Annotated in this window: 45 protein-coding genes and 1 riboswitch; of the genes, 28 read left to right on the forward strand and 17 right to left on the reverse strand. The window is 71.1% G+C overall.

The window, feature by feature from the left end; translation table 11 throughout:
* Positions 1–108 precede the first annotated feature (108 nt).
* Both AB0I88_RS30390 and AB0I88_RS30395 read left to right on the forward strand, forming a co-directional pair.
* The gene (locus tag AB0I88_RS30390) at positions 109–609 is read left to right on the forward strand and encodes a hypothetical protein (RefSeq protein WP_361032212.1); all 501 of its coding nucleotides are present in this window, start codon (positions 109–111) and stop codon (positions 607–609) included.
* A complete protein-coding gene (locus AB0I88_RS30395; protein ID WP_361032215.1) occupies positions 606–1,055 on the forward strand; it encodes a hypothetical protein in 450 nt (149 codons plus the stop codon). The genes AB0I88_RS30390 and AB0I88_RS30395 overlap by 4 nt, the downstream gene beginning before the upstream one ends.
* 175 nt (positions 1,056–1,230) lie before the next feature.
* On the opposite strand, the gene AB0I88_RS30400 is transcribed toward AB0I88_RS30395, so the two are convergent.
* The 5 genes from AB0I88_RS30400 to AB0I88_RS30420 form a co-directional block, all read right to left on the reverse strand.
* The gene (locus AB0I88_RS30400; protein WP_361032218.1) at positions 1,231–1,815 is read right to left on the reverse strand and encodes an exonuclease; all 585 of its coding nucleotides are present in this window, start codon (positions 1,813–1,815) and stop codon (positions 1,231–1,233) included.
* A 247-nt stretch (positions 1,816–2,062) separates the two neighbouring features.
* Positions 2,063–2,632, reverse strand: coding sequence for a TetR/AcrR family transcriptional regulator (locus tag AB0I88_RS30405; RefSeq protein ID WP_361032221.1), 570 nt, complete (start codon positions 2,630–2,632; stop codon positions 2,063–2,065).
* Positions 2,633–2,642: 10 nt separating this feature from the next.
* Positions 2,643–7,445 (reverse strand): ATP-binding cassette domain-containing protein, encoded by a 4,803-nt coding sequence (locus AB0I88_RS30410; RefSeq protein ID WP_361032224.1) that lies wholly within the window; start codon positions 7,443–7,445, stop codon positions 2,643–2,645.
* An 80-nt stretch (positions 7,446–7,525) separates the two neighbouring features.
* Complete coding sequence (cydB, locus tag AB0I88_RS30415) at positions 7,526–8,506, reverse strand: cytochrome d ubiquinol oxidase subunit II (RefSeq protein ID WP_361032227.1); 981 nt, start codon at positions 8,504–8,506, stop codon at positions 7,526–7,528.
* Between the two features lie 12 nt (positions 8,507–8,518).
* On the reverse strand, positions 8,519–9,931 hold the full coding sequence (locus AB0I88_RS30420) for a cytochrome ubiquinol oxidase subunit I (RefSeq protein ID WP_361032230.1): 1,413 nt from the start codon (positions 9,929–9,931) through the stop codon (positions 8,519–8,521).
* A 73-nt stretch (positions 9,932–10,004) separates the two neighbouring features.
* Here AB0I88_RS30420 and AB0I88_RS30425 point away from each other — a divergent pair, with 73 nt between their 5' ends.
* The 3 genes from AB0I88_RS30425 to AB0I88_RS30435 all read left to right on the forward strand — a co-directional run bounded on the left by AB0I88_RS30425 (position 10,005) and on the right by AB0I88_RS30435 (position 12,528).
* Positions 10,005–10,361: a BlaI/MecI/CopY family transcriptional regulator gene (locus AB0I88_RS30425; protein WP_361032233.1), complete on the forward strand. Its 357-nt coding sequence runs from the start codon at positions 10,005–10,007 to the stop codon at positions 10,359–10,361.
* Positions 10,358–11,266 carry a M56 family metallopeptidase gene (locus tag AB0I88_RS30430; RefSeq protein WP_361032236.1) on the forward strand — a complete coding sequence of 303 codons (909 nt, stop codon included), beginning with the start codon at positions 10,358–10,360 and terminating at the stop codon, positions 11,264–11,266. The genes AB0I88_RS30425 and AB0I88_RS30430 overlap by 4 nt, the downstream gene beginning before the upstream one ends.
* 122 nt (positions 11,267–11,388) lie before the next feature.
* A riboswitch (cyclic di-AMP (ydaO/yuaA leader) is annotated at positions 11,389–11,524 on the forward strand.
* A gap of 17 nt (positions 11,525–11,541) precedes the next feature.
* Positions 11,542–12,528: an NlpC/P60 family protein gene (locus AB0I88_RS30435; RefSeq protein ID WP_361032239.1), complete on the forward strand. Its 987-nt coding sequence runs from the start codon at positions 11,542–11,544 to the stop codon at positions 12,526–12,528.
* Between the two features lie 143 nt (positions 12,529–12,671).
* Here AB0I88_RS30435 and AB0I88_RS30440 read toward each other — a convergent pair whose 3' ends face one another.
* Positions 12,672–13,094: a MarR family transcriptional regulator gene (locus AB0I88_RS30440; RefSeq protein WP_361032242.1), complete on the reverse strand. Its 423-nt coding sequence runs from the start codon at positions 13,092–13,094 to the stop codon at positions 12,672–12,674.
* Between the two features lie 53 nt (positions 13,095–13,147).
* Between AB0I88_RS30440 and AB0I88_RS30445 the strand changes: the two genes are divergently transcribed.
* From AB0I88_RS30445 to AB0I88_RS30460, 4 genes are all read left to right on the forward strand, one after another.
* Positions 13,148–14,212, forward strand: a complete 1,065-nt coding sequence (locus AB0I88_RS30445) for an epoxide hydrolase family protein (RefSeq protein WP_361032245.1) — start codon at positions 13,148–13,150, stop codon at positions 14,210–14,212.
* Between the two features lie 182 nt (positions 14,213–14,394).
* Entirely contained in the window at positions 14,395–15,747 is a 1,353-nt protein-coding gene (locus tag AB0I88_RS30450; RefSeq protein WP_361032248.1) for an ATP-binding protein, read from the forward strand.
* A 343-nt stretch (positions 15,748–16,090) separates the two neighbouring features.
* Positions 16,091–17,113, forward strand: coding sequence for a tetratricopeptide repeat protein (locus AB0I88_RS30455; RefSeq protein WP_361032251.1), 1,023 nt, complete (start codon positions 16,091–16,093; stop codon positions 17,111–17,113).
* A 59-nt stretch (positions 17,114–17,172) separates the two neighbouring features.
* The gene (locus AB0I88_RS30460; protein ID WP_361032254.1) at positions 17,173–18,456 is read left to right on the forward strand and encodes a phosphatase PAP2 family protein; all 1,284 of its coding nucleotides are present in this window, start codon (positions 17,173–17,175) and stop codon (positions 18,454–18,456) included.
* A gap of 588 nt (positions 18,457–19,044) precedes the next feature.
* On the opposite strand, the gene AB0I88_RS30465 is transcribed toward AB0I88_RS30460, so the two are convergent.
* From AB0I88_RS30465 to AB0I88_RS30480, 4 genes are all read right to left on the reverse strand, one after another.
* Positions 19,045–19,749, reverse strand: a complete 705-nt coding sequence (locus AB0I88_RS30465; RefSeq protein ID WP_361032257.1) for a GntR family transcriptional regulator — start codon at positions 19,747–19,749, stop codon at positions 19,045–19,047.
* Positions 19,736–20,527: a tryptophan synthase subunit alpha gene (gene trpA, locus AB0I88_RS30470; protein ID WP_361032260.1), complete on the reverse strand. Its 792-nt coding sequence runs from the start codon at positions 20,525–20,527 to the stop codon at positions 19,736–19,738. The genes AB0I88_RS30465 and trpA overlap by 14 nt, the downstream gene beginning before the upstream one ends.
* Positions 20,528–20,810: 283 nt before the next feature.
* Entirely contained in the window at positions 20,811–21,971 is a 1,161-nt protein-coding gene (gene trpB, locus AB0I88_RS30475; protein ID WP_361032263.1) for a tryptophan synthase subunit beta, read from the reverse strand.
* Between the two features lie 129 nt (positions 21,972–22,100).
* Entirely contained in the window at positions 22,101–23,273 is a 1,173-nt protein-coding gene (locus tag AB0I88_RS30480; protein ID WP_361032266.1) for a DUF2092 domain-containing protein, read from the reverse strand.
* Positions 23,274–23,392: 119 nt separating this feature from the next.
* On the opposite strand from AB0I88_RS30480, the gene AB0I88_RS30485 reads away from it, so the two are divergent.
* The 3 genes from AB0I88_RS30485 to AB0I88_RS30495 are packed head-to-tail and all read left to right on the forward strand — an operon-like array spanning position 23,393 to position 26,371.
* Complete coding sequence (locus tag AB0I88_RS30485; RefSeq protein WP_361032269.1) at positions 23,393–24,292, forward strand: 3,4-dioxygenase subunit beta; 900 nt, start codon at positions 23,393–23,395, stop codon at positions 24,290–24,292.
* 54 nt (positions 24,293–24,346) lie between these two features.
* Positions 24,347–25,009, forward strand: a complete 663-nt coding sequence (locus AB0I88_RS30490; protein WP_361032272.1) for a response regulator transcription factor — start codon at positions 24,347–24,349, stop codon at positions 25,007–25,009.
* Positions 25,010–25,012: 3 nt separating this feature from the next.
* Positions 25,013–26,371, forward strand: coding sequence for a HAMP domain-containing sensor histidine kinase (locus tag AB0I88_RS30495; protein WP_361032275.1), 1,359 nt, complete (start codon positions 25,013–25,015; stop codon positions 26,369–26,371).
* 138 nt (positions 26,372–26,509) lie between these two features.
* Here AB0I88_RS30495 and AB0I88_RS30500 read toward each other — a convergent pair whose 3' ends face one another.
* Together AB0I88_RS30500 and AB0I88_RS30505 are read right to left on the reverse strand one after the other, a co-directional pair.
* Positions 26,510–26,830: a metal-sulfur cluster assembly factor gene (locus AB0I88_RS30500; RefSeq protein WP_361032278.1), complete on the reverse strand. Its 321-nt coding sequence runs from the start codon at positions 26,828–26,830 to the stop codon at positions 26,510–26,512.
* On the reverse strand, positions 26,823–27,722 hold the full coding sequence (locus tag AB0I88_RS30505; RefSeq protein ID WP_361032281.1) for an ARMT1-like domain-containing protein: 900 nt from the start codon (positions 27,720–27,722) through the stop codon (positions 26,823–26,825). Before AB0I88_RS30505 ends, AB0I88_RS30500 begins: the two co-directional genes overlap by 8 nt.
* A gap of 270 nt (positions 27,723–27,992) precedes the next feature.
* On the opposite strand from AB0I88_RS30505, the gene AB0I88_RS30510 reads away from it, so the two are divergent.
* The 7 genes from AB0I88_RS30510 (at position 27,993) to AB0I88_RS30540 (ending at position 35,068) form a co-directional block, all read left to right on the forward strand.
* Complete coding sequence (locus tag AB0I88_RS30510) at positions 27,993–28,154, forward strand: hypothetical protein (RefSeq protein ID WP_361032284.1); 162 nt, start codon at positions 27,993–27,995, stop codon at positions 28,152–28,154.
* A gap of 49 nt (positions 28,155–28,203) precedes the next feature.
* Positions 28,204–29,007, forward strand: coding sequence for a hypothetical protein (locus AB0I88_RS30515; protein ID WP_361032287.1), 804 nt, complete (start codon positions 28,204–28,206; stop codon positions 29,005–29,007).
* A gap of 398 nt (positions 29,008–29,405) precedes the next feature.
* On the forward strand, positions 29,406–30,875 hold the full coding sequence (locus tag AB0I88_RS30520; RefSeq protein ID WP_361032290.1) for a polysaccharide deacetylase family protein: 1,470 nt from the start codon (positions 29,406–29,408) through the stop codon (positions 30,873–30,875).
* A gap of 227 nt (positions 30,876–31,102) precedes the next feature.
* Positions 31,103–32,602 (forward strand): sodium:solute symporter family protein, encoded by a 1,500-nt coding sequence (locus AB0I88_RS30525; RefSeq protein ID WP_361032293.1) that lies wholly within the window; start codon positions 31,103–31,105, stop codon positions 32,600–32,602.
* Positions 32,603–32,706: 104 nt separating this feature from the next.
* Positions 32,707–33,507: a 5-dehydro-4-deoxy-D-glucuronate isomerase gene (gene kduI, locus AB0I88_RS30530; RefSeq protein ID WP_361032296.1), complete on the forward strand. Its 801-nt coding sequence runs from the start codon at positions 32,707–32,709 to the stop codon at positions 33,505–33,507.
* Positions 33,504–34,262, forward strand: coding sequence for an SDR family oxidoreductase (locus AB0I88_RS30535; RefSeq protein ID WP_361032299.1), 759 nt, complete (start codon positions 33,504–33,506; stop codon positions 34,260–34,262). Before kduI ends, AB0I88_RS30535 begins: the two co-directional genes overlap by 4 nt.
* 44 nt (positions 34,263–34,306) lie before the next feature.
* Entirely contained in the window at positions 34,307–35,068 is a 762-nt protein-coding gene (locus AB0I88_RS30540; protein ID WP_361032302.1) for an IclR family transcriptional regulator, read from the forward strand.
* Between the two features lie 322 nt (positions 35,069–35,390).
* Here AB0I88_RS30540 and AB0I88_RS30545 read toward each other — a convergent pair whose 3' ends face one another.
* The 5 genes from AB0I88_RS30545 to AB0I88_RS30565 form a co-directional block, all read right to left on the reverse strand.
* Positions 35,391–36,167, reverse strand: a complete 777-nt coding sequence (locus AB0I88_RS30545; RefSeq protein WP_361032305.1) for a response regulator transcription factor — start codon at positions 36,165–36,167, stop codon at positions 35,391–35,393.
* 145 nt (positions 36,168–36,312) lie between these two features.
* Positions 36,313–36,990 (reverse strand): hypothetical protein, encoded by a 678-nt coding sequence (locus tag AB0I88_RS30550; protein WP_361032308.1) that lies wholly within the window; start codon positions 36,988–36,990, stop codon positions 36,313–36,315.
* An 8-nt stretch (positions 36,991–36,998) separates the two neighbouring features.
* Complete coding sequence (locus AB0I88_RS30555; RefSeq protein WP_361032311.1) at positions 36,999–38,663, reverse strand: serine/threonine-protein kinase; 1,665 nt, start codon at positions 38,661–38,663, stop codon at positions 36,999–37,001.
* A 326-nt stretch (positions 38,664–38,989) separates the two neighbouring features.
* Complete coding sequence (locus tag AB0I88_RS30560) at positions 38,990–40,522, reverse strand: alpha-L-arabinofuranosidase C-terminal domain-containing protein (protein ID WP_361032313.1); 1,533 nt, start codon at positions 40,520–40,522, stop codon at positions 38,990–38,992.
* The gene (locus AB0I88_RS30565) at positions 40,519–41,733 is read right to left on the reverse strand and encodes an endo-1,4-beta-xylanase (RefSeq protein ID WP_361032316.1); all 1,215 of its coding nucleotides are present in this window, start codon (positions 41,731–41,733) and stop codon (positions 40,519–40,521) included. Before AB0I88_RS30565 ends, AB0I88_RS30560 begins: the two co-directional genes overlap by 4 nt.
* A 270-nt stretch (positions 41,734–42,003) precedes the next feature.
* On the opposite strand from AB0I88_RS30565, the gene AB0I88_RS30570 reads away from it, so the two are divergent.
* From AB0I88_RS30570 to AB0I88_RS30610, 9 genes are all read left to right on the forward strand, one after another.
* Positions 42,004–43,296, forward strand: coding sequence for an extracellular solute-binding protein (locus tag AB0I88_RS30570; RefSeq protein WP_361032319.1), 1,293 nt, complete (start codon positions 42,004–42,006; stop codon positions 43,294–43,296).
* Between the two features lie 116 nt (positions 43,297–43,412).
* On the forward strand, positions 43,413–44,300 hold the full coding sequence (locus AB0I88_RS30575) for a sugar ABC transporter permease (RefSeq protein WP_361032322.1): 888 nt from the start codon (positions 43,413–43,415) through the stop codon (positions 44,298–44,300).
* 3 nt (positions 44,301–44,303) lie between these two features.
* The gene (locus AB0I88_RS30580; protein ID WP_361032325.1) at positions 44,304–45,140 is read left to right on the forward strand and encodes a carbohydrate ABC transporter permease; all 837 of its coding nucleotides are present in this window, start codon (positions 44,304–44,306) and stop codon (positions 45,138–45,140) included.
* A 38-nt stretch (positions 45,141–45,178) separates the two neighbouring features.
* A complete protein-coding gene (locus AB0I88_RS30585; RefSeq protein WP_361032328.1) occupies positions 45,179–47,146 on the forward strand; it encodes a right-handed parallel beta-helix repeat-containing protein in 1,968 nt (655 codons plus the stop codon).
* Positions 47,147–47,330: 184 nt separating this feature from the next.
* Entirely contained in the window at positions 47,331–48,359 is a 1,029-nt protein-coding gene (locus AB0I88_RS30590; RefSeq protein WP_361032330.1) for a cellulase family glycosylhydrolase, read from the forward strand.
* 49 nt (positions 48,360–48,408) lie between these two features.
* A complete protein-coding gene (locus tag AB0I88_RS30595) occupies positions 48,409–48,876 on the forward strand; it encodes a peroxiredoxin (protein ID WP_361032333.1) in 468 nt (155 codons plus the stop codon).
* A gap of 158 nt (positions 48,877–49,034) precedes the next feature.
* Positions 49,035–52,946: a Pls/PosA family non-ribosomal peptide synthetase gene (locus AB0I88_RS30600; RefSeq protein WP_361032336.1), complete on the forward strand. Its 3,912-nt coding sequence runs from the start codon at positions 49,035–49,037 to the stop codon at positions 52,944–52,946.
* Positions 52,943–54,286 carry a M1 family metallopeptidase gene (locus AB0I88_RS30605; protein WP_361032339.1) on the forward strand — a complete coding sequence of 448 codons (1,344 nt, stop codon included), beginning with the start codon at positions 52,943–52,945 and terminating at the stop codon, positions 54,284–54,286. The genes AB0I88_RS30600 and AB0I88_RS30605 overlap by 4 nt, the downstream gene beginning before the upstream one ends.
* A gap of 277 nt (positions 54,287–54,563) precedes the next feature.
* A complete protein-coding gene (locus AB0I88_RS30610; RefSeq protein WP_361032342.1) occupies positions 54,564–56,402 on the forward strand; it encodes a rhamnogalacturonan lyase in 1,839 nt (612 codons plus the stop codon).
* The last annotated feature ends 105 nt before the right edge of the window (positions 56,403–56,507 follow it).

The following is a 56,507-nucleotide window of genomic DNA, read 5'->3' on the forward strand; positions in this document are numbered from 1 at the left end:
GAGACGCCGGATCCGCCTTGGCGGCGAACCGGCTTTCCCTGCCCTGCTCCGCAGGGAATCCGATTCCTCCCCACGGCTAAAGCCGGGGGTTTCCATGGAGGCTTTTCGATGACGCATTACGCGGACCTAAGCCCCTACGCGTATTGCGAGGAGGAGATCGTCGACGTTCCCGGCGGAACGATCAGCTACCGGCCCCGTTGTGCGCTGCTCAACGTGGGCTGGCTGGACGCGCCGCACGAGTTCGGCAGCGGGCCGGTTCCGGACGGGTTCGCGGACGCGCTGCTGGACATCATCGCCGGGAGCCGGGTCAACACGATGCGCGGCTTCCACGTCTGCACGCACTGTCCGCTCCCGGCCTCGCACCGGGATTACCGGATGCTCGCCGTCGAACACGGCAAGCGCACCCTGAACCTGGGATTCTCCGAGATCAGGGTGCCGTCCGATCCGGGAACGATGTCCGCCGCGCCCACGCTGATCTGGCATTACGTCACCGCACACGGCTACCGGCCGCCGGACGGCTTCATCACGGCCGTGCGGGGTTACGACCCGTCGTGGATCTCCGGACCGTGGATTCCCGCCGGCGCCCGGCACCGGGATCACCGGCGATGACCGGGCCGGATCTGCGGCCGCTGTTCGACCGGAACGCCGCCGCGAAGGCCAAGCCCGCGCTGGACCTTCGGCCAGTCGCCGTGCAACCGGGAATCGTTCTCGACGCCGACTCGGTGGCGCTGCTGCGTGACGGTCTCGGCGGGTACGACATGGAGATCCGGTGGATGGCCCATCTCGACGGGTCCGGGGTGCTGCGGATGTACCGGTCCTGGCTCGGCCAGCAGGTGTACGAGGCGAGACTCGTTCCCGGGACGGCGGGCGCGACACTGACCGGGCTGATGGTCGAACAGGATCAGGAACGGTATCAGGGGTCGCTGGAGCGGGAACCGGAACTCTTCGAACGGGTGCTGAGGTCCTGCCTCAACCACCTGCGGCGGTTCCGGGCCGGCCACACCCCCTACGGCCCGTCGCCGGGCGCTGGGCCCGAGCCGGAGCCACGCCTGTGATCGCGGCGCCGCCCGCCCGGTCGGGACACAGGGCCGGCGATGCGGCGGGTGGCGCCCATCCGGGACGGGGTCCAGGGCCGAACCTCCAGATCGAGACCCGGACCGAGGTGACGTGGTGGAGACGTTCCATGCCGGCGGCCGTCCTGGCGAGGCCCGGTGCCGTCGACGTCCGGAATCATCGGGGTTCTCGGGCCGTTTCTGGGGCCGTTATCCGGGCCGTTTCTCGGGCCGCGGTGAAGACCTGGGCGAGTTCGGCGGCGTCCTCGCCCGCGTGATGCGTGTGCGGGAGGCCGGTCAGGCCGACCGCGTGTTTTATCCGGCCCTTGTGGGAGGCGGACCACTCGCAGCCGGTACGGCCCATCCAGAAGCTGCGCAGGTCCACGCCCGAGCCGGTCGCGCCGAACGGGCTGTGTCCCAGAAAGCGGAGGAAGTACCAGTGGACGAACATGCCGTCCCACACCGCGGGAGCGGCCAGGAAGACCGGGCGGCCGATGGTGCGCAGCCCGTCGACCCAGTCGGCGGCCGCGCGCATCGCCTGCTCAGGCGCCGGAGCCTCCCGTGACAGGCGATCCCGGTCGAGTCCGGAGACGGCGAGCGCCTGCGGCACGAAATCGTCGGAGATCGGTTTCAACTCGGTGTAGAAGCGGTCGTCGCGGCCGGCGACGGCCATTCCCAGCGACAGCATGCTGTAGGGGCCGGGAATCGGGCCGTCCGCCTCGACGTCCACGGCGACGTACAGTTCCGGCAATTGCTTTCTCATCGACGTGATTGTGGAGCCGTCGGCGGCGATTGTCGCGCCGATTTCCGGCGTTGCCGCGCTTCCGGCGTTGCCGCGCTTCCGGCGTTGCCGCGCTTCCGGCGTTTCCGCGCTTCCGGCGCCGCCGCGTTTTCGGGGCGGCCGTGTTTTCGGGGCCGTGGCGCTTCCGTGCCGCCAGCGCTTTCGTGGTCTGCTGGCGCTTTTCGTGGTCTGCCGGCGCTTTCGTGGTCTGCCGGCCTGGTGTGCCGGCTCAGCGGCCCGCGCGGACGGTGCCGGTCGGCGCACGCACCAGTTCGGTGATCCAGTCGACGGCGACGCGTGCCTGCCCCGGCGAGCCGGAGTAGAGACCGTTGACGATCAGCCAGATCCGGTCGGCGAGCAACTCGTCGCCGCCGGCGCCGGTCACCAGACGATCCCATTGGGCGCGGCTGTCGGCCAGATAGGCCTGTGCGACGCGGGCCGGTTCGTCGCTCTCGCCCGGGAACTCGGTCAGATAGTTACGGAAGGCGCACCCCCGGTAGCCGGGCCGGCGAACCCGGTCGGCGACCTCGCCGGCCAGCGCCAGCAGCCGATCGGCCGGATCGGTGGACCAGCGCAGCACCTCGGTCACCGAACGTTCCCGCTCACGGCGGACCAGCGAGAGGTACGCCGCCGCAAGCCCCGCCTTGCTCGGAAAATGCTTGTAGAGCAGATTCTTGCCACAGCCGGCCGCCTCGACCACCTGGGCCATGCCGACAGCGCGGACGCCGTACTCGTAGAAGAGCCCGGCGGCCGCCGTCAGGATGGTGTCCCGGGTGCCCGGAGCAGGCGTTCGTGCCATGATATCCAGCTTAAAGGGTTATATCGGTCATTTTGCCCCGGCTGAGGCTGAGCACCCGGTCCGCAAGCCGAAAACCTTCGAATCGATGCGCGAAAACCAGCACGGTACGCCCGTCCGCCGCACCCAGCAGGTCCGCCATCAGCCGGTTCGCACCGTCCTCGTCGATCCCTTCGGTGGGTTCGTCGAGAATGAGCAGCGCCGGGTCGGCGAGCAACGCCCGCGCGGTGGCGAGCCGGCGCCGCTGCCCACCGGAGACCGTGCTGCCGCCGGTACCGAGCCACGTGTCCAGTCCTTCGGGCAGACCGGCCGACCAAGCCCCGAGCCCGACCCGCTCCAGCGCGGCGACGAGCCGCTCATCGCCGGCGCCGGGCGCCCCGAGCCGCAGATTCTCCCGGAGGCTGGACGCGAACACGTGCCCCGTCTCCTCCCCGACCAGCACCGTCGGCCCGTGGTCCGCGCTGACGCTTCCGGCCCGCGGTTCCAGAAGCCCGGCGAGCACAGCCGCAAGTGTCGACTTCCCGGACCCGGAGCGCCCGGTGACGACCGTCTTCGATCCCGCCGGCAGCCACAGGTCCAAGCCGTCGAGCACCGGCTCCCGCCGGGGATCCCAGCCCGCGACAAGCCCGCTGACCCGTACCCCGCCCCGCCCGGCGGCCGCGGTGACCCCGGCGATCTCCTCGTGTCCGGACGGCGACCCGCCCGGACCGGGCCGATCATCAGCCCCTCCGGTCTGTTGCCCCGCTGCCGGCCGGGGACCCCCGGTTCGGGCCACGCGGGTGTGTCGGTTCTCAGGTGGCGATGCGCTGTAGTCGATCTGTTCGGCTGGTCGTGGGCGCCCTCTCGCAGCGCTTGAGTCAGCGCTGACGGTCCGCCGGGCCGGTTCGGCTGATGCTGGGTGTTGTTTCAACGGTGGTGTGACAGTGCTGACGGTTCGCCGGGCCGGTTCGGCTGGTGCTGGGTGTTGTTTCAACGGTGCTGTGACAGTGCTGACGGCTAGCCGAACAAGACCGGCCAATGTCGGGACAGTCTCGGCCATGCCGATCGGCTCCGCCGCGTTTCTCCCGACAGTCAGGCGCTGTCCCGCATCGTGTGGGTGTTCGGCTGTCCCGGTCTGCTTGCCGGCGCTGGTGTCGTTCGGCCGGTCTTGTTGTGGGGTGGTCGTGTTGATCGCGTCTTGGGCGTTGGTGTCGGTGGGTGGTTGGTGGGGTGCGTTGCGGGCCAGGCGGTGTCTTGCGCCGTGTGGGCGCTGATCCGGCTTGATCCGCTCATCCATGTCCACGTCCACGGGGATCGGTGAGTGGGCGTCGGTGGCGGTCAGCGTGGCGACGCGATGCTCGGCGCCGGCGGCACGACGCCGGGCGATCGCGGCCTCGGGCAAGCCGATCACCGATTCGCCGAGCACGATCACGCCCAGCAGGACCACGGCGCTCCACTCGGCGGACAGGCCGGTGCGCGCGAGAAGGACGGCCACGCCGGCGGCTGCCGCGCCCCAGCCCAGATGGGCCGTCGCCGCGGCCAGACCGGCCTCGCGGGCCGCCCGCGCCTCCAACTCGGCGAGGACGCGGCTTCGTTGCCACGGCACACCCTGACGGCCGCTTCCCGCGCTCAACTCCTCGACGCCGTCGACCGTCTCCACCAGCGCGTCGCGCAGCGCCGAGCGGGCCGCGCCGGTGGCCGCCTCCCGCCGGTCCACCTGGTGGGCCGCGATCGCGGGGGCGAGCACTCCCGCGACCAGGAGACCCGCCGCCACCGGAACGGCCAGCGCGGGTGCGGTCCACGCCACCGCCAAGACACCGGCGACCGCGGTCGCGGCGGCCGCGAGCATCGGCAGGCGGCCCCGGAGAAGCCCGTCGACCCGGGTGTCCACGTCATCGACGAGGCGGGTGAGCAGGTCGCCTCGACGGTGCAGGCGCGGCCCCGGAACGTGCGGGATGAGATCTGCGTAGACCCGCGCCCGCCGTGCGCCCAACCGGGCGAACGCGACATCGTGCGCGAGGAGCCGTTCCAGGTAACGCAGCAGCGGCCGGGCCACCGCACTGCCCCGGACCAGCACCACCGCCGTCGACAGGCTCAACACCGGCGGCAGCGAGGACGCCCGGACGAGCAGCCAGGCCGCCGCCCCGGTGAGCAGGATCCCGGCCAGCGACGAGCCGGCTCCCAGCGCGGCCGCGATCCACGGCCGTCGCAGCCGGTCCCACCGGCCAACACCGGCTTGGCCAATCCGGCCGAATGGGGTTTCCAGTCGTAAGGGTGGGCTGGGCTGGTTGTGGTCGGTTCGGCCGGTTGGGGTCTCTGGTTGTGGAGGCGAGCCGCACCGATCATCACCGGTATCGGCGGCTCCGTTTTCAGGGCCTTCGGTGGCCCGGCCTGTTCGTGCGGTTCGGCATGCACGGATGGCTGTCGAGCCGACCGCGGTGATGGCCGTCTGCGTCCCGTCCGGGTCGGATCCGATCGAGGTGGGTGATGACGAGACGGTCTCCATCAGGCCGAGCGTGTTCGTGGACGGATCGGCCGACCATGGCGGCTGCACGGCCTCGTTGGGTGTGCGCGCCGTGACGGTGCTGGTCAGCGAGGCTGGACCGGCGGGCGTGGCTACGTCGACGATGCGGTCGGCGGCGGCCAGCAAGGCTGGGCGGTGGGCCACCACCAGGACCGCGCAGCCTCGTACGGCCAGGTCCCGCAAGCGGGCGATGACGAGACGCTCGGCCGTCACGTCCAGGTGAGCGGTCGGCTCGTCCAGCAGCAGGGTCACCACTGGCCGGGGGAATCGGGGCGCCGGTCGGCCGTCCGATGATCCGGCCCGGCACCGCGACGGCCGGCCGTCCGACAGTGCGCGGACGGCCCGGTGCCGGAGCACGGCGAATGCCAGGCGCTGGCGCTGGCCGGCGGAGACTCCGGAGACCTGCTCACCGAGCGGCGTGTCCGGGGTGATCTCCCCGATCAGGCCGACCGCATCCAGCGCGGCGCGGATGTCGGCCGGTGTGGTGTCGACGGGAAAGGCTTCGGCGACGGTTCGGGCATGCGGTAGCGTCGAGCGTTGCGGCAGGTAGAACGTGCTGCCGACGGCCAGAGCGCCGGACTCGGCCGGGTGCAGCCCGGCCAGCACGCGCAAGGCGGTGGTCTTCCCGGCGCCGGATGGGCCGCGCAGTGCGACGAGTTCCCCGGCGTGCACGACCAGCTCGGGCAGCCGCAGCGCGTCGAGAAAGGAACCCGGGTACCGTGCCCGGACTCCGGCGGCCCGGACACCCCAGCGGCCGGCGTCCTTCAACCCGAAGCCCCGTGGCGGGCTGAGGGATTCCTCGATCTGGTCGCTCTCGGCTGCGCTCACCCGGGCGCCGGCGGCCGTCCCCGGAACCGGGCCGGGGCGGTCGAGGGCACTGGAGTGGGCCCCGATGCGGGTGCCGGTAGCTGGGCCGGGGGTGTTGGCCCGCGTGCCGGCGTGAGCCCCGATGTTGGTGCCGACAGCCGGGCCGTGGGTTATGACCGGCGCATCGGAATGGGTCCCGATGTGCGCGCCGACCGGACCGGGCGTCATGGCCGGCGCGTTGGCGCGGGTCCCGATGTGGGTGCCGACAGCCGGGCCAGAGGTCTTGGACGGCGTGTCGGCGGGGGTCTCGATGTGGGCGGCGGGGTGCGGGTGCCTGTCCGGCGTGCCGGCGCGGCTGGGATCGCCGGTCAGTGGCGGCCCGGGTGCGGCCGGTGGGCTCGTCCGAACCTGCCCGGTAGGCGAGCTGAGGATTTCGTCGACGTCGGCGATGACCGCGCCCGCGTCGGTGGAGGCGTGGTAGCGGGCGGCCACCTCGCGTAGCGGGCGGTAGGCCTCCGGCGCCAGGAGGATCACCAGGAGCGCCGGGCCGAGGTCCATGCCGCCGCCGGCCACGCGAAGCCCGGCCTGGACCGCGATCAGGCCGACCGCGAGGGTGCCGACCAGGTCCAGCGCGGTCGAGGAGAGGAACGCGACCCGCAGCACCCGCATGGTCGCCGCCCGGTGGCGGTCGGTCAGATCGGCGATGACGTCGATCTGACGTTCGGCGCGCCCGTACATCTTGAGGGTCGTGAGGCCGCGCACGACGTCGAGGAAGTGGCCCGCCAGGCGTGCGTCGGCGGCCCACCGCCGCTCGGCGCGGGTCTTGGTGGCCCAGCCGATCAGCGCACCCAGGATCGGCAGCAGCGGGAGCGTGAGCAGGGCGATCACCGCTGAGGTGGGATCCACCGCCACCATGATCACGACGACGAGCGGGGGCAGGACGACACCGAGGACGAGCGCCGGCAGATAGCCGGAGAACCATGGCCGCAGGGCGTCGAGGCCGGCGCCCAGGACGGTGGTGAGGCGTCCGGAGCCGTAGGCGGCGACCCACGCGGGACCGCGGCCGATCACCCGGTCCAGCAGGGAGCGGCGGAGCTCGTCGGTGACCTTGGCGGCGGTGCGCTGGGCGACCACCTGCTCCGCCCAGGCCAGCCCGGCGCGTGCCGTGAAGGCGGCGGCCAGCAGCAGGATCGCGGCCGTCCCGGTGAGCGCTCCGGGGAAGGCCGGCACGGAACGGTCGGCGAGGCCGGTCACGATCCCGCAGAGGGCGACCGCGATGGCGATCGTGGCCGCGGCCTGACCGGTGCCGATGACGGCGAGCAATGCGATCCCGGTGCGGCTGGTCCGTGCGTGGCGCAGCAGGCGTGGGTCGATCGGCCCACGGGAGACCCGGTGCACGGCCGGGGCACTCACCGGGCCGGGCCCGGCCGCCGGTTCCGGGTCTGAATGCGACTGCGGGCCGGATTTCGCGTCCTGCCGTCCGGCCTCACCGTCTCCGGTTCTCATGACGGATCGGGTGGGTTCGGCACGCGGCCCCGTTGCCGATCGGCGGCGCCCGGCAGCAGGGGTGAGAGGGCGGGCCGCCTTCACGAGGCGATCCGCTCGCTGGCGACGCGGCGGCGGAAGACCCAGTAGGACCAGGCCTGGTAGACCAGCACACCGGGCAGGATGATCACGCCGACGACGGTGAGCAGCCGAAGTGCCTCGGGTCCGGCGGCAGCCGACGTGCGGGTCAGGGACCAGGCCGGGTCGAGGGTGCTGCGCAGGACCACCGGGCCGTGGACGGTGAAGACGGCGACGACCGCGCCCGCGACGGCCAGGGCGACGGTGGTGAAGGCGGTGCCCTCGCGGAGGCGCCTCGCCTGCAGGCCGGCGACGAACACCATCGCCGCGGCCGCCAGGGTGAGCCTGCTGCCCGTACCGATGCCGGTGAGGAGAAGGATGACCGCGCCGACGGTGCCGGTGTGGCGCGCGACGTCGCGTGCCCGGCGGCGCACCGGGCCGGTGGTGCGCAGCGCGAGGAACGTCGCGCCCAGCAGGATCGCCGCGAGGAGCGCGGCGAGCGCGCCGAGGCCGGCGGCGGGACTGAGCAGGGGGCCGAGGCTGCGGCCGAGGCCGGCGCCGGCGACCTCGCCGTCGGCGCCGAGAGCGAGACCGTCGACGAGGACGCCGAGGACCGCGCCCCAGAGCAGGACGATGCCTGCCGAGCTCGCGGCCAGGAGCAGGTCGCAGCGGCGGCGCCACGACGGGGAGGCGTGTTTGCCGCGGAATTCCAGGGTGACGCCGCGAACCGCCAGGAGCAGCAGGACGGCGACCATCGGCAGGTAGAGGGCGGACATCAGGGCGGCGTACCAGCCGGGGAAGGCGGCGAAGGTGACGCCGACCGCGGCGACCAGCCAGACCTCGTTGCCGTCCCAGAACGGGCCGATCGTACGGACGGCGGCGCCGCGCTCGTGTTCGTCGCGGCCGAGGACCGGGGAGAGGATGCCGACACCGAAGTCGAAGCCTTCGAGGACGAAGTAGAGCACCCAGGCGAGGACGAGAACCGCGAACCAGAACGTGATCATGGAAGGTGGCTCCTAGTAGGCGGGAACCGGCTCGGGTTCTTCCTTCTCGGAAGCGACCGGGGTGAGTGGCTGGCGGGAGAGGTGGACGACGAGGCGGCACCAGGCGACGGCGAGCAGTCCGTAGACCACGGTGAAACCGGCCAGGGAGGCGATCACCTCGGCGCTGGTCAGGCCGGGGGAGACGCCCTCGGCCACGGTGGAGATGCCGAACGCGAGCCATGGTTGCCGGGCGGTCTCGGTGAAGATCCACCCCAAGGTGTTGGCGGCGGCCGGCAGCACCGGGGCGAGCAACACGAACCGGCGCAGCACGGATGGTGTGCCCTGACCGGGTCGCAGGAACGCGGGGAGCGGCGGGAACCGCCGGGTGGTCTCCCAGGTGGACCACAGGTGGTAGGCGGCGAGCGCCATGGCCAGGACGCCGACGCCGATCATGAGGCGGAAGGTCCAGAATGCGACCGGGATCATCGGCACGTAGCTGCCCGGACCGTACTGGGCGGCATACGCCGCCTGGAGGTCGTCGATGCCCTGCACGGTCCCGTCGAAGGAGCCGGTGCCGAGGAACGACAGCAGGCCGGGGATCTCGATGCTGAAGAACGGCCGGTCGTGGCCCAGTTCGCCGATCGCGAAGACGGAGAACGGTGCGGCGCCGGTGGTCTCGTAGAGGGCTTCGGCGGCGGCCATCTTCATCGGCTGCACGGCGGTCATCACCTTGCCGAGGTGGTCGCCGCTGATCGCGGTGACCGCCCCGCCGATCAGCATGGTCCAGGCACCGACCCGGGAGAGTGACCGGAAGGCGGGGTCGGCGGCGGCGCGCCGGATCCCGATGGCCATCAGAAGCCCGCCGCCGGCCATGGCGGCGCCGCCCATCGTGTGCGGGAACGCGGCCAGCACCACCTCGTTGGTCATCAGCTCGGTGAAACTGGTGAGCACGGCCCGCCCGGTCTCCGGGTCGAGCCGGTACGCCACCGGGTTCTGCATGAACGAGTTGGCGGCCAGAATGATGTACGCCGACAGCAGGGTGCCGACGGCGACGACCACGATGGTGGCGGCGTGCAGCCGGCGGGGCAGACGGTCCCACCCGAAATACCACAACGCGAGGAATGTGGCCTCGAGGAAGAACGCCAGCATCCCCTCGATGGCCAGGGTCGGCCCGAAGACGTCGCCGTAGAAGCGGGCGAACGAACTCCAGCCGAGCCCGAACTGGAACTCCTGCACGAGCCCGGTGACGACGCCGACCGCGAAGGTGACGATCAGCAGCTTGCCGACGAATTTCGTGAGGTCGAGGTGTTTGCGGTCACCCGTGCGCAGCCAGGCCAGGTGGAAGCCGGCCGCGGTGGCGGACAGGCAGATCGACACCGGCACGAACAGGTAGTGGTAGATCGTCACGACCGCGAACTGCAATCGAGTCAGGTCGAGAACGTCCATGGCAACCCCTCTACGACGATTCGTAGTAGATACTACGACCTGTAGTACGACGCTGTGCAGTAGACTGGGTCACATGGCAAGAAACGACCTCGAACGCGAGGTCATGGCGAAACTGTGGGACGCGCGTGAGCCGCTCACCGTCAGGCAGGTGCACGAGTTGCTCAGCCGTGACCGCGACCTGGCGTATACGACGGTGATGACCGTCCTCGACCGGCTCGCCAAGAAGGGACTGGTCGTCCAGCAGCGAGCGGACCGCGCCTACCGTTACGCCCCGGCGCAGACCCGCGAGGAGATGACCGCCGGAGTGATGCTGGACGCGCTGAGCGCCACCCCGGACCGGGACGCCGCTCTCGCCTACTTCGTCGGGCAGTTGCCACCGGAAGCGCTGAAAGCGGCCATCGAGAAGGCCGCCCGTAACATCGAGCGGTGACCGCCCTCCTGCTCGGCGCCCTCGGACTGACACTGTCGCTGGCCGTGCCGAAGCTGCTGGCCGGCGCCCGGTGGGCGGACCGCGCCCCGGTCGCCGGGGTGCTGCTGTGGCAGTCGCTCACCCTGACCGCCGTGCTCTGCGCCCTCGGCGTCGTGCTCGCCGCCCCGGAGGAACTGGTCCGCGCGGCCGGTGCCCGGCATCCGGAGACCGTCGCCGCGTTGCTTCTCTCGTTGGCGGTGGCCGCGATCATCGTGATCCGGCTGGTCGTCTCGCTCGTCAGGGTGACCTCCCGGGCCCGCGCCCGGCGCGATCGGCATCGCATGGTCGTCGACCTCCTCGATCGGGTGGAGCGTCATGAGGGCCTGGGCGGGGGCGAGGTGCGGGTGCTCGAGGCGCCGCTGCCGCTCGCCTACTGCGTCCCCGGCCGGAACCCCCGGGTGGTACTCAGCGACGGCGTGCTCGACGTGCTCGACAGGGATCAGATCGATGCCGTCCTCGCTCACGAGCGCGCACACCTGCGGCACAAGCACGAGTTGGTGATGGAGTCGTTCACGGCCTTCTACCGGGCTGTGCCGGGGCCGCTGCGGTCGAAGGTGCCGCTCGACGCCGTACACCTGCTGTTGGAGATGGTGGCCGACGATGCCGCGAGGCGCCGCACCGGGCCTGCGCCGCTGCGGGCCGCGCTGGCTCGTCTCGCCGACGCCGTCCCCCTGGCGGAGGAGGTGACCGCCGACCCGGAGGGTGAATCGCGGCGGCGGCGACTGGCCCGGCTGGACGGCCCGGACCGTGGCTCGACCACTCTCGCGGTGGCCGGGACGGCCGTGGCGACTGCCCTGCTGGTGCTACCCACGGTGATCCTCGTCGTGCCGTGGCTGGGCCGTGCGCTGAATACCTGGCCATTCTAGTAACCGTCCGTATTGCTAACTGTGCGTACAGTTTGGCGGCCTGTGCGACCTTCATTTGCCGGCATGATCCGAGTACGGTGGTCCCCGGTTCGGCAGCCCCCCATCGTCCATCCGGCCGATCTGGCGAACCACCGCCCAATCGCGACAGGCGAACCGGGGACCCAGGTCAGTGGGGTGAAGCCGTGGCACCACGCGCGGCCGGGCATGCTTCCCGCCCGAACCCGTCAGCTAACCCGGTCGGCGGCTGAGTGGGAAGAAAGGACGACGCACACAACGTGAAACGCAATGGCGCGCGTCGCGCCGGCCTGCTGCGCATCCTCGTTTGCGCGCTCGCCGCGGCCGGCCTCGTGGTCACGGGCCCGGTGGCGGCCAACGCCACTCCCTCGCCGTCCAGCGTCGAGGATCAGATCGACGAGGAGTGGAACAAGCTCGAACCCGTCATCGAGGACTACAACGCCAACCACACGAAGCTGATCAAGCTCCGGAAGCAGCAGAAGCAGTTGGCGAAGACGCTGACGCCGCTGCAGCTTCAGGTGGATGTCGCGATGAGCCAGGTGCGCGGGCTGGCGGTCGACGCCTACATGCAGGGGCCGCCCGGCGGTTTCAACGCTCTGCTGAGCGGCGACCCGGACGGCCTGGTGGAGAAGCTCACGCTGCTCGACCAGCTCGCCCGCAACCAGGAAGCCTCGATCGCCAACGTCGCGAAGCTCCGCGACAAATACGCCGCCGACAAGGCCAAGGTCGACCAGCTCGAGTCCGAGATCGCCGCGCGTGACGCGGACCTCGCGACGAAGAAGACGGCGATCGAGAAGGAGATCACGAAGCTCCAGAAGCTCCGGATCCAGGCCTACGGCAACGCGAACGTGGACGACGGCCCGCTGCGCACCGGTCCGTGCCCGGTCACCTACACCAACGACAAGGGTGGCCGCGCAGCTCAGAAGGCATGTGACCTGATCGGCAAGCCCTACGTCTTCGGCTCCGAAGGACCGAACAGTTACGACTGCTCGGGCCTGACGAAGGAGGCGTGGAAAGCCGTCGGCGTGCACCTCGAGCACTACACGAAGGACCAGTGGGGCTCGACCACACCGGTGAGCCGGAGCGAGTTGAAGCCGGGTGACCTCGTCTTCTACTACTCCGACGTGCACCATGTCGCCATCTATATCGGCGGCGGCAAGGTGGTGCACGCTCCGCACACGGGCGACCACGTGCGGATGGCCACCATCGATCGAGGGCCCATCGCCGGCTATCGCCGGCCAGGCTAGAAAACCCTCCGGGAAAGACCGCCGTCGTTCTGCGCCGGCGGTCTTTCTTTTGATCTCGTACGCCTTCGCGAACCGCCGTGGAAGACCCGCGGCCTGCCCGGACCGGCCAGGCCGTGACGCGCCCGCCGGGCTTGACCGGCCCGTCACCCGCCCGATCGGTGATGCTCCAGCAGCCGTCGCAGCAGCCCGGTGAACTGCTCCCGCTCCGGACCGGACAGTGGCGCCAGCAGCTCCTCCTGGACGGCGTGCGCTCGCTCCGACAGCTCCTCCGCCCGCGCCCGGCCCCGGTCGGTGAGGCCGACGACGTTGCGCCGCCGGTCCGCCGGGTCGGGTGAACGCCGCACATAGCCCTCCGACTCCAGCTCGTTGAGCGCGCCGACCAGATCGCTCAGGTAGATCCCGGTGCGCCGACCGAGCGCCGCCTGACTGGCCGGTCCGTCGGTGACCAGCGAACGCAGCAACCGGTAGTGATAGCCACGCGCCCCGACCGACCCGAACTTCTCGACGATGATCCGGTGTCCCTGCGCCGAGACCTGACTCAGAACCCAGCTTGGCAGCTCTTCCATGTGGTGAGCGTAACATTGGACCTCCTAACGTTAGAGAGTCTAACGTTAGGCGCATGAACGACTCAACCCTTCGCATCGCCCAATCCGAGATCGACGACCTCACCGACCGCCTCACCCGCACCCGGTGGCCCGACGACGCGCCGGCCGGCTACGGCATCCCGCTCGCCCGGGTCCGGGCCCTCGCCGACCACTGGCTGAGGTTCGGCTGGCGCGCCCACGAGGCCGAGATCAACGCCATCCCTCAGCAGGTCACCGAGATCGGCGGCGACCGGGTGCATTTCTTCCACGTGCGCTCCGCCGATCCCGGTGCCCTGCCCCTGCTGCTCACCCACGGGTGGCCCGGCTCCACGGTCGAGTTCCTCGACGTCATCCGGCCGCTCAGCGAGCATTTCCACGTCGTCGTCCCGGCCATACCCGGCTTCGGCCTCTCCGGCCCCACCACCCGTCCCTGGGGCGTGCGCCGGGTCGCCGAGGCGTGGGCCGAGCTGATGTCCCGCCTCGGCTACCAGTGCTTCGGCGCCCAGGGCGGCGACTGGGGCTCGGGGATCTCCCAGGCCGTCGCCGGGGTCGCCCCCGACCGGGTCGTCGGCGTGCACGTCAACTACCTGCCCACCCCCGGTTCGGCGGAGGGACTGGGCCCCGACGATCAGGACCGGCTCGCCAAGACCATGCGGCTGGCCGCCAACCGGCATCCGCACCAGATCCTATTCGCCGCCACCCCGCAGACGCCCGCCTACGCCCTGAACGACTCACCGGCAGGGCTGCTCGCCTTCATGGGGGAGAAGTTCGACACCTGGGCCGACCCCGCCACCCCGGTGCCCGACGACCGCATCGTCGCCGACATCGCCCACCACTGGTTCTTCCGCACCGCCGGGTCGGCCGCCCGCATCGTCAAGGAGAGCGGACCAGGCGTGCCGCAGCCACCCTGCCCGGTCCCGCTGGGAGTGGCCGTGTTGCCCGGCGACATCGTCCAGTCCGTGCGCCCGCTCGCCGAGCAACGCCACGACATCCGCCACTGGACCGAGTTCCCGCGTGGCGGGCACTTCGCCGCACTGGAGGTCCCCGACCTGTTCACCGCCGATGTGACAACGTTCTTCCGTACCCTCACCGGCCGATGACGGCCGGGCTCGCCCTGTTTCGCCGGGCACGCCGCCGTTGGGCTGACGGTAGGAGTGGCGTCGCTTTCCGTGTGCGGGAGCACTCACCGGTCGGGCCGCGACGGGAGCGGGCGAGCGCCGGTGTTGAGGCCCGCGGGTCGTCCGTGACCGGGTGCGGGCGTGGCGGGGGCATAATCGCCCGCATGAGCGATGCCTTGATCAACAGCCTGGCGGCCGCTGTCGAAGCCCGGCCCGACGACCTCACCCTGCGGCTGCACCTGGCCGAGATGCTGGTGGCCGCCGACCGGGGGCCGGAGGCGATCGGGCATGCCGCTCAGATTCTCGCCCGTGAGCCCGGCCACACCGGGGCGCAACAGGTCATGTCCCGCGCGCTGGGCGGTAGCACCCCGGCCGTGACCCCGCAGGCGCCTTCCACCGCGCCGTCCCCGCCCCCGCAGGCGCCGGCCACGGAGACGTCCTCGCCCGGCGTGGCCACCGAGCCGCCGGCGTCAACACCGGGCTCGGCCACCGAGCCGCCGCCGGCACCGCCGGAGAGACCGGCCGCCAGCGGGTCCGGGATCGATTGGGCGGCCATGGAGGAGCAGTTCGGCGACATGGTGCCACCACGGTTCGCGCGCGCCGACGGTGAGCCCGACCCGGTCCGTGGTCACGCCGACCGCTCCTTCGACGTGGAGCGGTCCGCCGTCACACTCGCCGACGTGGGCGGTATGGCCGAGGTGAAGAAGCGGCTCGAGGTGTCGTTCCTCGGGCCGCTGCGAAATCCGAAACTGCGCAGCCTGTTCGGCAAGAGCCTGCGCGGCGGGCTGTTGCTCTACGGGCCACCGGGATGTGGAAAGACGTTCTTGGCCAGGGCGGTCGCCGGGGAGATGGGAGCGGCGTTCATCTCGCTGTCGATCACCGATGTGCTCAACATGTGGATCGGAAGCTCAGAACGTAACCTCCACGATCTGTTCGAGTCGGCTCGCGGGCACGCGCCGTGTGTGCTCTTCCTCGACGAGATCGACGCGCTCGGCCACAAGCGCAGCCAGTTGCAGTCGTCCATGCGCACGGTCGTGAACCAACTGCTCACCGAACTGGACGGCGTCGACGGCGGGAACGACGGCGTGTTCGTGCTGGCAGCAACCAATGCCCCCTGGGACGTCGACTCGGCCCTGCGGCGCCCCGGCCGTCTGGACCGTACCGTCCTGGTGCTCCCACCCGACCGGCCCGCACGCGAGGCCATCCTGGAATACCACCTGCGTGACCGCCCGGTCGCCGGCATCGACCTGGCCGCCGTCGCCGCCGCGACCGAGCACTACTCGGGCGCGGATCTGGCTCACCTGTGCGAGACCGCCGCCGAGTATGCGATGCGCGACTCCATCGCCGCCGGTGAAGTCCGCATGATCAGTCAGGCCGACATGCTGGGCGCGGCCCAGGAGGTCCGCCCGTCCACCGACGCCTGGTTCGCCACCGCCCGCAACGTGGCGATGTTCGCCAACGAGAGCGGTGAATACGACGACCTGGCCGCCTACCTGAAGAAGCGCAAGATCCGGTGACGTTCGCTTCCTCGGCCTGGGTCCCACCGGCCTTCACGTCCCGCCTCCCGTTGGTGGTGGGCCCACCGCTGGTGGCGGGCCCCGGGGCTGTGGCCCGCCCCTTGGCCCGGGTTGCGCTCCCGATTCGGGTTGCCCGTGCGGTTCGGTGTGCTCGTGTGGTTCGGTGTGCTCGTGTGGTCGGCGTTGCGCTCGCGATTCGGGTTGTCCCTGCGGTTCGGTGTGCTCCTGTGGTCGGCGTTGCCATCGCGATTCGGGTTGCCGCTTTGACTCGGCTTGCGCCCGCGGACCGCCTCAAGCCTCCGGCGCCCGCGCTGGGCGAGGCGCGCTTGCCGTGGGGTCGCCGGTGAGCGCCGCCGCCCGGGCTCGGGCGCTCGCCGACGTCGGACGGCTGGAGCAGGCCGAGGCGGCCGTCCGCACCGGTCTCACCGAGACACCCGCCGATGCGGAACTGCTCGGTCTGCTCGCCGGGCTCCAACGGCTGCAAGGCCACTATCCGGGCGCGCTGGTCTCCGCGGAGGCCGCTGTCGCCGCGGCGCCGGACATGGCCGTCCTGCACATCGAGTACGCCGAGTGCCTGCTTCTCGTGTCCCGGCTGGATGATGCGCTGGCCGCGGCCCACGAAGCGGCCCGGCTGCGTCCGGACGCCCCGGAACCGCACCGCTCCGTCGCCCGCTGTCTCATGTCGCGCCGCGACCTCGCGGGGGCCCGCGAGGCGGCCGGCCGTGCGGTCGGGATCGCGCCGAACTCCGTACCGGATCTGATGGCCCTGGCGGAAGCGGAGCACCTCGCCGGTAACCGTGATGCCGCACGCGCGGCGGCGGCCCGGGCCCTCGCCGAGGATCCCGGCGACGCCGACGGCCGCTGGATGATGGCCCTGCTCGACGCGGAACGCATGCGTGTCCGCGACGCCATGCGTGGCCTCCGGGGGCTCGCCGCCGATCAACCCGACCGGTACGGTGCGCCCGCCCTCACCTGGCCCATCCGTGGTCTGCTCGCCGGCCTGCGCCGCGGCCTTCTCGCCGGTGTCCCGTTCACCGCCTTCCTCGCCGTGATCGGCCAGTGGTGGCCTCCGGCGGAGCTGCTGGGCCGTGGAGCCGCCGTCGTCATGGTGTTCGTGACGGTGGGTCTGGCCGTTCGCGTGCTGATCCCGGCCGGCCGCCTTCCATGGATCTGCCTGGGCCTGCTTCCCGCCCGCCGGCGCCGCGCCGTCGTGGCCGGCCTGATCACCGCGGTCACCTTTCTGCCGTTCCTTTCCTGGTACGCGGCCGGCGCCCGGTGGCAGGCGCTGGCCGGCTCGTTCGCGGCCCTGATCGTGTTGCTCGCCGCAGGTGTGGCCGAGGGAACGAACGGTGATCTTCCCGATTAAATCTTGCCCAATAGGCAAGATCGTCAGATGCTAGGCCCCTTGATCGACGGGGGAGTGTCATGACGATTTCACGTACCGGTGACGCGGAGGACACCTCCGAGTCCTTACCTCCGTCCACCACACGCCTGATCGCGCAACGGGGCCCGGCGCCCATCGAAAGCCAGCCGGTCGACCAGGCCCTTTCGGCCGCGACCACCGGACAGCGCTGGAACCACGCGGGTGCCTCCGCTGCCCGCCGCATGGCCGACGAGGAACTCCAGATCGTCAAAGGCCGCTCCGGCGCTTTGCCGGTTCCCGCCGCGACCGGCCGTGTGGCCGGGTCGCCGACGACGGACGGGACGGCCGACCTGAGTGGCCTGCCCAGGTCCGCCGCGGCCGGCCGGGTGGCCGGGTCGCCGATGACGGACGGGACGGCCGACCTGAGTGGCCTGCCCAGGTCCGCCGCGGCCGGCCGGGTGGCCGGGTCGCCGACGACGGACGGGACGGCCGACCTGAGCGGTCTGCCCAGGTCCGCCGCAGCCGGGCGGCCCGGTAGGTCGCCACGATCGACCGCCGCGGGGCGCGCGGAGGCGGGCCTCGGCGCGCCGGAGAAGCCGGCCGTGGGCGGGCGACTGTCGGCGCTGCGGGAGTTCGCGCTGATCGCGGCGCTGTTCCTTCTCTACAAGGTGGCGCGGCTGGCGGCGGACGGTCACGTCGAGGAGGCGTTCCGCAACGCGCGCGCAATCTGGGACGCCGAGCGATGGTTGCGCCTGCCCGGTGAACTGGCCGTCCAGCAGTGCCTGCTGGACTGGGGCGTCCTGGTCGAGGTGGCCAACGGCTACTACGCCTACGTGCATTTTCCGGCGACGGCGGCCTGCCTGATCTGGCTGTACCGGTACCGGCCCGCCCACTACCGGTGGACCCGCAACGTGCTGGTCTCGCTGACGGGTGCGGCTCTGGCCGTGCATTTCGTGTGTCCCCTGGCACCGCCCCGGATGCTGAGCGAGACCGGGATGCTGGATCTCGGCCGGCTCTACGGCCCGGCCGTCTACGGCCCGCCGGAGACCGATCAGATCTCCAACCAGTACGCGGCCATGCCGAGTCTGCACGTCGGTTGGGCGCTGGTCGTCGCGATCGCCCTGATCGCCGCGACCTCGTCCCGCTATCGGGCCCTCTGGCTGCTGCATCCGGTGATCACGCTGCTGGTGGTCGTCGCCACCGGCAACCATTACTGGCTCGACGCCTTCGCCGCGGCCGCGCTGTTGATCGTCGCCTACACCCTGCTGCGGAGCCGGCGCCCGGCGGCGGCCGTCCCACGGGCACGCACGGTGGCTCCGGAACCCGCGAAGATCCACGCATCGTGAGTGACGCCCACTTCCGGGTGATCCCGGCCGGCAGGTGATGGCAAACCACGCCTGAAGGCGCCGAGGCGGCGCCGATTCACGTGGCCGGGGCGGAGAAGGTGGAGGCCAGGTTCTACGAGCGGGTCACCATGATCAGCGCCGGGGAGAACACCACCGAGATCTCATGCGCGAACTGCGCCGAGAGATCGACGTGTACTGGTTCTCCGGCCTGATCGGGGAGCAGGACGACAGCTTCGACCTCCGGGGACCCTGCTGCGGAACGGTCACCGCGCTGGATTCCCTGGGCCACGACTGGCCGGTCAAATTCGCCCGATTCGAGGTGCGGTTCATGAATCCGACCCGCGCCGGGTACGAACTGGCGCCACGGAACTCGCCGAGGTGCCCGTGCTGCTCGGGCACCCGATCACACCGATCCTCGCGACTGACGAAGACCAGCCCGGGGCCGAACCTCGGCGGCAACCCCGGCCGGCGGCCGCATCGCTTCCGCCGTGTTTCACAGCGATCCGTCATGGCTGAGCCGGGTCCGACGATTCAGGGAAAGCTCCGTGCGAGCGACGTGATCCGGCGGCACCACCGACCGGTCGATGGTCAGGAGGATGGTCGGCTCCACTGGAGGGTGAGGCCGTGTACCGCGCGCTCGGTGCGGATCTCCATGGCCGAGCCGAGGATGGTCGCACGGTCGACCACCAGGGCCGAGTCGTCCAGGCCGTAGGAGATCCGCTCCGATTGCAGGACCGCCTCGCCGGGGGAGCGGCGCAGCAGGGCGGCCACCGGTTTCTCCAGCAGCGCCGGCCGCACCACCTCGGACGCCCGCCGGACTCCGATGCCGTGCTCGGCCAGGGCGGCATACAGCGAGGTGCCGCTCAGGTCGGCGCCGGCCAGGACGGTGCCACGAATCCACGAGAGCTGGTGGACAGCGGGACGCCCGGCGACCAGTCGCAGCCGCTCGAGACGGACGGCGGGGCCGTCGCCAAGGGTGGCGGCGGCCCAGTCCGGGGGAGTGCCGGTGGCCTGGTCGAGGATTTCGGTGGTCACCGTCTGCCCCTGGGCACGCAGATCCTCGGCGAAACCTCGCAGCGAGTCGAGCGTGTATGTCGCCCGGGGCGAGAACACGAACGTCCCACGGCCCGCCTGCTGGGAGAGCAGCCCTTCGTCCTCCAGCTGTTTCAGCGCCTGCCGCAGCGTCGCCAGGGTGACCCCGTAGCGGGCGCTGAGTTCCTTCTGCGGTGGCAGCGCGGAACCCGCCGGCAGCTCTCCGTCACGGATCTTGCTGCTCAGGTCAGCCGCGATCACCTGATACTTCGGCATACGCGCGGTCAGCGGGCACCTCCTGGTCGGCCTGGTCGACGGCGGCCCGCAGCGCGGCGACGTCATCGAACAGATCGCCGGGTGCGGCCCCGTCCAGAACCCTACGCATCAGCGCCGAGGCCACGACGACCCCGTCCCCGGCCCGGGCCGCGGCGGCGGCCTGTCCGGGGGTGGAGACGCCGAATCCGATCAGCACCGGCAGGCTGGTGACCTCCTTGATCCGGGCGGCGAGCGGGGCAGCGGTGGCGGCCAGTTCGTCGCGCTCGCCGGTGGTGCCCAGGAGGCTGACCGCGTAGACGAATCCGCGGCTGCGGGCGCCGATCTCGGCAAGCCGCTCCGGCGGTGTGACCGGGGCGGCGAGCAGGACGAGGTCGACCCCGGCCGTGGCGGCCGTGGCGGAGAGCGCGCCGGCCTCGTCGATCGGCACGTCAGGCACGATGAGCCCGGTGACGCCGGCGTCGGCCAGCCGTCGGCAGAACACCGCGGGGCCGTCGCGGAACACCAGATTCGCATAGGTCATGGCGAACAGTGGGATGTTGATCCGGTCACGGACCGCGGCGAGGTCGCCCAGGATCGTGTCCACCGTGGCGCCACGGCGCAGCGCCCGGTCGGAGGCCTGCTGGATGGTCACACCGTCGAGCATCGGATCGGAGAAGGGCAGCCCGATCTCGATGGCGTCGGCGCCGGCCTCCTGGTAGGCGAGCAGGTAGTCGGTCCAGTCCTCGGTGATGCCACCGGTCAGGTAGGGGTAGAGCCGCTTCATACGGCAACTCCAATCGGTCGGGCGCGCGGGCGAACCGCGTGCGAACGCAGAAATCGGGTGGCCCGCCGCCGGCGGCAGCGGGCGGCCTGGGGCCGAGGGCGTGCCGGTCTCAGCGCCGGTGTGATCCGGGCCGGCCCTGGGGCGCCCTGTGCTGGTGCAGTGCCGGGCGATGAGTGCTGATGCCGGTGGTGTGACCAGCCAGGTCACCCCAGCATGGGCTGGGGCAGGCGGCATGGCCGGCCCGTTCAGGGCGGTGCGGGATGGGCGTGGGAGGAGGAGAAGGTCACTCCATCACTCCGGCGAGCGTGGCCATGTCCTTGTCGCCCCGCCCGGAGACGGTGAGCAGCACCGTGGAGCCGGTCGGCAGCTCCGGAGTGCCGGCGGCGCGGAGCACCCAGGCGACCGCGTGCGCCGACTCCAGCGCGCAGATGATGCCCTCGGCGCGGGCCAGCCGGCCGAGCGCGGCGACCGCCTCGTCGTCGGTCACCGTCACATACTCCGCGCGGCTGGAGGCGCCGAGGTGGGCGTGCTCGGGGCCGATGCCGGGGTAGTCGAGGCCCGCGGAGATGGACTCGGCCTCCAGGATCTGGCCCTGCTCGTCCTGGAGCAGCATGGAGCGGTAGCCGTGGACGATGCCGGGCCGACCGTGGCTCATAGCGGCTCCACCGGCGGCCTCGACCCCGACGAGGCGTGCGCGGGTGTCGGCGAACCCGGCGAACGTGCCGGCCGCGTTGGATCCGCCGCCGACGCAAGCCACCACCACGTCGGGTTGGAGCGGGGCCTGGGCGCGGGCCTCCTCGCCGATCACTCGCTGGAACTGACGGACCAACCACGGGTACGGGTGTGGCCCGGCCACCGAGCCGAGGCAGAAGTGGGCTTCCTCGACGGCGGTGACCCAGCCGCGCATGGCCTCGTTGGTGGCGTCCTTGAGGGTGCGGCTGCCGGAGGTCACCGGGATCACCTCGGCGCCGAGCAGTTGCATCCGGAAGACGTTGAGCCGCTGCCGGGCCATGTCACGCTCGCCCATGTAGACGGTGGCCCGCATGCCGAACAGGGCGGCCGCGGTGGCGGTGGCCACGCCGTGCTGGCCGGCGCCGGTCTCGGCGATCAGGCGGGTCTTGCCCATCCGCTGGGCGAGCAGCGCCTGACCCAGCACATTGTTGATTTTGTGGGAGCCGGTGTGGGCCAGATCCTCCCGCTTGAGCAGCAGGGTGATGCCCAACTCGGTGGAGAGGGTGGTGGCCGGGGTCAGCGCGGTGGGCCGGCCCGCGTAGACGGAGCGTAACTCGGCGAGGCGCTCGTGGAATGCCGGATCGGTCCAGGCCTCCCGGAAGGCGGTCTCCAGCGCGGCGCAAGCCGGGACGAGGGACTCGGGCACGTAGCGCCCGCCGAAGTCGCCGAAGCGGCCACTGCTGGGCGGAGCCATCGAGGCGAGCACGGACATGAGGGGTCTCCTTGGAGTTCTAGAACTCTTGCTCCTCCATGCTGTCATGAAAACGGGAAGAGTTCTATAACTCTCAACCCAAAAAACGCCCCGGGGCCGTGGCCCCGGGGCGTTCTCGGAATGCGACTGCTACTTGGCGGCCGCCGCGTACAGGGCCTCCGGGGAGACGAGGCCGCCGAGCACCCGGCCGTCGTCGGTCAGCAGCACGCTGAACAGCGAACCGCGAAGCAGCCGGCCGCTGCCCCAGGAGCCGCTGACCTTCTCCAGGGTGCCGAGGAACTGCTCGGCGACCTGGCCGGCCTGTTCCTCCTCAGCGGACGCCGACCCGGACGGCTTGGCGCCCTCCAGCCCGTCGAGCGACGGCGCCTCGCCGACCACGATCGTCGTCCAGCCCTCGCCGATGACCTTCACGTCGTCGCTCTCCGGAGCACCGGCCGGCGCCTTCTCCGACGGCTTGGCCGGCGCGCCCTCCGACGGCTTGGCGGTGTGGTCGCCGAACTCGCCCTCGCTGATCTTCGCGCCCGGCGGCGGGTTGAAGCTGAACTGGTCGTCCGCCGGAACCTCGAAGGTGATCTGCTCGAACGCCACCCGGAACGCGGGCTTGGCGGCGTTCTTCGCGTAGACGTCCACCCGCAGCGGGATGTGGTGCTCGGCGTCGATCGCCAACCGCACCTGCCCGACCAGTGAGGCGCTGTCCTTCGGGCTCAGCACCAGCTCGTACGCGTCCCGCCCGGCCACCTCGGCGAGGCCGGTCGTCTCCACCTTGGTGGAGTCGTCGATCGCGGCGAGGGCCGCGTCCGCGGCCTCCTGCGGCGACGTCGGCACCCCGGCGGGGGCCTTCTCCAGTTCCTTGGCGGCTTCGGCCGGCAGCTTCACATGCGTACCGGTGTTGTCCTTGCTGCTCCAGACCCACACGTCCGAACCGTTGCGGATGACGTCGGTCTCGCCGCTGGTGCCCAGCAGCGCGAAGCGAGCCTTGTCCTCACCCGCGTACCAGACGCGGGCGGTGTTGCTTCCGGCGATCAGGCTGGTCAGGTTCCCGCTGCCGCCGGAGACGTTGCCGAGCAGCCCCGCGATGCCCGGAAGCCCCAGGTCCGCGCTCTGCACGACGGTGCCGGACAGCCCTTCCGGATCAGCGCTCTGCAAGTCGACGAGCAGTTGCGCGGCACTGCGCTCGGGCAGTGCGGGATCAGCGGCGTTCGCCACGATCGTTCCGGCGGCTGCGCCGCCCCCGATCACCACTACCGCCGCAGCCGACGGGACCAGCCAGCGCAGCGCCGGCCTGGACCTCAACACGGACACGATGTCCACCTCCCGAATCTCTGCGGCCAATCCTGCTCCGGTGCCGCTGTGATCCTGCTGAGAAATGCCCCTAGGGGTCTGACGGCGATATAGCCTTATAACCGGCAAAAGGGGACTTCATGGCTTCCAATTCGGGGCGTCCACTGCCCCGTCCCGACGAAGACATTCTGCACCAGGGACTGGCCTTCGACCTGGCCACGATGCGCCGTCGCCAGGTGCTGCGCGCCTTCGGCCTGGGCGCGGCGGCGCTCGGTCTCGGCGCTTGCGGGAACGACGAGAAGACCATGACCACCGAGACGAACCTGGTGGTCGGCGAGATCCCGGACGAGACCGCCGGACCGTACTCGGGCTCCGGTCTGCTGGCCGGCAGCGGTGTGGTCCGCAGCGACATCCGCTCCAGCTTCGGCGGCGCGAGTGCCCGCGCCGAGGGCGTGCCGATGACGCTCACCCTGGCCGTCCAGGATCTCGCCAACGGCAGCGCGGCCTTCACCGGAGTCGCCGTCTACATCTGGCAATGCGACCGGGCCGGCGCCTACTCGCTCTACTCCGAGGGCATCACCGGCGAGAACTACCTTCGCGGCGTCCAGGTCGCCGACGACGCCGGCGAGGTCACCTTCACCAGCATCTTCCCGGCCTGCTACCCCGGCCGGTGGCCGCACGTCCACTTCGAGGTCTACCCCGACGTGGCCGGCATCACCGACGTCTCGAAGGTGATCGCCACGTCGCAGGTCGCGCTCCCGGAGAACATCTGCGAAGAGGCATACACCCAGATCGGGTACGCGGCCTCGGCCACCAATCTCGCCCGGGTCTCGCTGGACGACGACACCGTGTTCGGCGAGGACTCCGGCGCGCTCCAGCTGGCCACGGTCACCGGCGACGCGATGAGCGGCTACACGGTGACCCTCGAGGTCGGTGTGGACACCACGACCACCCCGACCGGCGGACAGCTGACCGGGGACGGGACACCGTCCGGCGTGCCGGGCGCGCCACGGCCGTCCGGGGCGCCGCCGAGCCGCTGAGAAGCCGCTGAGAGCTGCTGACGAAAGCGAGCTGCGGCGTGCCAAGGTGGGTGAGTGCGGTTGCTGGTGGTGGAGGACGAGGCGCGGCTGGCCGCTGCCCTGAGGCGTGGCCTGCAGGCCGAGGGTTTCGCGGTGGACGTCGCCGCTGACGGCCAGGACGGTCTCGAGATGGCCCGCCACGGTGGCTATGACGCGATGATCCTGGACGTGATGCTGCCCCGCCTCTCCGGTTACCGGGTGGTCCGCCAGTTGCGCGCCGAGCGGCACTGGCTGCCGGTGCTGATGCTCAGCGCCAAGGACGGGGAGTACGACCAGGCCGATGGACTCGACTGCGGTGCGGACGACTATCTGACCAAGCCTTTCTCGTACGTCGTCTTGCTGGCCCGTCTGCGCGCCCTGCTGCGCCGCGGCGCCCAGGCCCGGCCCGTCGTGCTGGCGTTCGGTGACGTCGAGCTCGACCCGGCGGAACGCCGGGTCCTCGTGCGCGGCGACGAGGTGACCCTCACCGCGCGTGAGTTCGCCCTGCTGGAGTACCTGATGCGCCGTCCCGGCCAGGTGGTCTCCAAGACCGAGCTGCTCGATCACGTCTGGGACGCCGCGCTGGAGACCGCACCGAACGCGGTGGAGGTGTATGTCGGCTACCTGCGCCGCAAGATCGGCCGGGAGCGGCTGGAGACGGTCCGCGGCGCCGGCTACCGGCTGGCGATCGTCGAGTAGCCGATGCGCCGTCTCAAGGAGCTGAGCCTGCGGGCGCGGCTGCTGCTCGTCTCGATCGCGGGCCTCGTCTTCGGCCTGGCGGCCGGCGCCGTCCTGCTGATCGCGGTCCTGGGATACGCCCAGGTCCGCTCGGTGCAGAGCGAGGCGATGGCCACCGCCCGCGGTGTGGCCGCCTGGGTCGACCAGGGCGCCCTGCCGAACCCGATCCCGGTCACCCCCGGCGTGCAGGTGCAGGTCATCGACCGGGACAACAAGGTGCTCGCGTCATCGGCCACCGCCGACGACCTCACCCCGATGCTCGGCGCCCGAGAGCTCGCCGGCATGCGCGACGGCGAGGGCAGGCAGATTCCCGGATACCTGATCCACGACCAGGGCGAGGCCCGCGTCGTGCAGCTCACCGCCGGTCCACCGACCGCGCCGGTGCGCATCCTGGTGGCCCGATCCATCGATCACGTCACCCAGAATCTGTACATTCTGCGAATCACCCTGCTGATCCTCTTTCCGCTGCTGGCGGCGCTGCTGGCGGCCGGGATCTGGCGTGCGCTGGGCGCGGCGCTGCGGCCGGTCGACGCGCTGCGCGCCGGCGCCGAGGAGATCACCGGCGGCGCCCGGGCCGGACGGCTGCCGCTGCCCGACTCCCGCGACGAGGTCCACCGGCTGGCCGTGACCCTCAACGACATGCTGCACCGCCTCGACGCGGCCCGCGCACGGCAGCGCGCGTTCGTCGCCGACGCCGCGCACGAGTTACGCAGTCCGCTCACCAACATCCGTACCGAGCTGGAGGTCGCGCAGCATCTGCCGGACGACACCGACTGGCCGGCGCTCACCGACGATCTCCTCGCCGATGTGCAGCGGCTGTCCCGCCTGGTCGACGACCTGCTGCTGCTGGCCCGCTCGGACGAGGGCCTGCCCGCCACCCGCCTCGAGGAGATCGACCTCGGCCAGTTCGTCGGCGAGGCCGCGCTGCGCTACCCCGATGTGGAGTACCAGGATCCGGGTGAGCCGCTGACCACGCTCGCCGAGCCGGACGCGCTGGCCCGGGTGGTGACGAACCTGCTGGACAACGCGGAGCGGCACAAGCGCGAGAAGGTGACCGTCAGCGCCGCCGCCGACGGCGCCGAACTGCTCATCGTGGTCACCGACGACGGTCCCGGCATCCCGGAGCGCGACCGCGAGAAGGTGTTCCAGCGCTTCACGCGCCTCGACGACGCCCGGGCCCGCGATGCCGGCGGCTCCGGCCTCGGCCTCGCCATCGTCCGCGAGCTGGTCCGCCGGCATCGCGGTTCGGTCACCCTCGGCGACAATCACCCTGGTCTGCGCGTCGAGGTACGCCTGCCGAAGCAGTCGACCACCCGCTCTTGAATGAACGGCCGGGGTTCCCGCCTCACGGATTTTGAACCGCTGGCCCGGTCCGGTGGAACCGGTGCGGCGCCGGCAGCACTCGCAGGCCGCCATGGACGTCCCGGATCGTGGTGGGCTCACCGAGGCCCCTTCAGCGGCTCACAGGTTGAGACCGAGGGCCCGTAGCTGGTCGAGGCCGTCCGGGGTGATGCGCTCCGGGCCCCAGACGGGTTTTCGCGCCCAGGTGACGCTGATGGTGTGGTTCAGGCCGAGGCCGTCGAGCGCCTGGTGCACCTGGGCTCTGAGCAGGTCGGCGTCCGGGCACCAGGGCGAGGTCTGCGTCATGGTGACCGCGATCTCGCCGTCGTCCGTCCGTACCCCGTACAGCAGGCCCAGATCCACGACGTTGACGCCGATCTCCGGTTCGAGGACGTCTCTCAGCGCCTCGGTGATCTGGTCGGCAATGGCTGATTCACCCACAGGGGTGCTCTCCTTCGTCGGGTCGTGGACGGTCGGCTGAGGGACGGCTCCTGCCGATCAGCGCGTGGGTTCCCATCGGCAGCCCGGCGTGTGCGGCGATGACCGGGCACTTTACCTTGAACAGGAAGAACAGGGGACGGTCCACGTCACTGAGGGTCTCGAAGTTGCCCTGCCCCTTGGCGATGATCATGTCGGCGGCCTCGAATCGCTCGCGGAACGCGAGCCCGCACTCGTCGAGCAACGTGCCGGGCGCGTCCGAGCCGTTGTCGATGACCTCCACGAGGCTGTCGAGTCCGGTTGCTCGCGCGTCCTCGATCGTCGCGTCGTTGATGATCGGCCCACCTCGCACGGCGACGGTGACCCGGTCCGGGCCGATCGCCTCCACGAGCAGCCGGTCGACGACGATCTCCCCGGCGTTGTCGGTCAGGTACAGAATGCTCCTCGCTCGGGACAGTGCGGTGGTGAACGCGGTCCAGTCCTCGTGGAACGATGCCTGAAGCACGCCACGCAGCGCGGAGAGCGCCGCTGCGGGGGTGAGCGTGGAGTCCGAGCCGAGGTCGATGACGTTGGCGGCGATCGCCAGGCGGACGGTCAGCAGCAGTGGATCCGGCGCCTGCTGAATCATCCGCCTCAGTTCCGGCACCAGCCCCAGGATGAGCTTGTTGAACACGATCTTGGCGCCGAGGTAGGGATCAGGATCGCCGGTCAGCGCCCGCAGGCTTCGGTGCAGGGTCTGCCCGACCGCGACGGACGGCCGAGCCGGATCCGCCTCGTACGCCAAGCGTTCGACCGTTGCCATCAGGGAACGCCTTGCCGGGCCTTCCGGGAGAAGGTGACTGACGTCGGTGCCCTGACGGAGGAAGCACGCCACGCAATCAGATCTTTCATCCACAGTGTGTCGCCTTTCCTCGTGCTGCAGCGGCGAACCGCCCGAAGCGCCATATCTGAGACATTTCCGATATAGCGGCGTCGGGCCCTCGCGGAGGCGACCCCGGCAGGTCCCCGGGGAAGGGAGTTCGCCCGTGAGCCGGGTCGGATCCGGCGGTGGTTACACCGCCGCGGTTGCCGCGTCTCGACGGGACCCGCCTTTGGGAACCAATCCACATGGTGCCCGATCGTCGTGCCACCCAGATCTACGAACCAGGGCCGACGGACTCCACCTGTGCCGCTATCACCCATCGGGATACGCCTGAACCTCGTGCGCTGGTGGGCGTCCACAGCGCCGGTCGGCTGGAGCGTCGACGCGTGGTCGGTGGCCGGCGGCACCCAGGCCTGGCAGCGGTCCGGCCGCCCGGTCGTGCAGGGTACGCGCCCCGGCGACTGAGGGAGCCGCAACTCAGCGACGCGCCCGTGTCACCCGATACGGTTTGACGATGTCGCGCAGGCAGTGGAAACCTTCGGTGGAGCACCTGGCCCGCCAGGCGAGGATCGACGCCGTCCTCGCCCGTCGTCGATCGTTCGCCGTCCCCGAGGCGTCGCCCGCCGGGTTGCGGTTCGCCGCCGACTACGCGAAGGCGAACCTCCTCACCTATCTGTACGAGGCTCTCGACGCCCCCGCCGCCGACGTCGAGGTGGTGGACAGCGGCTACGACGTCTCGACGTGGGGCCGCCGGGCGAACGAGACGAACCGGGAACGCACGCGCCGTGGGGTCTCGCTGTCGGGCCTCGACCAGGACTGGTGCCGGAAGCACGACCGGTTCCGGGCGCCCGGCACGCTGGGTGACCTGTTCGACGCACCGACCGGCGACACCCTGCCCACCTACCAGTCGGGATCGGGGCTCGCCGCCGGAACCTGGGAGCAGGAGTGGTCGGATCGGTACCTGCTCGACGGTCTCGAACACGCCCACACGTGCGCGGACCTCGTGCTGGCCGGGGACGTCGGCACTCTCGAACTGCTCGCCGGTGTGCCGTACGACGACGCCTTCACCGATCCGGGGCTGGTGTTCGACGACGTTCCCAACCAGCTGCTGTCACTGGCCACCGACGCGTTCCGCGCACGTCTGGAGGACCACGAGCTCGTGTTCGACCCCGAGCAGACCGTCGACATGACGGCGCCGTTGTCGGCGCTGCCGGCGATGCTGCTGGCGGCCCGTCTCGACTGGGACCACACCGAACGGCTCGCCCTGATCCTGGCCGGCCTCACCCCGATCGGGCGGTCCAGCCTCGCCGACATCTGAGCACCACGGTCCGGGTGAGGTGCCGGCCGCCGAAGCTTCCACGAGTAGGGGTCGCGCCCAGGACCGCGTACCGCGGCGGCAGCGGCCTCCGCGATGTCGGAGGCGAATCCGGCCAGCACGTAGACGCGGCTGGTCGCATGACCCCGCGGTGCCGGCAGCCCGCGATTCGGGGGTGTCGCCGCGGCCGTACGGTCTCGTGTTGATCTTGAATGTGGTGAACGTTACGGGAGCGACGGAGTCGCCCGGTTCGCGAGGTGGCGCTGTGATCGCGTGATCGCCCACCGTTCCCGTCGCAGGCCAGCCGGGCCGAGAGGGTGTGTAGATCCGGCCGGAGCGGGTCGCGCGTTGCCAAGATACAGATGAAGGCCGATTTGACCCCGGGCGCGACAATCCCACCGATGAACACCGATAAGCCCATCCCCGCGCCGCGGAACGGCACGCCCGCCGAAGCCGTCGAGGTCGATGAGCCGGCGGAACCCACGGTCGCCTTGAGCGGGCCCGGAGACGCCGGCGACAGCGACCCGACGGTCGCCCTGCCGGCCGCGGAGGGCTCCGACCCGACGGCCGACCCGACGGCCGACCAGACGGTCACCTTGCAGGCCGCGGAGAACTCCGACCAGACGGCCGACCAGACGGCCGACCAGACGGCCGACCAGACGGCCGACCAGACGGCCGACCAGACGGTCACCTTGCAGGCCGCGGAGAACTCCGACCCGACGGTTGATCTGTCGGCCGGCTCCTCGGCTTCGGATTCCGTTCCGGACCGGACCGAGTCCGATCCGACAGTGGCCTTGACGGCGGCCGAGATCGCCGGCACGGCTTCCGAAGAGGAGACGGTCGCCCTCGCGGTGGGGGAGGTGACCGCCGCGACCGCGGTGGAGGAGTCCGAGCCGACGATCGCGCTGCCCAAGCCCCGGGTCTCGCCGGAATCGAGAGTCGCGCCGCCGGTCACCCAGCCGTCTGCGCCTGCCCCGCGGACCGCGCCGACCGTCACCGCGCCGCCCTCCGAGCCGGCGATCGCGCTGACGGCCCCTCCCGTCACGCTCCAGCCGGCCAGGTCCTTCCCCCGCCGCCGCCTGCTCTGGGCGGTCCCGGCCGCCGCCGGCGCTGCTTTGATCGGTGGCACGGTCGCCGCCCTGGCCCGTCGCGGCGAGCCCGAGATCACCAGGGCCCCCAACCTGGCCGTCAGCGAGCCGGCCCCCTCGCCCAGCGTGACCCCGGCGCCGACCAGGTCCGCGGCGCCGGTCATCAAGGTCCCGGTGCACACGCTCAAGGATTTCCGCAAGCTGGTCCCGGGTGACCCGTTCCCCGCCGACGCCATCGCGCTCACCATCGACGACGGGCCGCACCCGGTGTGGACGCCCCGGATCCTGCGCTTGTTGGAGAAGCACCACGTACCGGCGCTGTTCTGCATGATCGGCAACCAGGTCCTCGGTCACGAACCCACCGCGCGTGACGTCGCCGCCGACGGCCACCTGATCGCGAACCACACCTGGAGCCATCCGATCAAGCTGGCCAAGCTGCCGCCCCACGTGATGCTCAAGGAGATCCATCGAGCGCAGGACAAGATCTACAGCACTACCGGGTACGCCCCGGCCCTGTTCCGTTCCCCGGGTGGCGCCTGGTCCAAAGCCCTGGCTGAATCGGTCTCCAGGAGCGGCGTGATCCCGATGGACTGGACGACCGATCCGCGTGACTGGGCCCGCCCGGGCGTCTCCCACATCACCAAGCGCCTGCTCGCCGCGAAGCCCGGCCAGATCCTGCTCTGCCACGACGGCGGCGGCGACCGGTCCCAGACGCTGGCTTCGCTGAAGACCGTCATCCCCGCTCTCCAGGCCAAAGGGCTGAGGTTCGTGGCCCTGAGGTGAGCGTCGGCGGACCCGGCCGCGCGGGAGGGCCGCAGCCGGGGTGGTCGTGGTGCCTCAGCGCGTTTTTCATAAGCAGGAACATTGTTCTGTGCAGCGGAACGCTGTCAAGCCCGTAGGCATGGATCGGCATCTTTGTGTTCCGTGTATTGACAAGGCATTCCGTGTAGCAGAACATCCACGGAGCGAAACGTCTCTGTAACCCGCGCCACACATTGGAGGGGGAGCACGTGACCACGCTCGACTGGTCGGTACTCAGCGGGTATTTCCTTGTCATGATCGGCATCGGACTGTGGGCCAAGAGCCGTGTCCACAATGTCGCCGACTTCTTCACCGCGAGGGGCATGATCCCGTGGTGGCTCTCCGGAATCTCGCACCACATGTCCGGATACAGCGCCATCATGTTCGTGGCCTTCGCGGCCGTCGCCTACAACTACGGGCTCGCCATGTACGTGTGGTGGGCGCTCACCATCGGCCTCGGTGTCGGCATCGGCGCCTTCGTCTTCGCCGCCCGGTGGAACAGGCTCCGGTCCCGGTACGGGGTGGCGTCCCCGCTGGAGTACCTGGCCCGCCGCTACAACGTCCCCACCCAGCAGGCGCTCGCCTACAGCGGCGCGCTGCTCAAGGTGGTGGACATCGCCGCCAAGTGGGTGGCCATCGCGGTGCTGCTGCGGGGCTTCGCCGGGGTGCCGATCATGTGGGGCATCGTGATCACCGGCGCCGTCACACTCGTCTACATCACCCTCGGCGGCCTGTGGGCGGACGTGCTCACCGACTTCGGTCAGTTCGTCATCCAGGGTGTTGCCGGCATCGCGATGTTCTTCGCCTTCATGGCCCACCTCGGCGGCGTCTCCACGCTGTGGACGATGTGGGACGAACTGCCGGAGGGGCGCGGCGATCCGTTCAGCGGGCCGTACACCCTGACGTTCTTCCTGGCTCTGCTGTTCATCAAGACCTTCGAGTACAACGGTGGCATGTGGAACCTGGCGCAGCGGTACATGGCCGCGCCGTCCGGTTCGGCGGCCAAGCGGTCCGCCCTGCTGTCCAGCGGTCTGTGGCTGGTCTGGCCGCTGATCCTGTTCATGCCGATGTTCGCCGCGCCGCTGATCGTTCCCGGTCTGGCGAACCCCGAGCAGGCGTACGTCGAACTGGCCAAGACCCTGCTGCCCCCGGGCATCATCGGTCTGGTGCTGGCGGGCTTCTTCTCGCACACGATGGCGATGGTGTCCTCGGACGCCAACGTGATCTCGTCGGTGGTGACCCGTGACATCGCCCCGCGCCTGGTGCGCCGGGTGCGTGATCTCAGTGAGAGCGCGGCGCTGACCTTCGCCCGGATCACGACGTTCGCGTTCGTGGCGATCAGCATGGTGATCGCCATCAGCACCGAGGGCCAGGGCGTGGTCCTGAAGATCGTGATCGACCTGGTGGCGGCGACCATGGGCCCGATCTCCATCCCGCTGATGCTCGGGTTGCTGCCGTGGTTCCGGCGCAGCGGGCCGACCGCGGCACTGGTCTCCTGGGCGGCCGGCCTCGGCGTCTGGGTGGTGATCAAGTGGGTCCTGGAGGAGACCAGCCAGACGATGGTGGTCGGGGTTCCGCTGGTCACCTCGCTGGTGCTCTACGTGGTGATCGGCCTGCTCCGCCCGGAGCAGACGCAGCGGCGCGACGAGCTCATCGATTCGCTGGAGAGCGATCCGGCGCCGGAGGCGAAGCCGGTCTCCGCGGCGTGAACGCGGGCGGGCGGCGGCCCCTGTGGGCTACGCCGCCCGCCCGACGCCGATAGGCTGTTCCGTGTAGTGGAAATCTGTCCTATGTGATGGGATGAGGAGCGTTGATGGAGTCACGACCCGCCACGGCCCCCGACCAGCTGGCCGGCATGGACACCGAGCGGCTGCGGAGCCGGTTCCTCGTGGAGGACCTGTTCCGCCCCGGTGAGGTCCGGCTGACCTACTCCCACGAGGACCGCATCGTGGTGGGCGGCGTGGCGGGCGCCGCAGAGCTGCCCTGCCCCGCAGAGCTGCGATCGGCCTACTTCCTGGAGCGCCGCGAGCTGGGCGTCGTCAACGTCGGCGGCCCGGGCACGATCACCGTCGACGGCGCCCGCCACGAGCTGGGCCCCCGGGAGGTCCTCTATGTCGGGCGCGGCGCCCGGCAGGTGAGCTTCGACGGCCGGTTCTACCTCGTCTCCACACCCGCCCACACCAGCCACCCGACCGCCAAGGCCACCCTCGACGACGCCGAACCGGTGCGGCTCGGCGCCCGGGAGACCTCCAACGAGCGGACGATCTACAAGTTCATCCATCTCAAGGGCATCCAGAGCTGCCAGCTCGTGCTCGGCGTCACGGTGCTCGAGCCGGGCAGCATGTGGAACACCATGCCGTGCCACACCCACGAGCGCCGCACCGAGGTGTACTTCTACTTCGACCTGCCCGAGTCCGACCGGGTGATGCACCTGATGGGCCCGCCCGACGCGACCCGCAACCTCGTCGTGGCGCCGGAGCAGGCCGTGATCTCTCCGTACTGGTCGGTGCACTGCGGGTTCGGCACCCGCAGCTACGCGTTCGTCTGGGCCATGGGCGGGGAGAACCAGGCGTACGACGACGTGGAACCGGTGGCGATCGGCGACCTGCGGTGACCGAGCCGGTCTCGTCGATGTTCTCCCTCCACGGCCGGACCGCACTGGTCACCGGCTCGCGCGGCGGGATCGGCCGGGCCGTCGCGGTGGCGCTCGCCCGGGCCGGAGCCGACCTGGTGCTGCACGGCCGCTCGGACGACCTCGACGGCGTGGAGAAGGACGTCCGCAAAGCCGGCGGCAACGCCACCCGCTGGGTGTTCGACCTCTCCGACACCGCGGCCATCCCGGCCGCTGTGTCGGAACTGCCCGCGGTGGACATCCTGGTCAACAATGCCGGGATCATCCGGCGCGCGCCGGCCGCCGAGCACACCCTCGACGACTGGCGCGCGGTCATGGACGTCAACCTGGAGGCGGTGTTCCAGCTGAGCCGGGCCGTCGGGGTGCCGATGCTGGCCCGCGGTCACGGAAAGATCATCTCGGTGGCGTCGATGCTGTCGTTCCAGGGTGGTGTGCAGGTGCCCGGATACACCGCCGCCAAGCACGGCGTCGCCGGGCTGACCAAAGCGCTGGCCTGCGAATGGGCCGGGGGAGGAGTGCAGGTCAATGCGGTCGCTCCGGGGTACATCGCCACCGACAACACCGCCGCCCTGCGCGCCGACCCGGTCCGCGAGCCGGAGATCCGGTCACGGATCCCGGCCGGACGGTGGGGCCGGCCGGACGACGTGGCCGGCGCCGTGGTCTTCCTCGCCTCCGCCGCTGCCGATTACGTCAACGGTCACGTGCTCGCCGTCGACGGCGGATGGCTTGCCCGGTAACCGCGGCTCCGAACCCGCCGACACGCTGCCAGTAGGCTGAATCGGTGGCCAGGGAAGGCAGTTCCATCGACAAGACGCTGGCGGTGCTCGAGGCGCTCGCCGAGCACCACCGCGTCACCGACATCGCCGTGGCGACGGGTGTCTCCAAGTCGACCGTGCACCGGATCCTCCAGTCGCTCGTCACGTGGGGTTTCGCCCGGCCCGACGGGCTCGGCACCTACGAGCCCGGCACGCGGATCCTCACCCTGGCCGGCCGGGTCATGCACCGATTCGACCCGGCCCGCCAGGCGTCCGGCGCGCTTCGCGCCCTGCGCGAGACCACCGGCTTCACCACACACTTCGCGATCCGCAGTGTCGACGAGGCGGTGTATGTCGACAAGCAGGAGGGGCGCCGGCCGTACCAGATGCCGTCACGCATCGGCATGAGCATCGCGCTGCACACGACCGCCATCGGCAAGGCCGTCCTGGCCGAGCTGAGCGACGAGGAGGTCCTGGCGATCTGCCGGCGCACCGGGCTCGCCCCGCGGACGCCCCGCACCATCACCAGCGAGGAGGACCTGCTGACCCATCTGGCCCGGGTCCGCGCTCTCGGCTACGCGGTCGACGACGAGGAGAACGAGCCGGGCATCCGCTGCGTCGGCGCGGCCGTCTTCGACCACACCGGGCAGGTGCTCGGTGGCATCTCGGTGTCCACCCTGGCCATGGACATTGACATGACCGGGCTTGAGGCCCGGGCGCCGGAGGTCATCGCCGCCGCCCGGGACGTGTCCGCCGCGCTCGGCGCCGCGGTGCCGACGAACCGCTGACCGGGGCCGGCCGACGCCGATCCGGCGGCCGGCAGCACCGACGGCGAGCGCCGGGAGGAAGCCACGACACGCCCGCCGGCCCGCAGCCCCGAAGGGGACGCCAAGACCTTGTCGCGACGCGCCCGCAGCCCCGAAGGGGACGCCGAGACCTGAACGCGACGGGTACGCCGGCCGGCGTACCGGAAGGGCGGCGCCAAGACCTGGCCGCGACGGGTACGCCGGCCGACATACCCGAAGGGCGGCGCAAAGATCGGGGCGCGACGGGTACGCCGACCGGCATACCCGTCGCTCAGGGCGGCGATCCGACGAGGATCGCCCGGTGTCACGGGTGTGCGGTCGCCGACGACACCGGCGTCCGGTCCCAGGCCGCCGGGGAGCGCATCGCCTCGTCGTAGACCGCACGGGCAGCGGCATAGGCGCCGCCGGATCGAGAGGAACTCCCCGTCGGTGCCACGAACTTGTAGCCGACCTGACGGACGGTCCCGATCATCGCCTCGTAGCGGGGCCCGAGCTTGGCCCGCAGACGGCGCACGTGCACGTCCACGGTGCGGGTGCCGCCGAAGTAGTCGTAGCCCCAGACCTCACGCAGCAACTGATCCCGGCTGAACACCCGGCCGGGCTGCTGAGCGAGGAACTTGAGCAGCTCGAACTCCTTGTAGGTCAGGGCCAGGGACTCGCCGCGCAGCCTGGTCGTGTAGCTGTGCGCATCGATGGTCAGATCGCCGAATTCGATCGTCCCCTGCCCGGTCGCGGCCTCCGCTCCGAGCCGCTTCACCGCCATGCTCAGCCGGGCCGCCACCTCCGCCGGGCCGGCGGTCGTCAACAGGAAGTCGTCGATGCACCAGTCGACCGCGACGGAGACCAGCCCGGCTTCGCGGACCACCGCGATCAACGGCACCGTCAGCCCGTTCGCCCGGAGGAGCCGGCAGGCCGCGCGGGCCTGGCTCATCTGGTCACTGGCGTCGACCAGGACCGCGTCCACGTCAGGCCCTTTCGCCGCGGCCGTGTCGCCGCGCGGCGCGATCTGGACGGTGTGCGGCAGCAGGTCCAGTACCGGCAACACGTCGAGCTTGCCGTCCGTAAGCAGGAGAATATTCATGACGCCCTTCCGCGGCACCCTCAGGTGCGACGAACGCCCTCGCCAGAGGGCGCATGATCCGGTGGTGCTGCGCTGGCCCGCACGCTAATCGCGGACTGTTACCGGCGGATGTCGCAGCGATGCAGTCTCGAACCTCGCGGCCCGGTCAGCGGCGCCGGCAGCGGTAGGCGACCTCGGTGCCGGCCTGCAGCGGCGCCGGTTCGATGATGTTGACGGTGGCGGTCTCGGTGGTCGCGCCGACGCCGTTGAACGTCCATTTCAGGGTGAGGGCGACGGTACGCCGTCCGCTGCCGACCTCCTCGGTGAGCACGTCGCCGGGCAGTTCGCCGGAGCGCAGCCACTGGTAGCGGATCACGCCGCTCCGGCCGTTGGTGCGCACGGTGGCGACCACGCCGACGGTGACGTCACAGCGGTTGCCGGCCGGCTCCGGCACGGCCACCGAGGCGCTCTCCACCTCGAGCGGGCTGAGCCGCTGCCACACGTGGTAGCCGACCACCACGACCAGCGCGAGGGTCAGCAGACTGGACACCACCGACACCAGCCGGCGCAACCGTGGGCGGCCAGCCCCGGGCGTCCGCGGCCAAGCGGGAGCGGCCGCCGGGGCCGTCGGCACACCGGGGCCGAAGCGAACCTCCTGATGGGTACGCACGGTCGGCTGCCCCGCCGGCGCGGGCGGTCCGAGGTGGGCGGTCCGGCCCGGGTCGCCGAGGAACGCGGTGGGGTCGCCGAGGCGCACCGTGGGGACGGGCCCGTCGACGGTCTTCCACGGGTCGGCGGGCAGCGGCATCGTACGGTCGTCGAAGGGTTCCTCCGGCCGGGTCACGGCAGCTCCTAACCGGGAGTGCAGAGGTTGTCGAGGGACACGTAACGCGGCCGCACCGACGCGGCCGAGTTGCCGGCGGCGTCGACGGCGACCACCGACACCGGGATGCGGGTGACCGTCTTCGGGCCGGGCAGCGGGCCCAGCGTCCCCTGGAACACGTCCCCGCCGGCCGAGCTCATCGTCACGGTGGAGACGGAACCGTTCAGGGCGTACCGGAAGCTGACCTTCAGTTTGGCCGGGCCGCTCCGGTCGTCGGTGACGGTGACCGAGACGGCGCTCGTGCGGTTGCCGTAACGGCAGGTCTCGCCCTCCAGCACCGCCGGGCTCGCCCGGACCGCGCCGACGGTGGGGGCGGTGGTGTCCGGGTCGGCCGACGGGGAGGGGCTGTCCGGCGGGCTCGGCGAGGCGGAACCGCCCGCTGAGGTGGACGGGGACTTGCTGGGCGGGCCCGGGGCGTCCGTCTCGGCCGGGCCGGCGGTCGCCGTGGTCGCCGTGGTCGGCGTTGCCGTCGCCGTCGCCGTCGCCGGGGCCGCGGAGATCGACGGCGCCGCCGAACCCGCCGGGAGCGGCGCGCTGGACGGCCCTGGCGCCGCCGGGGCCGTCTCCCCGCCCGCGATGGCGGCGGACTCCTCGGCGGCGGAGGCGTAACGGTATCCGGCGCCGCCGATCAGCAGGGCCGCGGTGAGTGCGCCGCCCGCCAGCGCGGCCATCCGGCGGTTCCGGCGCAGGGCACCGCCGCGGTGGACGGTGGAACCGCCCACCGTCGTCATGGCGAAGCTGGTGGCGCCCGCGTTGCCGTCCGGGAACGGCCACAGGGCAGCGAGCAGGGCCGCCCGGCGGGCGAGTTCGCGCAGCCCACGGTCCTCCCAGTCCGGCCCGTACGCGGAACCGGCGACCCGCTCCAGGATGTCGAGGAAGGCGAGGGCGTGCTGGGGCCGGTCGGCGGGCCGTTTGGCCAGCCCGTACCGGAGCAGGTCGTGCACCGGCGCCGGGGCCGGATCCGTCGGGATGGGCGCGTTGGCGTGCTGGTCGTGCAGGGCGAACAGGTTCGCCCCGTCGTACGGCGGGTGGCCGGTGAGGCACTCGAAGAACGTGGCGGTGGCGGCGTAGATGTCGCAGGCGGGCGTCGCGGGGGCGCCCGTCCACTGCTCGGGGGCCATGTAGCGGGGCGTGCCGGTGACGACCGTGCCGGTGCCCTGCCCGACCGGCGTGGCGATGCCGAAGTCGGCGAGCTTGCTCAGGCCCTCGCCGGTGACCAGCACGTTCTCCGGCTTGTAGTCCCGGTGCACCACGCCGTGGCCGTGCGCCGCGGCCAGCCCGGCGAGGGAACCCTTCAGCACGAGGAGAGCGGCCTCGGGAGTGGTCGGGCCGTGCTCGCGCAGCATCTGCCGCAGCGACACCCCGTTGACCAGCTCCATCACGATCGCCGCGCCGTCGGCGGACTCGACGTATTCATACAGCCGGGAGACGTACGGGTCGTCGATCTCGCCGAGCAGTTCGGCCTCGCGGCGGAAGGCGGCCCGGAACTCGGCGTCGTCGCCGAGGACGTGCACCAGGTACTTGATCGCGACGGGGGTGCCGGTCTCATCGTGGGTGGCGAGCACGACGCTGCCCGACGCGCCGGCGCCGAGCTGACGAACAGGCGTGTAGCCGGACAGCCGCCAGCCACTCATGGCGCCCCCTCCGCTGCGCTCCGGCGCCGCCATGAGTTCAAACCTGAGCCCGATGATTCGCTCGCAAGCTCGCTCATGGCGCCCCCTCCGCTTCGCTCCGGCGCCGCCATGAGTTCAAACCTGAGCCCGATGATTCGCTCGCAAGCTCGCTCATGGCGCCCCCTCCGCTTCGCTCCGGCGCCGCCATGAGTTCAAACCTGAGCCCGATGATTCGCTCGCAAGCTCGCTCATGCGAAGACTCCACATCCAAGGGGCGGATGTGGTCTCCGCCGCGCCGAACATTCTGGTCGCCGAAGAAGGTATCGGGGATCAGCAACTCGGCTGCTTCAACTGTCCGAAAGGAGACCTCCACTCACGGTGACGAAACTGTGGGCGGGCAGGTGGATGCGGAGCTTGCCGCCGCTCAGCGTCACGCCGTCGTGTGATCGGGGGGTGACGGTGGACGGGGATCCGGGTGTGTTGTGGTCCTGGAGGGCGGATGACGTGAGGATCCGGGCGTCGACGGCGCCGACCGTGCCGCCGCGCAGGTCGATCTCCACGTCGGCGGGCGCGGTGGCGTCCAGGTTCGACAGGGAGATCAGCAGACGGCCGTCCTTGCGGCTGGCCGACATCGACACGGTCGTCAGGGTCGTGTCGCCGACGGGGCGGGTCGGCAGCGGGGTGCGGTGGCCGATTCGCAGCGAGGTGGCGTCCTGGTGGCCGCGATTCATCCGGAAGACGTGGTAGGTGGGGGTCAGGACCAGGGCTTTCGTCTCCGGGTCGGTGAGGATCATGGCTTGCAGGACGTTGACGGTCTGGGCGATGTTGGCCATCACCAGGCGGTCGGCGTGGCGGTGGAAGACGTCGAAGTGGACGCTCGCGACGAGGGCGTCGCGCAGGGTGTTCTGCTGATACAGGAAGCCGGGGTTGGTGCCGGGCTCGACGTCGAACCAGGTGCCCCACTCGTCGAGGACCAGGCCGACGGTCCTGCCCGGGTCGTAGCAGTCCATCACGGCCGCGTGCCCGGCCAGCAGTTCCTCGATGCGGGCCGCGGCCACCATCGTCGTGTAGTGCTCGTCGGTGCTGAACTCGGTGGCCGATCCCTTGTGCTCCCAGTCGGGGCCGGTGATCGTGTAGTGGTGCAGGGACAGGGCGTGGTAGCCGGCGTTGCGGATGTGCCGGCAGCCGAGGTGCCCGAGCTGCTTCATCAGCGTCTCGGTCCAGGCGTAGTCGTCGCCGTTGGCACCCGCGGCGATCTTGTACAGCTTGTTGTCGCCGTAGTCGCGGCAGTAGGTGCCGTAGCGGCGGGCCTCCTGGGCGTAGTGTTCGGCGGTCATGTTGCCGCCGCATCCCCAGGCCTCGTTGCCGAGTCCCCAGAAGCGGATCTTCCAGGGCCGGTCGCGGCCGTTGGCCTTGCGGAGCCGGGCCATCGGGGAGTCGCCGTCGCGGGTCAGGTACTCGACCCACTCGCTCATCTCGTGGACGGTGCCGGAGCCGACGTTGCCGCTGATGTACGGCTCGGCGCCGAGCAGTTCGCACAGGGCCATGAACTCGTGGGTGCCGAAGTGGTTGTTCTCCTCGACGCCGCCCCAGTGGGTGTTGACCATGGTGGGGCGGGAGGCGCGGGGGCCGATGCCGTCGCGCCAGTGGTATTCGTCGGCGAAGCAGCCGCCGGGCCAGCGCAGATTGGGGATGTCCAGGGCGCGCAGGGCGTCGACGACGTCGAGGCGGATGCCGCCCTCGTTCGGGACGGTGGAGTCCTCGCCGACCCAGAATCCGCCGTAGACGCAGCGGCCCAGGTGTTCCGCGAAGTGCCCGTACACATGGCGGTTGATCGTGGGTCCGCCGAGGTCGAGGTCGATGACCGCTTCGATGGTCATGAGCAGCCTTCCACGCGTGCCGTCAGGGCCTGATTCTGCCCGGTCACCGGGAAGGATGCCGTGCCTTCGGCGCAGCGCAGCCGGTAGTCGCCGCGGAAGCCGCGCACCGCGACCCGCCCGGCGTGGTCGGTCCGCAGGGTGGTCGGGGCCAGCCACCACTCGTTCTTCACCAGGTTCCGCAGCGCCTCGTACGCCGGCTTCGGGGTGCCGTCGGTGCGCACCAGCCCGGCCGGGGCGCCGAGCCACGCGCCTTCGTCCCACAGCCCCCAGTAGGTGATCGCCTCGACCGAGGGATGTCCCAGCAGCGTCCGGTAATGCCGCACGATCTCGTCGGCCTGCCGCTGTTCGCCCTCGGGCGTGGACGGCCACGACGCGACCCGGTGGTCGTTCAGGTCGTCGATCTCCGGCGGCATCAGGTCGCCCGACACCAGTGTGGTCTCGGTCATGTGGATCGGCAGGCCGTACCTGGAGAACCGGTCCAGGAGCGTGAGCGTCCGTTCCTCACCCCAGTAGCCCTGGTGCATGTGACTCTGCAGGCCGAGCGCGTCGATCCGGATCCCGGCCTCCAGAACACCTTCGATCAGGCATTCGTACGCCGTGGACATGTCGAAGTCGTTGAGCAGCAGCGTCGCCGACGGGTCGGTGGCGCGCGCCTGTTCGAAGGCGAGCCGGACGGTGGCGATCCGGCCGCGTTCGCGGGCGAGCCGGGTGATCGCGTTGGGACGTTCCTCGTTGTCGAAGACCGGCATGATCACCACCTCGTTGATCACGTCCCACGAGTCCACGACGCCGGCGAAGTCGGCCACGTCGCGCCGGATCCGGGCGCGGACGGCGGCCTCGACCTCGCCGGTCGGCAGCTCCCGCAGCCAGCCGGGCGCCAGGGTGTGCCACACCAGCGGGTGGCCCTTGACCCGGCAGCCGTGTGCGGCGAACCACTCGGCGGCCCGGCGCAGTCGTCTCGTGTCCGGCCGGCCGCGTTCCGGTTCGAAGTCGGCCCAGTAGAACGGCAGGGTCGCCGTGTTGAACAGGTCGAGCCACAGGCCGGCGGCGGGGCCGTCCTCTCCGTTGGCGACGGCGACGAGGTCGAAGCCGATGTTGCCGAACGCGAAGGCGTGGGTGTGCTGTTCGACGATGACCTCGCGGTCGCTCAGTGGCCGTCCGGCGGGGTCGAGGACGGTGAGCAGGACGTCGCCGTGGCGGTGGTGGAGCAAGGGAAGCGCCTCCTGGGACAGATCGGTCGGCCGTAGCGTAGGAGACCCGTCCACCGGAAGTCCAGCGAAAGTTACGAGAATTCTTGCGCGGTTCCTTTCTTCCGTACACCGTGGTTATGGGCGTTTTTGCGGTGCTCGCAGAGTGATTGCCGTTACGTACGTGTGACATCGCGCCACGACGAACTCCTTGACATAGCCCCGGCGGCTTCCTAACTTTGGCGACACCTTCCGGAACTGTTCCGAAACTTTCGTAAACGAGATGAGGCTTCGATGGCACATAAAAGGACCCTCGCGGTGGCCGCCGTGGTGGCGCTCGGCGCCATGAGCCTGGCCGCCTGCTCCGGCGGCGACGACGACGGCGGCTCGAGTTCGGGCGGCAACGTCACGATGGACTTCTGGCACAACGCCACCACCGGTCCCGGCAAGGCGTTCTGGGAGAAGACGGTCGCCGACTTCCAGACCGCGAACCCGACCGTGAAGATCAAGATTCAGTCGGTGCAGAACGAGGACCTGGACGGCAAGCTCCAGACCGCGCTCAACTCCGGCTCCGCGCCCGACGTCTTCCTGCAGCGCGGCGGCGGCAAGATGGCCGCGATGGTCGAGGCCGGGCAGCTCAAGGACATCACCGCCGACATCACCGCCGAGACCAAGCAGGCGGTCGGTGACGCCGCGCTGAAGACCGGACAGGTCGACGGCAAGGCGTACGCCGTACCGGTCTCGATCCTGCCGGGTGGCCTCTGGTACTCCAAGGACCTCTTCCAGAAGGCCGGCGTCACCTCCCCGCCGACCACCATGGACGAACTCAACCAGGCGGTCACCAAGCTCAAGGCCAACGGCACGCCGATCGCCCTCGGTGCCAAGGACGCGTGGCCGGCCGCCCACTGGTACTACTTCTTCGCGCTGCGCGCCTGCGCCCCGGCCGCCCTCGACGCCGCCGCCAAGGAGAAGAACTTCGGCGACGCCTGCTGGACGAAGGCCGGCGAGGACCTCAAGGCCTTCGCCGACACCAAACCGTTCAACGAGGGCTTCCTGACCACCTCGGCTCAGCAGGGCGCGGGCAGCTCGGCCGGTCTGGTGGCCAACTACAAGGCGAGCATGGAACTGATGGGCGCCTGGGACCCGGGTGTCATCGCCTCCCTCACCAAGGACGCCAAGCCGCTGCCCGACCTCGGCTACTTCCCCTTCCCGGCGGTTCCCGGCGGCCAGGGCGACCCGGCGGCGATCATGGGCGGCGCCGACGGCTACTCGTGCTCGGCGCAGGCGCCCAAGGAGTGCTCCGACTTCCTCAACTACATCCTCACCAAGGACGTGCAGGAGGGCTACTACAAGGCCTTCAACGCGCTGCCGGTCAGCAAGCCGGCCCAGGGCGCGGTCACCGAGGAATACCTCAAGGCGGTTCTCGACGCGTACAACAAGGCGCCGTACGTCTCGCAGTGGCTGGACACCATCTACGGCCAGAACGTCGGCAACGCCCTGAACGTCGGCGTCGTCAACCTGCTCGCCGGCAAGGGCGACGTCGCCGGGATCATCCAGGCCGTGAACGACGCAGCCAAGAAGGGCTGAGAGGTCACCGAGCGATGAGCAGCGACCTTGCTGACCGAAGCAGTCGCATCCGCACCGGGGGTGGCGTCGCCACGCGGCCCCCGGTGCGGCCCCGCCGGCGCGGGATCGGCTGGGCCATGCGCCTGGAGATCGCCGCGCTGTCCGGGCCCGCGATCCTGATGTTCCTGGGCTTCGTCATCTTCCCCGTGCTGATGGCCGCCTACTACGGCTTCTACCGATGGAAGGGGTTCGGGCCGCCGACCGACTTCGTCGGCTTCGACAACTACGTCACCATCCTGCAGGACACCGCCTTCCACGAGGCGCTGTGGCACAACGGCCAGATCGTCGTGCTGTCGCTGGTCCTCCAGGGCCCGATCGCGATCGGCCTCGCCCTGCTGCTCAACCGCAAGATGCGCGGCCAGTCGCTGATCCGGGTGCTGATCTTCGTGCCGTACGTGATCGCCGAGGTCATCGTCGGCACCGCCTGGAGCCTGCTGCTGCAGACCAACGGCGCGGTCAACGACGTCCTGCGGTCGATCGGCCTGGACTGGCTGGCCGCCGACTGGCTGGCGAACCCGTCGATCGCCATCTGGACCCTGATGCTCATCCTGACCTGGAAGTACATCGGGTTCGCGGTGATCCTGTTCCTGGCCGGCATGCAGAACATCCCGGAGGAACTGGCCGAGGCGGCAGCCGTGGACGGCGCGTCCTACTGGCAGACCCAGCGGCGGATCACCCTGCCGCTGCTCGGGCCGACCATCCGGATCTGGGCCTTCCTGTCGATCATCGGCGCGCTCCAGCTCTTCGACCTGGTCTACATCATCTGGGGCCAGTACGTCGCCTCGACCGCCGGCACCTCGACCATGGCGACGTACATGGTCACCGAGGGCCGCAACGCGGGCAACTACGGGTACGGCAACGCGGTGGCGGTCGTGCTGTTCGTCATCTCAATGATCATCGCGCTCGTCTACCAGCGGTTCGTCCTGCGCCGGGACACCCAGGGCGCGCTCACCGGAGGACGGTAGGACATGGCCCGCACCACCGACACCCGGCACAAGAACAATCCGACCATCTACCTCGCCGTGCTGTTGCTGATCGGCCTGATGCTCGGACCGGTCCTCTACATCATCATCGGCGGCTTCCGGACCAACGCCCAGATCACCGCCGACCCGGCCGCGATGCCCGACCCGTGGGTGCCCGGCAACTACGCCGACATCCTGGCCAGCTCCTCGTTCTGGCGCCAGGTCGGCAACTCGACGGTCGCGGCCCTCGCCACCACCGCCGGTGTCCTCGTGCTCGGCGTGATGGCCAGCTACGTCCTGGCCCGGTACGACTTCCGGGGACGCGGGGCGATGTACGCCCTGTTCGCCGCGGGCCTCATGTTCCCGGCGACGGTCGCCATCACGCCGCTCTACATCCTGGTGAAGAACCTGGGCCTGGTGAACACGCTGCCCGGCGTCATCCTCCCGCAGATCGCCTTCGGGCTGCCCACCACGATCATCATCCTGGTGCCGTTCCTGCAGGCCATCCCCAAGGAGATCGAGGAGGCCGCCGCCATCGACCAGTGCAGCCGGCTCGGCTTCTTCTGGCGGATGGTGCTCCCGCTCTCGGTGCCCGGCCTGATCACCACCGGCATCCTCGCGTTCATCGGCAGCTGGAACAGCTACCTGCTACCGCTGTTCATCCTGAACGATCAGGAGGGCTTCACCCTTCCGCTGGGTGTGCAGGCGTTCGCGTCGGAGTATTCGGTGGACACCGCGAAGGTGCTCGCGTTCACCTCGCTGTCGATGATTCCCGCGCTGGTGTTCTTCAGCCTGTTCGAGCGCCGCATCGTCGGCGGTCTCACCGGCGCGGTCAAGGGATGAGCGGGCCTCAGCACGTGACGACAGAAAGGCAGAACGACATGACATCGCTGCTGCATGTGGCGACCACCGGATCCGACGACGCCGACGGCTCCGCGCAACGGCCGTTCCGGACGATCAACCGCGCCGCGGCGCTCGCACGGCCCGGGGACACCGTGATCGTGCACGCCGGCGAGTACCGGGAGTGGGTGACACCCCGCCGGGGCGGCCTGAGCGACAGCCGCCGCATCACCTACCAGGCCGCCGAAGGAGAGCACGTCGTCATCAAGGGCTCCGAGCGGATCACCGGGTGGGAGCCGGACGGTGGGACCGTGTGGAAGGCGACCGTGCCCAACTCGCTCTTCGGCGACTTCAACCCGTACGCCGAGGAGGTCGCCGGCGACTGGGTCGTCTACGCCGAGAAGGCGCCCCGCAAGCACCTCGGCGACGTCTACCTCAACGGGATCAGCTTCTACGAGGCCGGCTCGCGCGCCGAGGTGTCCTCACCCGAGAAGCGGACCGAGGTCGTCGACAACTGGACCGGCGTCACCGACCGCGTCCGCGACCCCGAGCAGACGATGCTGGTCTGGTACGCGGAGGTCGGCGCCGAGGAGACCACCATCTGGGCCAACTTCCAGGGCGCCGACCCCAACACCGAACTCGCCGAGATCAACGTACGGCGGTCGGTGTTCTACCCGCTCGTCCCGCACCTCGACTACATCACCGTGCGCGGCTTCGAACTCGCCCAGGCGGCCACCCCCTGGACGCCGCCGACCGCCGACCAGCCCGGCCTCATCGGCCCGAACTGGGCCAAGGGCTGGATCATCGAGGACAACCACATCCACGACGCCAAGTGCTCGGCGATCTCCCTCGGCAAGGAGGCGTCGACCGGGCACAACTACGCCAGCGAGCGCGGTGACAAGCCCGGCTACCAGTACCAGCTGGAGTCGGTCTTCACGGCCCGGCAGATCGGATGGGACAAGGAGCACATCGGGTCGCACGTGGTGCGCCGCAACCACATCCACGACTGCGGGCAGAACGGCATCGTCGGCCACCTCGGTTGCGTCTTCTCCACCATCGAGGACAACCACATCCACCACATCGCGCTCAAACGCGAGTTCTACGGGTACGAGATCGGCGGCATCAAGCTGCACGCCGCCATCGACGTCGAGATCCGGCACAACCGCATCCACGACTGCTCGCTCGGCACCTGGCTCGACTGGCAGACCCAGGGCACCCGGGTCTCCCGCAACGTCTACCACGACAACAACCGGGACCTGTTCATCGAGGTCAGCCACGGGCCGTACCTGGTCGAGCACAACATCCTCGCCTCGCCGGCCGCGCTCGAACTGTGGAGTCAGGGCGGGGCGTTCGTCAACAACCTGCTCTGCGGCACCGTACGGCTGGAACCGGTGATGGACCGGGCCACCCCGTACCACCGGCCGCACAGCACCCAGGTGGCCGGCTACGCGTTCATCGTCGGCGGCGACGACCGGTGGATCGGCAACGTCTTCGCCGGGGGCGACCCCACGACGGCGTACGGCTCCAAGCCGGAGGGTGAGGCCGAGGTGTTCGCGGGAACCGTGGGCTACGACGGCTACCCGGCGTCGTTCCAGGAGTACCTGCGGCGCATCGACGAGCAGCCGCCCGGCGACCACCAGCGCTTCCTCAACGTGAAGCAGGCCGTGTACGCCCGCGGCAACGTCTACGCCGCCGGCGCCCGCCCGTTCGCCGGCGAGCAGAACCCGGTGCTCCTCGACCGCGCGTCCGTCTCGGTCGTCGCGGAGAACGGTGAGGTCCACCTGGTGACCGACCTGCCGGACACCGTCGGCGGCGCCGCTCTCGCCCCGGTCGGCGGCCGCGACCTGGAACGGGTCCGGTTCGCCGACGCCGAGTTCGAGGAGCGCGACGGCAGCCCGGCCGTCATCGACACCGACCTGACCGGCGTCCGCAAGGAGCCCGGTCGCGAGTACCCGGCCGGCCCGCTCGCCGGGCTCACCGGGGGAAGCGGTCGCGTACGCGTCTGGTGACGTCTCCGCAGGGCGCGCCGCCTCATCAGGCGGCGCGCCCTGCCGCCGATGTTCGATCGTGAACGGTATTGAGTGCCCTTGCTCGGTTCGTGGACAGGGGTCGGCATTCCGAACATATTTCAGATGCGGCTCGACGAAGGCCGGCCGCCCGGGTTGCCGCCATCCCCCGATGATTGGACACGCCATGACACCGTTGCGCCGGCTCCTGACCCCCCTGCTGGTGACCGCCCTGACCGCCCTGACCGCCCTGGGCGCGGTAGCCGCCGGCTCGTCGCCGGCCGCCGCCGCCACCAACCAGTTCCGCGGCATGAACTGGGCCGTACTGGGCGACAACTTCAGCACCGGCCCGCTGGTCGTGCAGGGCCTCAGCCCGTCGGACAGCAACGCGACGGTCCGGGCCAAGGCCAACGCGCTCTACGACGACATGGCCGCCATCGGCGTCAACACCGTCCGCCTGCCGATCAACACGCACACCGTCGGCACCGCCTGGTGGGACGCCTACCGGGGCGCCGTCGACGCGGCCACCGCCCGCGGCTTCAAGGTCATCCTCGCCTACTGGGAGGACGGCGCCGCCTCCGGCGGCCGGATCACCAACCTCGCCGCCTGGAACACCATGTGGTCCCGGGTGACCTACCAGTACGGCGCGAACACCAACGTGTACTTCGAGCCGATGAACGAGCCGCACGGCTACACCTCGGCGGAGTGGCGCAACGTGGCGGCCGGCTGGATGAGCTACCACTACTCGGCGGTGCCCGCCCGGACGCTCATCGGCGGCATCGGCTACAGCCAGGACCTGCGCGACGTCTGCAACGACAGCCGGTTCAGCGGCACGCTGCTCTCCTTCCACCACTACGCCTTCTTCTACAGCGCGATGACGTACGACGCCTTCCGCGGCCACATCCAGACCCGTCTCGGCAACTGCGCCTCCCGGGCCGTGGTGACCGAGTTCGGTGCGCCGATGTCGACCGGGCTCAACTACGCCGACGCGAACAGCACCGACAACTTCGTCCGCCACATCCGCGCCGTCACCCAGGTCATGCGGGACAACCGGATGGGCGGAACCTACTGGCCGGCGGTCGGCGGCAAGCCCACCGGAACGTCCGGCTTCGACTACTACTCGATGTTCGCCATGACCGGCAGCGGCACGAACCTCGACCTGACGGTCCGCAACAACTCCGGCCGGGACCGGATCCGGTACGGCTGGGGCCTCTGACACGCTGGTGGACGGGGGCGGGACCGCCCCCGTCCGTACACTCGACCGGGTGACTATCGGCAAGGGTGACATCGCGCCCGATTTCGAACTGCCCGACCAGGACGGCACACCACGCCGGCTGACCGATCTCCTCGCGGACGGGCCCGTCGTCCTCTTCTTCTACCCCGGCGCCATGACCCCGGGCTGCACCGCCGAAGCCTGCCACTTCCGGGACCTGGCGGCCGAGTTCCGTGCCGCCGGCGTGCAGCGAGTGGGCATCAGCAAGGACCCGGTCGAGAAGCAGAAGCTCTTCGCCGAGACCTACACCTTCGATTACCCGCTGCTGTCCGACCCCGACTCGGCGACGATCGCCGCATATGGGGTGAAGCGCAAACTCGCGCTCGGCCCGCTCAGCACCAAGCGGATGACCTTCGTGATCGGTTCCGACCAGCGGATCCTCGAGGTCATCCACAGCGAGCTGGACATGAACCAGCACGCCGCGGAGGCGCTCAGCGTGGCGGCCGCCGCCAAGTCCTGACCGCCATTACGGAGAGTGGTCACCTGTGTGTCGGTGGCCACCTCTTCGGGTAATCCAGCGCCGATTCCCGTATTCGTCTCGTAACTTCGAAGGCTGCCGCCGACGGCTCAGTGACGTGCGCCCGGCGACGATGAACCCGAAGTGGGACGGAGCGCCCGGTGACCGTGACGACTGACCAGCGACTGATCGAGCTTCCCGAGCTCGGTCTCGCCCCGGCGGCCCCGGAGGCCCCGGCGGTGTTCCGCTCCCCGTCGGCCCCGGTCCGCCGCACCCTGCTCGACATCCTGGACGCCACCGTCGAGGCGCACGCGGACGCCCTCGCCATCGACACCGGCGCCGGCGCCGGCGCCGCGAGACTGACCTACCGCGAGCTGGCCGCCGAGGTCGAGACACTGCGGGCGACGCTGTCCGGGCACGGGATCGGCGCCGGCGACCGGGTCGGCGTACGGATCTCCTCCGGCACGGCGGAGCTCTACCTGGCGATCCTCGGCGTGCTGGCGGCCGGCGCGGCCTACGTGCCGGTGGACGCCGACGACCCCGACGAGCGCGCCGAGCTGGTCTTCGCCGAGGCGGGCGTCTGCGCCGTCCTGGGCGACGGCCTGGCCCTGACCCCGCGCGGCGCCCCCACCGGGCGGCCCGGACGGCCGGACCCGGCCGACGACGCCTGGATCATCTTCACCTCCGGATCCACCGGCACCCCGAAAGGCGTGGCGGTCCCGCACGGCGCGGCCGCCGCGTTCGTCGACGCCGAGGCCCAGCTGTTCCTCACCGGTGACGGCGCCACGCCGCTCGGCCCGGCCGACCGTGTCCTGGCCGGCCTGTCGGTGGCCTTCGACGCCTCCTGCGAGGAGATGTGGCTCGCCTGGCGGCACGGCGCCTGCCTGGTCCCCGCCGCACGGTCGCTGGTGCGCAGCGGCGTCGACCTGGGCCCCTGGCTGGCCGGGCAGCGGATCACCGTGGTGTCCACGGTGCCGACGCTCGCCGCCCTCTGGCCGGCCGGCGCGCTCTCCGACGTCCGGCTGCTGATCTTCGGCGGCGAGGCGTGCCCGCCCGAGCTGGCCGAACGGCTGGCGGTCGACGGCCGCGAGGTGTGGAACACGTACGGCCCGACCGAGGCGACCGTGGTGGCCTGCGCCGCCCGGCTGACCGGCGAGGGACCGGTGCGGATCGGGCTGCCGCTGGCCGGCTGGGAGCTGGCCGTCGTCGACCCGGCCGGTGAACCGGTCGGCATGGGCGAGACCGGCGAGCTGGTCATCGGGGGAGTGGGCCTGGCCCGCTACCTCGACGCCGCCAAGGACGCCGAGAAGTTCGCGCCGCTGCCCGCCCTGGACTGGGCCCGGGCGTACCGCAGCGGCGACATCGTGCGCGCCGAGCCGGACGGGCTGCTGTTCCTGGGCCGCGGCGACGAACAGGTCAAACTCGGTGGCCGCCGCATCGAGCTGGGCGAGGTGGACGCCGCGTTGCAGGCGCTGCCCGGGGTGGCCGGCGCGGCGGCGGCGGTGCGGCGGACCGCCACCGGCAACCAGCTCCTGGTGGGCTACCTGGCGCCGCAGGACGCCGCCGGCTTCGACCTCGCGGCCGCCTCCCGGCGGATCCGCCGGCAGCTGCCGGCCGCGCTCGTCCCGCTGCTGGCCGTGGTGGAGGAGCTGCCCACCCGTACGTCGGGCAAGATCGACCGGGCGGCGCTGCCCTGGCCGCTGCCGGTCACCGGCCCGCCTTCGGCCGGGGAGCTGACCGAGGCGGAGCAGTGGCTCGCCGACGGCTGGGAGCGGATCCTCGGGGTCCGGCCCGGCGAGGCGGGCGCCGACTTCTTCAGCAACGGCGGCAGCAGCCTCAACGCGGCGCAACTGGTGGCGTGGATCCGCCAGACGTACCCGCGGGTGTCGGTGGCCGACGTCTACCAGAACCCGCGCCTCGCGGACATGGCGGCGCTGCTCGGCGGGCTCGGCGCGGAGACGGCGGTCCGCCGTGAGGTGCGGCCCACGCCCCGGCGGACCGGGTTCCTCCAGGCTCTGCTCATGCTGCCGATGCTGATGCTGGTCGGGCTCCGCTGGCTCACCGTCCTCGCCGCCCTCGGCAAGATCGTGACGCTCGGGCCGGCCGTCTCCTGGTGGTGGATCGCGGCCGCCTGGGCCGTGCTGTTCAGCCCGCCCGGCCGGATCGCCCTGGCCGCGGCCGCCGCCCGGCTGCTGCTGCGCGGCGTCGGCCCGGGTACGTACCCGCGAGGCGGCGGTGTCCACCTGCGACTGTGGGCGGCCGAACGGTTCGCCGAGCTGACCGGCGCCACCGGGGTGGCCGGCGCCGGCTGGATGATCACCTATGCGAAGGCGCTCGGCGCGCGGCTCGGCCGGGACGTCGACCTGCACTCCGCCCCGCCGGTCACCGGCCTGCTCAAACTCGGCCGCGGCGCGGCGGTCGAGCCGGAGGTCGACCTCTCCGGCTACTGGGTCGACGGCGACGTGGTCCGCATCGGCACGGTCCGGATCGGCGCGGGCGCCCGGGTCGGCTCCCGCAGCACGCTCATGCCGGGGGCACGGGTCGGCCGGGGCGCGAAGATCTCCGCCGGGTCGACCGTGACCGGCCCGGTCCCGGCCGGCCAGCGCTGGGGCGGCTCGCCCGCGGCGCCGGTGGCCCGCAAGGACGCGACGGACTGGCCGCAGCAACGCCCGCAGCGGTCCCGGCTGGGCGGCCCGTTCTGGGTGGCGGCTTACAGCGTGACCGCGCAGCTGCTCGGCCTGCTCCCGGTGGTGGCGGCGCTGCCCGCGCTCGCCCTGCTCGGCTGGGCGTTCACCGGCGGCTCCGTGGCGATCGCGGTCGTGGCCGCGCCGGTCGCCTACCTGACCGCCTACGCCCTGCTCGTGCTGATCGCCGTGCGTCTGCTCAGCATCGGGCTGCGGGCCGGCTTCCACCCGGTCCGCGGTCGCGTGGCCTGGCAGGTGTGGGCCACCGAGCGGCTCATGGGGATGGCCCGGGTGGCGCTGTTCCCGATCTACTCCAGCCTGTTCACCCCGGTGTGGCTGCGGCTGCTCGGGGCGCGGGTGGGCCGCGGCGCGGAGATCTCCACGGTGCTCGCGGTCCCGGCCATGACGACCGTCGAGGACGGGGCGTTCCTGGCCGACGACACGATGGTGGCCACCTACGAACTCAGCCACGGCTGGCTGCGCGTCGCGCCGGCCCGCATCGGCAAGCAGGCGTTCCTCGGCAACTCCGGGATGGCGGCGCCGGGCCGGTCGGTTCCCAAGCGCGGACTCGTCGGGGTGCTCTCGTCGGCGCCGCGCAAGGCGAAGAAGGGCTCGTCCTGGCTGGGCGCACCGCCGATGCCGCTGCGCCGCGTCGTCGGGGAGGCCGACACCGGCCGCACGTTCGACCCGCCGCGGCGGCTGAAACTGGCCCGCGCCGCGATCGAGCTGTGCCGCGTCCTGCCGGTGATCGCCGCCGGCGCCCTGTCCGTCGCCGTGCTCGCCGTGCTGGCGCTGATCTGGGAGAGCGCCGGCGGCGGGGTGGCCGCGCTCGCCGCCGGGCCGGTGCTGTTCGCCGCCGCGATCGTCGCCGCGCTCACCGCGTCCGCCGCGAAGTGGCTGCTTGTCGGCCGGTTCCGGGCCGGTGAGCGGGCGCTGTGGACGTCGTTCGTGTGGCGCAACGAGCTGGCCGACACCTTCGTCGAGGTGCTCGCCGCGCCGTGGCTGTTCCGTCTCGCCACCGGCACGCCGCTGCTGGCCCTGTGGTTGCGGACGCTCGGCGCGCGGATCGGCCGGGGCGTGTGGCTGGAGACGCTCTGGCTGCCGGAGTACGACCTGGTGCGTCTCGGCGCCGGCGCGACCGTCAACCGGGGGTGCGTTGTGCAGACCCACCTGTTCCATGATCGGATCATGAGCATGGATGAGGTCACCCTCGGCGCGGGCGCCACCCTCGGCCCACACGGGATCGTGCTGCCCGGCGCCGGCATCGGCGCGCGTACCACCGTCGGCCCCGGCTCGCTGGTCACCCGCGGTGACGCCGTGCCCGCCGACACCCGCTGGCTCGGCAACCCGATCGCGACCTGGCCGGTGACGGCCCCGCGCCGGGCATGACCCCACCGGCCGGCCCGATCGCCGCCTCGCCGGGGGCCGACCGCTCGGCCGACCCGTACCTGCCGCAGCACGGCAACGGCGGCTACCGGGTGCTGCACTACGAGCTCGACCTCGACTACCGGGTGGTGTCGAACCGGCTGGCAGGGAGGGCGATCGTCACGGCGCGGGCGGTCCAGGCGCTGTCCCGGTTCAGCCTCGACCTGGCCGGCCTCCGGGTGCAGAGCGTCCGGGTCGACGAGCGGCCGGCCCGTTTCGAACACCGGTCGGGAAAGCTCCGGATCAAACCCGAGCGGCCGGTCGGCTACGGCACCACCTTCAAGATCGATATTCGGTACGGGGGGAAGCCCTCACCGGTGTCCGGCCGGTGGGGCGACATCGGCTGGGACGAGCTGACCGACGGCGTTCTCGTGGCGAGCCAGCCGAACGGGGCGCCGTCCTGGTTCCCGTGCAACGACCGGCCCGACGACAAGGCCACCTACCTGGTCCGGCTCACCGCCGCGTCGCCCTACACGGTGCTGGTCACCGGGGACCTCGTCGCCCGGCGGCGCGGCGCCGGCACCACCACCTGGGTGTACGAGCGGAACGAGCCCACCTCGCCGTACCTGATGAGCGTCCAGATCGGGCGCTACGAGCTGGTGGACCTGGCCGTCGGCGGGGTGACCCAGCGGGCCGCCGTCACGCCCCGGGTGCGCGGCCCCTTCCAGCACGACTTCGCCCGGCACGGCCAGATCATGACGGTCCTCGCCCGGCTGTTCGGCCCCTACCCGTTCCGGGAGTACGTCGTGGTCGTCACCGACGACGAACTCGACGACCCGATCGAGGCGCAGGGCATGGCCGTCTTCGGGCGCAACCACGTCGACGGGCGGCGCACCCACGAGCGGCTGGCCGTCCACGAACTGGCCCACCAGTGGTTCGGCAACAGTCTCACGGTCGCCGACTGGCGGCAGATCTGGCTCAACGAGGGCTTCGCCACGTACGCCGAATGGTTGTGGTCGGCCGCTTCCGGCGGCGTGCCGGCGGATGTGCACGCGACCCGGTGGCACGCCTGGGCCGCGGCCCAGCCGCCGGCCGTGACCGTCGCCGACCCCGGCGTGGACCGGATGTTCGACCCGCTCGTCTACAAGCGCGGCGCGCTGACCCTGCACGCGCTGCGGGCCCGGCTCGGCGAGCCGGCGTTCTTCGCGCTGCTGCGCACGTGGGTGGCCGAGCACCGGCACCGCACCGTGACGACCGCCCAGTTCCGGGAACACGCCGCCCGGTACTCGGCCGACTCCCTCGACGACCTGTTCACCGCCTGGCTGGACCGCCCGGCGCTGCCGCCGCTGCCGCACGTCCTCTGACCCGGGTCCGGGCGACCCACTCCGGCCGGCTGGTCAGGGCTGTCTCGACGGGCGTGAGACAGCCCTGGCCAGCTGAACAAGACCGGCCGGCCGGTGGGCCGCGACCCCGCCATCTCATCGATCAGTATCGACGCCTTGACACTTTCTTTGAATCGTTAACATACTCAGGGATCTGGCCGCACCGTCGCGGCAGTGAGCCACCCCGAGGCTCGTTTCAACCGTGCTTTCCCCGAGCGCGGTCCGTGTGTCCCCGTTCCTGCACACGTTGGGAATCCCCATGAGTAGACGAAGAATCCTCCCGGCCGCCGCGCTGGCGGCCACCACCGTGCTGCTGCTCGGCGGCGCCACCGTGGCCGCCACCTCCGCGGCCGCCGAGGAGAGCCGGGCCGCGCCGTCCGCCCGTACCACCGAAGATCTTGATCGTGGTCTGATCGGTCTGCGGACCGCGCGGGGCAACTTCCTGTCGTGGCGGCTGCTCGCGTCGGATCCGCCGGGGGTGGCGTTCAACGTCTACCGCGGATCGGTCAAGGTCAACGCCGCGCCGATCGCGAAGGGCACGAACTTCACCGACGCCGGCGCGCCGGCGGGCGCCTCCTACACCGTGCGGCCGGTCGTCGACGGCGTGGAGGCCGTCACCCTGGCCGCCGAGGAGCCCAGTGCCGGGCTGCTGGCGGCCTACCAGGACGTGCCGATCCAGATCCCGCCCGGCGGCACCACACCGGACGGGGTGGCCTACACCTATGCGGCGAACGACGCGTCGGTCGGCGACCTCGACGGCGACGGGCAGTACGAGATCGTCCTCAAGTGGGACCCGTCGAACGCCAAGGACAACTCGCAGTCCGGCTACACCGGCAACGTCTTCATCGACGCCTACAAGCTCAACGGCACCCGGCTGTGGCGCATCGACCTGGGCCGCAACATCCGGGCCGGTGCGCACTACACCCAGTTCCAGGTGTTCGACTACGACGGCGACGGCCGGGCCGAGGTGGCCATGAAGACCGCCGACGGTACGCGCGACGGCGCCGGAGTGGTGATCGGCAGCTCGACCGCCGACCACCGCAACTCCTCCGGATACATCCTGTCCGGTCCCGAGTTCCTGACCGTCTTCAACGGGCAGACCGGCCGTGCGATGGCGACCGCCGCTTACGTGCCCGGCCGGGGGACCGTCTCGTCGTGGGGTGACTCCTACGGCAACCGGGTCGACCGGTTCCTGGCCGGTACGGCGTACCTCAACGGGTCGTATCCGAGCATCATCATGGCCCGCGGCTACTACACCCGCAGCGTGATCGCCGCCTGGGACTTCCGCAACGGGACGCTCACCCGCAAGTGGACCTTCGACAGCAACTCCTCCACCAACGGCTCGGCCTGGGCCGGGCAGGGCAACCACCAACTGTCGGTCGCCGACGTGGACGCCGACGGCCGCGACGAGATCATGTACGGCGCGATGGTGGTCGACGACAACGGCGCCGGTCTGTGGACGTCGGGCCGGGGACACGGCGACGCGTACCACGTCAGTGACCTGATCCCCGGCCGTTCCGGTCAGGAGGTCTTCAAGGTCTCCGAGGACGGTTCCAAGCCGGCCATGTGGATGGCGGACGCGCGTACCGGATCGCTGATCTGGTCGGCGCCGGCCTGCGGCTGCGACAACGGCCGCGGCGTCTCGGCCGACGTCTGGGCGGGCAGCCCCGGCGCGGAGTCGTGGTCGTCGGCCGTCGACGGGCTGCGCAACACCGGCGGCGCGAACATCGGCCGCAAACCGTCGTCGGCGAACTTCGTGATCTGGTGGGACGGCGACGCTCAGCGGGAGCTGCTCGACCAGACCCGGATCGACAAGTACGGCACCGGCGGCGACACCCGGCTGCTGACCGCCGGCGGCGTGCACTCGAACAACGGCACCAAGGCCACCCCGTCGCTGCAGGCCGACATCCTCGGTGACTGGCGTGAGGAGGTCATCTGGCCGACGACGAACAACACCGCGCTGCGGATCTACTCGACCACCGATCCGACCGGCATCTCGCGGCCGTCGCTGATGCAGGACCGTCAGTACCGGACGGCGGTGGCCTGGCAGAACACCGCCTACAACCAGCCGCCGCACCCGAGCTTCGCGATCGGCTGAGTGGCGTCGCGCGTTGACCAGCCGCTCGTAGAGGACCGCCATGCCGGGGACGGCGGCGCGGGCGTGCTCGTCGAGGACGAACGTGTTCCACGCGGCGAGCAGGGG

It is taken from the genome of Actinoplanes sp. NPDC049802, assembly GCF_040656595.1.
In the GTDB taxonomy this organism is placed as follows: domain Bacteria; phylum Actinomycetota; class Actinomycetes; order Mycobacteriales; family Micromonosporaceae; genus Actinoplanes.

Coding starts and splice junctions, on each gene's coding strand:
- AB0I88_RS30390 (WP_361032212.1), top strand. CDS start 109: ATGACGCATTACGCGGACCTAAGCCCCTACGCGTATTGCGAGGAGGAG.
- AB0I88_RS30395 (WP_361032215.1), top strand. CDS start 606: ATGACCGGGCCGGATCTGCGGCCGCTGTTCGACCGGAACGCCGCCGCG.
- AB0I88_RS30400 (WP_361032218.1), bottom strand. CDS start 1,815: ATGAGAAAGCAATTGCCGGAACTGTACGTCGCCGTGGACGTCGAGGCG.
- AB0I88_RS30405 (WP_361032221.1), bottom strand. CDS start 2,632: ATGGCACGAACGCCTGCTCCGGGCACCCGGGACACCATCCTGACGGCG.
- AB0I88_RS30410 (WP_361032224.1), bottom strand. CDS start 7,445: ATGAGAACCGGAGACGGTGAGGCCGGACGGCAGGACGCGAAATCCGGC.
- cydB (WP_361032227.1), bottom strand. CDS start 8,506: ATGATCACGTTCTGGTTCGCGGTTCTCGTCCTCGCCTGGGTGCTCTAC.
- AB0I88_RS30420 (WP_361032230.1), bottom strand. CDS start 9,931: ATGGACGTTCTCGACCTGACTCGATTGCAGTTCGCGGTCGTGACGATC.
- AB0I88_RS30425 (WP_361032233.1), top strand. CDS start 10,005: ATGGCAAGAAACGACCTCGAACGCGAGGTCATGGCGAAACTGTGGGAC.
- AB0I88_RS30440 (WP_361032242.1), bottom strand. CDS start 13,094: ATGGAAGAGCTGCCAAGCTGGGTTCTGAGTCAGGTCTCGGCGCAGGGA.
- AB0I88_RS30445 (WP_361032245.1), top strand. CDS start 13,148: ATGAACGACTCAACCCTTCGCATCGCCCAATCCGAGATCGACGACCTC.
- AB0I88_RS30450 (WP_361032248.1), top strand. CDS start 14,395: ATGAGCGATGCCTTGATCAACAGCCTGGCGGCCGCTGTCGAAGCCCGG.
- AB0I88_RS30460 (WP_361032254.1), top strand. CDS start 17,173: ATGACGATTTCACGTACCGGTGACGCGGAGGACACCTCCGAGTCCTTA.
- trpA (WP_361032260.1), bottom strand. CDS start 20,527: ATGAAGCGGCTCTACCCCTACCTGACCGGTGGCATCACCGAGGACTGG.
- trpB (WP_361032263.1), bottom strand. CDS start 21,971: ATGTCCGTGCTCGCCTCGATGGCTCCGCCCAGCAGTGGCCGCTTCGGC.
- AB0I88_RS30485 (WP_361032269.1), top strand. CDS start 23,393: ATGGCTTCCAATTCGGGGCGTCCACTGCCCCGTCCCGACGAAGACATT.
- AB0I88_RS30495 (WP_361032275.1), top strand. CDS start 25,013: ATGCGCCGTCTCAAGGAGCTGAGCCTGCGGGCGCGGCTGCTGCTCGTC.
- AB0I88_RS30515 (WP_361032287.1), top strand. CDS start 28,204: ATGTCGCGCAGGCAGTGGAAACCTTCGGTGGAGCACCTGGCCCGCCAG.
- AB0I88_RS30520 (WP_361032290.1), top strand. CDS start 29,406: ATGAACACCGATAAGCCCATCCCCGCGCCGCGGAACGGCACGCCCGCC.
- kduI (WP_361032296.1), top strand. CDS start 32,707: ATGGAGTCACGACCCGCCACGGCCCCCGACCAGCTGGCCGGCATGGAC.
- AB0I88_RS30545 (WP_361032305.1), bottom strand. CDS start 36,167: ATGAATATTCTCCTGCTTACGGACGGCAAGCTCGACGTGTTGCCGGTA.
- AB0I88_RS30555 (WP_361032311.1), bottom strand. CDS start 38,663: ATGAGTGGCTGGCGGCTGTCCGGCTACACGCCTGTTCGTCAGCTCGGC.
- AB0I88_RS30560 (WP_361032313.1), bottom strand. CDS start 40,522: ATGACCATCGAAGCGGTCATCGACCTCGACCTCGGCGGACCCACGATC.
- AB0I88_RS30570 (WP_361032319.1), top strand. CDS start 42,004: ATGGCACATAAAAGGACCCTCGCGGTGGCCGCCGTGGTGGCGCTCGGC.
- AB0I88_RS30575 (WP_361032322.1), top strand. CDS start 43,413: ATGCGCCTGGAGATCGCCGCGCTGTCCGGGCCCGCGATCCTGATGTTC.
- AB0I88_RS30580 (WP_361032325.1), top strand. CDS start 44,304: ATGGCCCGCACCACCGACACCCGGCACAAGAACAATCCGACCATCTAC.
- AB0I88_RS30585 (WP_361032328.1), top strand. CDS start 45,179: ATGACATCGCTGCTGCATGTGGCGACCACCGGATCCGACGACGCCGAC.
- AB0I88_RS30590 (WP_361032330.1), top strand. CDS start 47,331: ATGACACCGTTGCGCCGGCTCCTGACCCCCCTGCTGGTGACCGCCCTG.
- AB0I88_RS30605 (WP_361032339.1), top strand. CDS start 52,943: ATGACCCCACCGGCCGGCCCGATCGCCGCCTCGCCGGGGGCCGACCGC.
- AB0I88_RS30610 (WP_361032342.1), top strand. CDS start 54,564: ATGAGTAGACGAAGAATCCTCCCGGCCGCCGCGCTGGCGGCCACCACC.